Origin of the sequence: Paenibacillus sp. FSL R10-2771 (assembly GCF_038000205.1) — a bacterium.
Lineage (GTDB): Bacteria > Bacillota > Bacilli > Paenibacillales > Paenibacillaceae > Paenibacillus_AQ > Paenibacillus_AQ phytohabitans.
Window position 1 is genome coordinate 7,035,450 of the sequence record NZ_JBBOBM010000001.1, and the last position, 57,671, is coordinate 7,093,120.

The following is a 57,671-nucleotide window of genomic DNA, read 5'->3' on the forward strand; positions in this document are numbered from 1 at the left end:
TGTGGAAGCCGCCGCGTCTCCCTTGGAGCTGCAGCCGGACAGAACCAGTACCAGAGATAAGGATAAGAGCAGGAAGGCTGAGCCGTACCATGATTTTTTCAAAACTACGCACCTCTTCGTCTATAAATTTCTATAGCTTATCTTATTATCTAACTGGTTCTCCGGACGCTGCCTTCTTCCGCAGTAGCCACGCAAGCGGCCCCCTCTGTAAACGGAAGTGTGGTCGCTACACTCACTACCGAAGCCGATCCCTTCGGCGCAGCTCCCGGCACTCTGAAGCTGGTCACATCGATGGCCTCGATGGCAATCTCCTGCGGCTTCGCCAGCTGCGGCACCCAGGCATAGGGTACACGGTAGGAACGGTAGACCATATTCGTATTGCGGCGGTCGGTGTAAGGGGAGATATACTCCCAGACCAGCTCATGCTCCGCCGTCACCTCGAACAGGCGCCCGTTCGAACCCTCGGTAATCAGCGTGTTGCCGTTCGGGAGCCGCTGCGCCGAGCTGATATACGGACTGTAGAACTTATAGGAATCGGTCGGAACGGAGAACCCGGCCTCCGCCGAGGTATACTGCCACTCAATATCCAGTGTCACCGGATTAATCTCCAGCACACGGGAATGGTCACGCAACGCATTCTTCTGTCCAAAAGGTGAAGAGGGATTCGGCAGCCCATATCCGCCCCAGCCGCCGTTATCGAATACGAGCAGATTGCCTTCGCCCGGCAGTCCCTTCGGAATGATGTGGGCGTGATGCTGGCCGATAATCCAGTCGATATGCTTCACTTCAGGCAGAGAGTAGTCCGGTCCCAGCCGCCAGACGATAGCCCCGCTGCGCTTGTCAGTGATGGCGATGATATTCGCCTCGCGCGCATCCCAGATAATATTGTCCGGGTGGAAACGCTCATCTCCGTTATCATAGAATTTGTTCGGCCCTACGTAGGAAGCGGAGTTGATATGCAGCCAGTCGCCTACGCCGCCGCCCAGATCTCCGAAGGAGCGGGTGTTGGGATCGCGGAAGAGAACATTTCGCGCCGCCTGATCAAATCCAAGCTCCGCGAAATGATCGCTGGCCGCCCACTCCCAGATCACATTGCCTTCCCAGTCCACCTCAATGATCGTGTCATCCAGCAGCTGCTTATCGGAAATCTCAGGATTGTGCAGATTCTTATGCGCTAAGATCAGCGTTGTCCCGCTGTTAGCTGAAGGTTCAAGCCCGGGAGCGTAGTATCCGACCGGATTGCCCTCCCGCTGATAGTCGTGATGCTGGCGGGCGTACCACAGCGGCTCATACCCAGGGTCCTCGATATGCTCGTAGCTGTTGTATCTCCAGACCACATTGCCGTCCCAATCGACCTGAACCAGATCGACATTATCCTGAATGCCGAATTTGGGATCTCTTCTGCCCGTGCTGCCCAGGACGTAGCCGCCCGGGAGGATTTTGGCAGGGAAGCCGATCAGCCCTTGCCACAGATGCACTTCCTTGCCGCTCATATCGATCAGCACGACTCCCTCATCGCCCGCCTGAAATACAGTGTAGCCGCTCCATGCCTTGGACGGGTTATATACCGTCGCCCCTGTCGGATAAATTGTTGAATGTCCCATGATCATCTCTCCTTAAAGTTTTGTTAGGATAAGCTTCATTGATTCACTTCGCAAAACTCGCTTCGGAAGCACACGCTTAAGTTGTGTTAGCGGAAACTTCATTTTCAATAGCTGAGATAGTTCTTCTTCACCTCTGCACGCGGCTTCTGTTCAGGCTCTTGAGGTACGGGAATTTCAGCATTTTGCTGTGCCAGCTTCAGCAGCGTATCCGAGAACCCTTCCAGATTGCCGATGATCCGTTCATAGAAGCGGCTCTGCTGCTCAAGCTCCTCATCCGTAAAGCCCTCGAACAGAAGCGTAATACATCGGGCACCGATGTTGCCGTTGCGCTCCACCATCTCCCGGCCCTTGGCCGTAATATCAAGCAGGACGGTTCTGCGGTCATCTTCCTTGCGTCTGCGCACCGTATATCCGCCTGCCTCCAGCTTGTCACTCAGCGCCGTTATAGCGCCCGAAGTGAAATCGAGCTGCTCTGCCAGATCGCCCAGCCGCTGCTCACCATCACGGATAATCTTTTGCAGAATCAGCATGCCGGGCAAGGAAATCCCCTCCACGCTTACGCGGTCACGTTCCTTGACGAATCTGCGTACCATTTTGCGGAACAGGTGGTCTGCCTCCTCCAGCCGCTCCCACGGGTTATCTTCCACGCTATCTCTCCTCTGCTGTCTATCCAAAGGAACCCAAAAAGGCCCCCGGAAAATCCCCTGTACGGGAATATTTGCGGGAGCCTTTGGTGGTCCAATCAGCTCAAATATGATGGTCGTATTTATTATTTCACTGTTCATTTAATTAGTAGTGAACTATTGCTGCTATCATATACCCCTTAAACCCACCTGTCAAGTATGAATATATTCGATGAATGTTAAAGGGCCTCCGGGGTGCTCTTACGGGCGGATGGAGGGTTCATGGTACTGTAGGCGTATTATTGTTGCATTATTTACAACTTTGGTTCATGGATAGCTGCGTGTCCGGGAGGATTGTTGTATGAAATACAAGAATTATCTTATTCATCTGCTTGGAAGCGAAGAGATGCTGCATTTCCTGCAACAATTTTGGATTTTGGCCGATTTTAGGAGGGGAATGTTGTATTTGATGCAGGATTTTAAGTGGCTTAGCTTACCCGGCAAAAAGCGAAAATGATCGGTGTTGTCAGCCGGAAAACCTCCGGCTGACCTTCTTGTGCGAAGATTCCAAGTGCTGGCGCCAAGCTGCTGATCCGGAGCATTAAGACAAACTGACCACATAGGTGAGGAACTGATAGACGTTGTCCTTCAGCACAGTTGCTGTGGCCAGAAGCTTCTTGCCCGAGGGGCTCCAGTGCAGCTGGTCAGACACGCGGATATCATTCAGCACCGGCGTCTGTTCTCCGGTCTCCACCTCGGTAATGAACAGGTCTTCCTGGTCATCAGCAGAACCTGCTGCAGTGACTGCATAGGCCAGCTTGCTGCCGTCCGGCGACCAGCTGGTACCGAAGATCTGCTGGCCTGCAGCAAGCTGGGACTGTTCATTACCTTCACTGTCACAGAGCTTCAGCACCATCTCGCCCGGACCCTTCCGTTCAACAATTGCGAGCGTGCTCCCGTCCGGTGACGGAATCACCCACATTACATTTTTCCCCAGCACCTTGGTCTGCTTCGTGTTGGTATCATAAGCGCTAAGCTGGCTGTCTTCACCCGTGACAAATAGAATCCGGCTGCCGCTCTGCATGACCTCATGTACATAAGGGATGCCGGTCTTCAGCACTGTCTCCTGCTTGCCGGTCACATCCGCGCTCAGGATATTGCCTTCCATATCCGGATAAATCACATGATCGTTATCCGCCCATCTTCCTTCTTCGCTTCTGAACTCCGCATCACTCATTTTCACCGAAACGCCCGTGGCCAGTTCCATAATATAGCCAAGTCCAGTAGCTTCATACAGCTCTTTGTAGAATACATGCGTCTTGTCCGGAGACATTTGCGGTGAACCATAATTCAGCTCCCCCTCCTGCAGCGGAGTTTCATCACCCGTGGAGAGTGTATGCAGATAGAGATTCAGCGGATATCTTTCCTGGCCTTCGATCACCTGCGCAGAGAGATTACGGTTTTCTTTGGTCACAACCATGACGTCCTCGCTGACGAAATCCGTGCCCCGCACACCCTCCACCTTATCGATCCCTTCCAGCTTCAACTGGGTATAGACGGATTCGCTAATGTTATCGAGGACCGTAATTTTGCGGCCGGATTTCTCCACCACCTGCCTTGTTTCAGTATTCTCCGCAGCGCAGCCTGTCAAGGACAGCAGAACCGCACCACATAGCAGAATTGCCCGCACCTTGCCCCGTCTTCTATTGTTCTCAGCATTCATTAGGCTTCCCTCCAGCTTGTGTTACTCCCAGCATACCGGATGCTTATTTCCAAACCGCATATAGAATGTTTCCAAGTTGTAAACGTAGTCCCCTCAGGACACTAAGGGAAAAGACAGCTCAAACGCTGCGCCCTCGCCTGAGCTTTCCAGCAGTGCTATGGTTCCGTTCTGCTTCTCCACCAGGTTACGGACCAGCGAGAGTCCAAGCCCCGTGCCTCCCGAGGCTCTTGAACGGTCACGGTTAACCGTATAGAACGGCTCGAAGATCTTGTCCCGCGACTCTTCAGGAATGCCGATACCGGAATCGCGGATTGTAATCCATACCCGCCCGTCCCTGACCTCGCTCCGTATATGAATGCTTCCCTGCGGAACATTATATTTGATCGCATTGTCGAGCAGATTGATGAAGATATGCATGAAGCTCTCTTTATCGATCCAGATATGCGCCGGCTTGACGTCAAGCGATACCGTAAGGCCATAACGCTCGGCTTTGCCTTTCATCCGGCCGCATATATCCCGCAGCATGCCCTCGACCTCCAGCAGCTCTGCCTGGGATTCGAAATCATATTTCTCCAGCGCGGTCAGCTGCAGCACCTTCTCCACCATCTCATACAGCCGGTCTGTCTCCTTGGCAATGCTGAGCTTGGCATCATGCAGCAGCTCGGGGTCATCGTCATACATGTTCAGCAGATCAACATACGCCTTGATTGAAGTCAGCGGTGTCTTGAACTCATGGCTGATATTCCCGATGTACTGCTTCTGCTGCTGCTCCAGCGCCTGCAGCTTCTCCACAGCGAGCTGCAGCTTGCGCCGCTCCTCGTCCTTCGCGGCAATGCTGCTCTCGATCTCCCGGCTCATGAAGTAGATGCCTTCCGCCAGCTCGCCAAGCTCATCCTTGCGCTTCACAGGCGGAGCCGAGATGTAATCGGCACGGCGGATGTCCTCCGCCGATTTCTTCAAGCGGCCGATCGCTGCCGCAGCGCGGTTGAAGTACAGGTACCCGATGATGAAGCTGAGCCCCAGCACCGCGCCTCCTGTCGTCAGGAACAGATTCAGCAGCGTCTGCTGGAAGCTCCGGGCGTCCTGCAGCGAGTACTGCAGCTGCACCACACCCATCTGCTCCTCCGGCCCCTGCAGCGGAGCCAGATACAGCAGCTTGTCGCCTTCACTCTGATAGGCGACTTTATTATTCAGCGCGTAGTCCAGTGCCGTGCTGACATCCGGCCTGCCCGGCCCCGGCTCACCCTGCGCCGAGGTTCCCACCTGCTGACCCTGGCTGTCGTACAGGGTCACCTCCAGGCCGGTGTACCCGGCCAGCTCGGCGGCCAGCGCCCGGCCCCGCTGCTGCATGAAGGCCTGCGGCGTGAGGCGCACGCCGGTATAGTAAGTCTGCTTCACGCGCAGATTAACGGTTGTAACATGCTGGGCCAGATAGCTCTCCGTCTGCCCCTGCTGATTGCGCTCCACACCGCGCAGCACGAAATAGCTCAGCACGCTGAGCGCAAGAATAAGCAGCAGAGCCAGGAACAGGCTGAACTTCAGCTTGATGCTGACTCTCATGGGTAGCTCCCCGCAGGCACAGCCTTATAGCCTACGCCATAGACGGTCTGCAGGATGTTCTGGTAGGGCTCGCCCAGCTTTTTGCGCAGCCGCTGAATATGGATATCCACCGTACGCGTTCCCCCGGCGTAGTCCATATCCCACACCTGCTCCAGCAGCTCTTCGCGCATATACACCCGCTGCGGGTGGGAGAGCAGCAGCAGCAGCAGATCGAATTCCTTCGGAGTCAGCTCAAGGCTCTCCTCCCCAAGCTCGGCGCTGCGCCGGTCGGGATGCACCCGCAGAATGCCGTATTCGATCAGCTCGCTTTTAACCTCGGCCGTATTCTTCTCCAGCCTGCGCAGCAGTGCCTTGACCCGGGCCAGCAGCTCACGGATCTCGAACGGCTTGGTCATATAATCGTCTGCACCAAGCTCCAGGCCGACAATTTTATCGACAATATCATTTTTGACGGTCAGCAGAATAATTCCGATATCATCACGGTTCTCAAGCTTGCGGCACACATCATACCCGCTCAGCTTCGGCATCATTACGTCCAGCACCAGCACGTTCGGGTGGAAGGTGTTCGTCTTGCTCAGCGCTTCCTCCCCGTCACCGGCGGTATCTACCTCATAGCCTTCACGCCGCAGCGCATAGGCAATCGCACTCACAATGGCCGGTTCATCATCGACGACCAGTATTTTTTTCATAGGAGGTTCATCCTTCCGTTTGCACTTGCTTGGTTAAGGGTAAATATATTGCTGTGTGCCTACAAGAATAACGCAAATGGAGAAGCCGGATCAAGGAAATGCAGGCTTCGCCGGTATTTACTACTAGAATCACCGTCCGGGCCTGCTGGCAAACACCGGTTAGGCAAATGCTTTTAGAACGAACCAGGGCTTCCTAAACATTTAGGTTATCTTTAAGAAGACTTAAGCTTCATTTCAGTATTGACGGGTAAACTGTACTTAGCTGAAGTTCACTAGCCGCCGCAAACCACTAACCCTGAACGATATAACCAATCATGAAAAGAGGATAACAGATATGAACATAAAACGAATGAATATTAAGCGGGTAATGATTGTCGGAACGATGATTGTAGCCATGTCCTTTGGAGGAACTGCCTGGGGCAAGCCAGCATTACATACCCTTCCCGTTGCCAAATGGTCCACATCTGACGTGGCCGATACCGATGAGCTGCTGGACGCCCTGAACCTGAGCCAGTCCTCCGATGAAGAGCTGTACGACGCCCTATATGACGGCAAATCCCTGCGCACCATTGCAGAAGAGAACGGCGGGAATATCAATAATGTTATCAACCTGCAGGTCAAACAGCTGACCCAGCAGCTGGAAGCAAGACTGGCGGGCGGAAGCATCAATCAGCAGCAATACACCGCACAGAAGGCTGAACTGAGAGAGATCGTGACGCAGAGTGTGCTGACTTCGTTTGGCTGAGTAAGAATCACCTGGCTGACGGGAACTGTCCTCTAATACTTAGCATAACAGAAACGGTACCGCCCTCAGGGCGGTACCGTTTCTGCGATAAATGATGGTTAATATAGCATAGCACGGAACCTTCCGGTCCCGAGGCCTTTCATTACTAGACGGATGATTGTATTAAGGCTGACCGATAGCCGGGCCCTCTACCGCAGGTTTGCCAGGCAGCGCGAGCTGTCCAGCAAGCAGCAGCGGCAGGCATCCTAAAGAAATATACCTAACATGAACCAGCCTAACGTCGAAGCAGGGTCCGTCCATTTGTACAGCATAACCAGGATTCCCACACTGGATATCCGCCCCACACTGAGTGCGCATTCCCGCCATACTACAAGCTCTGTGCTAATTCTGCCGCCTTGATTGAATTGGCTGACATAATTGTAAGTCAGCGTATTAAAAGGTGTATCAAAAACCGGCCTGCTAACTGCATCCATAATTCCGAAGAGCAGTAATGTGCTTGGATTCATCTGAATTGTAATACCAACAATAGACAGGTTGAATAGCGCAGTGCCTGCGGCCATCAATCTGCGATGATGATTTCCCTTCTCCCCAATTCTAATAAAACAAAAAAACGTTAAACGACGATCTGAGCCTTAACCTGCTTGTGATCCTGCCGCCGGTGAAGGGAAAGCCCATCCAAGAGCCAGCGAAGTTCGCGAAAGGAAAGTGCAACCGGCGAGTCGTCAGGGCCCGGCCACTGGAAGCTTCCGCGTTCCAGGCGGCGGTACAGCAGCCAGAAGCCATTATGTTCCCAATAGAGCATTTTGAGTTTGTCGCGCTGATGGTTACAAAATACAAACAGACAGGGCGCGAACGGATCGAGCTGAAATCGCTCCTGAGCCAGGGCGGCCAGGCCGTCGATGGATTTGCGTAGATCCGTGCTGCCGCCGGCTAAATAAACCCTTTCGGGTAGCGTCAACATAAGTGCTCAAGGCCTGAACCACTTGACGAAGCAGTTCAGGAGAAAAACCTGCCTGCACGTCAAGAGAGGCCGGACCGATATGAAGAGTCAAGGCGGAAGGCGAGGATCGCGGAGAAACGGTCACCGGAATAAAGGAAGGGGAGGAAGAGCGAGGCTGGCTGGAATCGATTTTGCGAAGCCAATATTTCAATTGATGTAGGGTCAAGCCCTGTGCTTCGCACCAGGCAGACATGGTGAGGCCACTGGCTCGATAGTCCCTGATGCGTGCTGTCCACTCATACTGGCGTTGTTCGGCATTGGTCATCTGGCAGATCTCCTTGATTTAAGATATGCCTATGATCTCATGACTGGCATAGGTTTCACAGGTGGGCTAGGTTCGACGCTTACCAGAATTCCGGCAGATGTTGCGGCGCAAGCAGGGTTAGCGGATGTTTTTACCGGGGCATATAAAAAAGACGGCCTTACTCCAACGAAACGCTGGGTTAAGACCGTTCTTTTCATGGTGCCGGAATAGCAGGAAGTATTGAAGAGCCCTCACCTTGACATCATGATAGGGATCAATAACAGATTATTCTTTTATGCGTTCAAATATGAGCTCCAGCGTAGATGCTTGTCCACCAGCCAGTAAAGGCATAGGAACAATACTATGCAGTTTCCACCCATCCGCTGCATAACGGTCAATCACTACCTTGAAGTCCTCCTTTACTTTACCGCTCATTATTCCTACAGAAATTGACACATAATTATATTCGTACTTGTCCATCCTTTATTCCCCCTCCGTCTTAGTATTTTTCTTTACAAGAGCCTTGTTTACAAGAATCTGTCCATAACCATATTGATCATCCCGGCCCGGATCACCAAGGTCGACAACACTTTTCTCCAGAAGATTAAGAATTTTATCTGATTTTGGAAATTTATGATGCTTGTCATAATAGTTAGAAATTAGCAGTGCTGCTGTAGCTGATACCTGCGGAGCGGCCAAACTTGTTCCATATGAAAGAGAGTAACCTTGTGGAATATTTAATATGCTGTCCAGTGGTGTATTCGGCAATTGGCCGGGAAATGCGGTTAACATCAGATCCGTTACATTAATCTCTCCGGCCGTATCGAAGTTATCCCCAAAATAACCGCCATATGCAACATAATCAATATACGGTCCATAATTAGAATAGGGAGCCAATCTGTTGCTCTTTGTTACCGCCCCCACACTAATCACATTCTCAAGCATACTGGGAACATGTATCTCATTAGAAGCATTGTCATAATCTGCATTGGAACCGCGGTTTCCGGCCGATGCAACAACAATCACCTGATTTTTATCTGCATAATCAATCGCACGTTGATAAGCTTCTTGCAGGATATATCCTGCTTCGTCCAACTGAATGTAACTTCCGGCACTGATATTAATTACTTGATTTTTGTCATTGGTTGCCTGTACTACAGCACTGAGAAGATCAAAGCTGTTTCCTCCATTGTTATTCATAATTTTATATGGAACAATACTGATCTCCGGAGCCAGCAGATTCATTATCCCTGCAACTTGAGTACCATGCCCGTTTTGATCCTGAACGTTATTGTTGCCGTCTACATAATTCCAGCTATTTGCTGTAACAATTGTTTGTCCAAAATTCTCATTTGACAGATCCACACCGCTATCCAGAAGAGCTATCTTAACCTCGGGGTTACCCTCCTGGATTTTATATGTTTCATAATTGTTAGTCTGCGATTCCGCATACCACAGATATTCATTCAGTTCTTCTATCCCGTGTAAATCCCAGGAAATTTTGTTATGGAACAGCTTGGCTTCTGATGATTCTATAGGCTCTTTATACCAGGAAGCATCTACAGCAGCCGAGATATCCTGTAAACAGCTATTCAGTTGGCCGATATTTCCCTTTAATTGCAAGAAACCAATCTCCTGAATTTTTTTGACATTTATCTGGTTTTTAATAAGTATAGAGTCAATCTTCTTTATTTGCTTTGGTTTATCCAGTAGTACATATACAGTCTCTGTCAGGCCCTCTTGCTCATCGGCGGCGTATGCCAATTTTATAGGATTTAGCAAAGAGCATATAAGCAGTAAGCATAATATAAGGGCTGCTTGGTTCTTACATGTTCTCAAATTGCACTTCCCCTTTCTTCAAATGGAAGATATGCACTTTCTTGAAATTTATCATAAAATTCTTTGTAAAATTCACTTGTTTTAAGCAGTTCCTGATGCGTACCACGGGCCACAATTCCCCCGTCCTCCATCACTATAATAAGGTCTGAGTCCATTATAGTGGTGAGCTTGTGTGCGATGACGATCCGGGTACATTGTAGCTTCCTGAGAAAAAGATCAATACGTTTTTCATTCTGATGATCCAATGAACTAGTGGCTTCATCCAACAACATGAGAGACGGTTTATTAAGCAACGCCCTTGCCAAGGCAATCCGCTGCCGTTGTCCTCCAGAAATATTCATTCCGAGTTCTGAAATCATTGTATTAAAACCCATGGGCATCCGGACAATATCCTCATATATTTCCGACATTTTGGTAACATCTTCAATATTTTCCATGCTGACATTCTCATTGTATACGGCAATATTATCTTTAATGCTCCTATTAAACAGCGAAGCATCCTGCGGTACAACACCAATCTGCTTGCGTAGAGCGCTTAAATTCAGTTCACGGATATCTTTTCTATCAAAGAGAATAGATCCCTCCGAAGGCATATACAAGCCAAGAATCAGTTTAGCTAGTGTACTCTTACCAGCCCCGGATTGCCCGACAATTGCTATTTTCTGTCCCGAAGAAATATCCAGATTGATATCTTTTACCACCAGCTCACTGTGCTCACTGTAGCGGAATGATACATTCTGCAAGAGAATATTCCCCTGAAAATCTTCAATAATCTCTTTATCATCGTCTGTATGCTCGAGCGGCTCATCCAATACATCCTGCACACGCTCAAGATACGCTCCAGTAAGTAAAAATGCATTGATCGTTTGCACAATAGAGCTGCTCATCCCGAAGAAATTATTTGAAAGCGAGTAAAACGCGATTAATTCACCTAACGAAAGCTGCTTGTTGAAAACCTGTGTAGCTCCAATCCATAACACCAGCAGCGGCGAGATCATTTGAAGAGTCCCTGAAATAGAAGCAATCAAATTCATGAATCCTTCCTTATTCCTGTAGGCATGAATCAGTTGATCAAGGAACGAGGACCAACGGCTATACGTTTCCTTCTCGATGCCCGCTGTTTTGATTCCAAAAATGCCGTATAAAAACTCTGTCTGATAGCTCTGGAGCTGGGATGTCTTTTGAATTTCGTTCTGATTGACCTCTTTCAGCCGGCGCTTTGTAAGAATCAATACCAGTAAATTTAACAGTGATAGGCCTATCACTGTTAATGTAAGAATTAGAGACTTGTTGAGCATATAAACTGTAATAAACGTAATTGCACTGATATCAAGGAGACCAAGTACGAGCCGCGAAGAAAGCATTTCTCTGATAACTCGGAGACTACTGGAGCGAAATAATAAATCACCGAACGATCTTAACTGAAAGAACTGATACGGAAGCTGCAGGATGTGGGAAAAGAAGTGCTGCATCATCCTTTTATCGAGCATATTATTGAGGACTATAATGAATTTCCCCCGGAAAAATTGAACACTCCCCTGTACAATTGTCAATAGAATGACGCTCAGCATAAATACGGACAACAATTGAACTTTATTAGCCGTAATAATATTGTCAATCAGATACTGGACCAAGATGGGCATGCCCAGAGTTCCTAGCTGATAGATAATAGCCATCACGAGGACAAGAGCCACATTTTTGGGTATCTCCATTAAATAATTAAGAAACTTACCCCATACCGATGCTTTTTTCTGCGGAACTACCTGCTCTGTTGGTATCATTTCCAATACGACGGAGTTATAGCTCTTCTGAAATTGTTCAAAGGACATCGTACATCTGCCCACGGCCGGGTCAATAATTTTCACACTGTTCTTGCCTATTTTATCGACAACTACATAATGATTTTCTTCCCAGTGGACAATTACTGGTAATTGCAGCCCAACGAGCTGGTGCAATTCAGCCCGGAATACCTTGGCTTCAAAGCCTAACCGCGTGGCCATACTTCGCATTGTATACATTGTGACACCATCGCGGCCTATACCTGCCATGTTACGCAATTCCCTCAGAGTCTTGTGTACCTTGTATTTTCCGGCCACCATAGAAATACAGCATACGCCACACTCCGTCTGTAGCATTTGCTCCACAAACGGTGTCTTCATCATGAACATATAACTTCCTCATATTTCGGAATATCTAATGAGAGAATCGATGGGATCTTGGGATCAAGAAATCTGAGCAAGCCTAAGCCAATTCCGCTGAGCCCGGTAAATAAACCAAGCGACTCAATATCAGGGTGCATTCCCGTTTGCCAAAGCTGTCCGGGTATCCGGTTGAACTGTGCCACGTTCTCTGTATCGACAGGTTCCCGCCCTGAAACCAGACTTCGAACATCCATAATTATGTTGCGGTTACCTACTTCACCATGACACATAGAGTGTCCGATAGGTCCGCTTTGTTCTTCTAGTACATCTTCCATTAAACGATCAATAAGCAGAAGCTCAGTCGGTACATCGGGCAGCAAAGATCCAATATGAGCCCGAGCCAACAAGATGCCATAAGAACCATGACACCAGTAATTGGATGCTAATGCGTGCTTATTCTCCCGCAAATCCAACCATTTCCGGCTGGCTTCTACATAAAATTCGTTCTCTATGCGTAGTAATTCTATAACTGTCTGCTCAATTGCATGTGACGAAAGCACACTCTGGACATGCGCCAAGGAAAAGACAATCCCGCTAAGACCATGGGCAAACCCGGCAGAACGCATGCTATCCTCTTGAAGGACTGTATTTCCCAGTTCCGACAGGAACTGATCTGTCAGACTCTGAAGCACTCTCTTAACTTCATCATTTGGATAGGCTTGATAAAGGTTAGTTAACACCTTAAGCAAGCCGGCATGTCCTCTGATAATATCAATATCTTTTTCTAACGGAAGAAGCTTTTCGATGGCGGGTAATGTATTGACAGCCCGCTCAAGCAGTGTGGCATCCCCCCACAAACAGCCTAGGTATGAATACAGATATACAAAAGTGCCAATACCAAAAAAGGCAGAAGTTGAATCCATATTGGCAAGCCAGTATGGTTCGTCATTTATCAACTCGTTCAAAATAGATCTTGCTGCTTTCTCATACTCCGCCGAGCCCAAGGTAACCCCCAACTGCGCGTAAAAAATTGCCAAGCCTCCTAATCCGTCATACACACCCGGCGGAAGCGGTGACAGATAGATAGCATCTTCATCACCAACATTGGTGCTAATCCAAACCGGCCCTCTGCCTTTTTCATCATACAATGCAGTAGACAATATTCCGTCGGCTATAGCTTGGACCTCTTCTTCCAGCGAAACAGACATGAGCTTTTGGGCCGGTTGCTCCAGATTCCCCTTCCATACATTGTCGATCAGCGTTGCCATTGAAAGAGAGATGTACCTCTCTTGCTTTAGACAATCGGCTTTAGAGAAGGAACGGATACGGGCCTTGACTAAGGCTATACTGCTTTCATTGTAGAAATTTTCAAACTCTTCACCTGCTGCATTATAAAGGTTCCTGTTGCCTGCGCGGAAAGTAAAATAAGGAACATCATGATTCACTAAATCATTAATCTCAGAACTTACAAATAAATGAGCACGATCGGACCATTCAGTAAGAGACCACATGTAGTCAAATAAACCCTCTCGGTCAATCCCTCTTTGCAAATATTTGGGATGTATGCTGGCATCCAGAAATTTACCGTACACATTGGTCGGTCTGAAGACATGCCGTATTTCATCATTACTAAAGATATCCATCAAAGACTCAAATTCATTCTTGTGCATTTCAATAGAATGATAGGTATCACGGAACCCTTCAAGCAAATATTGTTTATAGCTAAAAATATCAATTTCATGGCCATTAATGGCTGGAACATTAAGCTTATTCTGTGTTAACAATTCCTTTTCAGCAAAAAACATCGCATCTGTGCCAAAGTTAGTTATACCATAGCCCTTATTCTTCTTGGATTTCTGCCCTCCCCTCCCTGCAATGCCACTTAAATCATAGTCGAGCATCTGATCATGCTTAAATTTGATAGGCAGCATCAATGAGGACAGCACAGAATTCTTCAGCTCCAGCACGGTAACATGAAGTTCATTCTGGCTTTTAAATAAATCAAGGTGATTGTCAAACAACGTTTCCAAATCAATTAGAATGGGATACTCGCCAGAAGCGATTAAATTCTCATTATGAAAGTCGACCGAACGAAAAGCATAAAGCAATGCTACATTCATCCCTTGTCTGTAAAAAAACCGCTGAACCTGTGCTTCGTCAGTACAATCGTTGTAGGGAATAAACTCCTGCCATCCATATTTCTTGCGATCCAGCACCTTGGCTGTACGTAAAGGGTATTTCACACCGCTGTTATTCAGCCAGTTCACAACCTCAGTGAAATGAGCATCAACCATGAGTGAACGCGGCTTATAGACCAATTTACCCGCAGATGTCTCAATGATCTCAACACTGCTTCCTTTCTTGTGAGAATCCCCCAGATCCCCTTCGACTCCAATCAGGCAAGGCGTATGAAAACCAAATATAGCTTCAATGATTGCATAGTCTTGTATAAAACGGTTTACAAGCAATTTATGTATATCTATTAATTGAACGATACGCTCACAAAGAATTCTGCCCAGTACCGGATAGACCTCAAAAATTTCAGCAAAGTTTCTAGGATCGCCGAAATACTGTTCTACAAAATAAATATACCTGTCCTCTCCGGTGTTACCCTCCAACCTTCCTTCAAGTCTTGCTATATTCAGCTCCGCAATCAACATCTTAGTTGACAGCTTATCAATCTCGCCATGGATGATGGCAATAACACTGCTCATGTATTGATGGGTATCGATCTTATTCTCCATTAGAGGAGTTAATTGGGATAAGGCTTCAAAAAACACTTCAAACTCATGCTGAACGTACAAAATAAATGGAGTGAAATACGTAATAAAGGATTTATGGGGAAGCTCATATTTTATATCCGAGACAGCTTTTGGATCAAAGGCTGTAACTTCTTGAATAATCCGGACCCAATCCGGTGAATGGTTCTCCAGCAGTTCCTCATAATGATAAATTCCATATTCATAGTCTTGTTTGGTCATTTGGAGAGCACATAATTTATTGTTCAAGGCCTTGTCAGAGATGGTGTAATCAATTTCTTCTCCCCCATTGTCAAGTTGTCCTTTATGAAATGGAGTTAGTTCATGCAGGTATGCACTTTGCTTAAACGCGGTTTGAAGCTCAATCATCATAATTACCCCTTACTCATGAATTAATAAGAAGGCTGCCATAAAGACTAGCTTTACAGCAGCCGCGTTGCACATTCAATTGAGTTCATTATGTCCACAAGTTGACAGATTGACGATTACTCCAACTCTCACCTGCAGTTTCTTACCATGTTGTAATCCCCTAGATTCTTACATGAAAGGGTAGCCATTTATCTTAGCTTTTTAATTTAATTTGTATTGATAATTACTATTAGCACTTGCTGGTACATTTAGTAGTTGGGCAAAGATTAGCAGAAATATCTACTGCCCCAATGACGCAAGGCCATGATGATGTTGTAAGCGGAGTCGTTTCTGGATTCACGTCACCTGCTCCCCCGGTGAGCATTCTCAGTTCTTCCTCACTAACTACACCAACTGCATTGCTGGTTCTCAAAAACTCATTGCGGATTTGGGAATTTTTCATAATATAATCTCCTCTTTCCAATTATTTAACAATATGTAAGAATTGGGGTTGACTATCCTTTCCAAAAAATAATATACTATATTTGGAATTCCAAGTCTACCATTATTTTACCATTATTCAAAAAGGAGAGATTTATTATGTTTTTTAGCAAAGAGATGGTATCCGCATGGAAAAACCCGGTGGCAAGAAGAAACCTCGGTGATGTACCTCACCCTTCCGGTGATGTAATGGCAGAACTGAAAGATGAAGACCTTCAGAACTTCGCCGGCGGGTGGGATACAAACACCTTGACCACAAGTACAAGTATCTTTATCAGCCGTGGACTCGGCAACGATGGCTGGGTATGCACATGGAGCAAAGAGTGTATGCCAAGCTGTAATTAATCAGATCGTCTGAAGCTGCGGATGGGCGCCTAATTGCCCATCCGCTTTCTTTTCTTACACTTTTAAACAACTCATTTGCTATTCTTTATAACAAATACTTAATAGGTGTGTGCCAACTCATGACTAATAAATATTTTGTCTATAATGAAAGAAAGCCTGTTGCAGAAACTATCAGTAATGCGGAGATTCAGGAAAAGTCTGCTTATTGGCGGACATTGTTTAATGACGATCAGGACTGGCTTAACAAATCCATTTCAATCTTCACCGGCGACAGTGTGGAATTACTCGCTAAGTCCTCTTTAACCCCCTTTATTGAATGGAATACCGGCAAAGCATATCACTATGATCACTGGATGAATGTAAAAGACCTTTTTTTCGCCACTTATAACCAGCCTCAATCCACGAATGTAATGCATCACAGCTCACTTATTTTTGATGCTCTGCTAACACGCTTCGCTTATGTAGCCGATTCCCAGTTTGCTTCTTATAATGTGTTGCTTCCTGCCTCCGTTAAAGAAAAGACTCTGTATCATTTAAAAGAAACCCTGTTGGAAATATCCTATCAAACCCTAATTCTTGAACTGAACGTATTACGGGTGCATGAGCAACTGGCTGGCGAAACGTCTGAAAAAAGGTATTTAAACTTCAATGACTCTTTCCTTAATGATCGCTCTTATATCCTATCCTTTTTTGAAGAATATCCGGTGCTGCTCCGAATCCTATGTACTAAAACGGCTTATTGGATAAACAACGTCGCGGAATTGTTACAGCGCCTCGGAACAGACGCCGAACAAATCAAAGACTATTTTGGCGTAAGCGGAGAACTTACCGATTTGGATCTTGGTCTTGGAGACTCCCATGACAAAGGGAAAATGGTGGCAATCCTTACTTTTGGAAACAAAAAGGTTGTATACAAACCCCGAAGCCATGAAGTTGATCTCAAGTTCCAGCAAATCCTAAGTTGGATAAATCATAGACAGCCGCTAAAGCAATTAGCCACTAACGCTATACTTAATTGTGGGACCTATGGTTGGTCTAATTTTGTTATGTACCGGGAATGTGACTCATTGGAGCAGTTGAATGACTACTATATTCGGCTGGGTCAACTGCTGGCCATTCTGTATAGTATTGATGCTGTTGACTTTCATCATGAGAATATTATTGCCTGCGGGGATCACCCGGTGCTAATTGACTTGGAATCTCTGTTTCATCAGAGCAAATACATTGAAATCTCTATGGATACTGCTATTGCCAAAGCACGATACATACTGACCCGTTCGGTTAATTCAACCGGAATTCTTCCTTTTAACGCCTATTATGAGAAGAAAGATAGCAATAAGGTGCTCGACTTAAGCGGACTTAGCGGGAAAGAAGCCCAAAAAGCACCGTTTGAGGCATATCAGCTTAAGCAGTCTTTTCGTGATGACATGCATTTGGCCAAGGATTCTTTTGAAATTCAAGAGGCGCTGAATGTGCCAAAGCTGGAGGGTAAGCCTGTTGAAATTGTTGATTATCTAGCTTCCATTATGGACGGCTTCCGGCAGGTGTACCGACTTATTTATCAAGACAGATCCTCCTACATTGCACTTTTAACAATATTTGAGGCTTGTCCTGTGAGAACCATTATCCGGCCGACAGCCGTCTATGCCCTGTTACTTAAACGAAGCTACCATCCTGACTTCCTGCGGGATGCGGTTGACCGGGAAGTATTCATGAGTAGACTAGAGAAGCCTGTGAATGAAAACACGAATGCCGATGTCGTAAAAAGTGAACTGCTTGATCTTTTGGACGGGGATATTCCCTATTTCTTATCCTCTCCTTCCAGCACACACTTGGAATTGACGAATCAAACACTGGTCATGGATTATTTTGAGAAGTCGGCGTTAGACCGAGTAAGAGATAAAATTCATTCCCTGTCAGAAACTGACCTTAGTGAGCAAATTCATGTTATACGTATGTCCATCCTGGCCTCCTTCAATGCAAAGCATCATAAAGATTCACTGGCTTTAAGCAAAGAAACCGGGCACATTGCAGTTGAAGAAGCGAACGGAATCAACATTCTAGATAGCTCAAAGAGAGTTGGTCGATATGTTGTGGAACAATCCATTACTGCCGAAGGCAGTGAGGATATTAGCTGGATTAGCACAATGATTAAAGGTATTGATGAAATTTCCTGGACGATATCTCCTGTCAACCTGGATTTATATAACGGTGTAGCCGGTATTGGCTTCTACCTTAGCTATCTCGGCAAGCTAATTCCTGAGGATAGACAGTTTGAGGATGCTACAGTGCGATGCGTAAATACTGTTATTGATTCACTGCACGAGCTGCAGAAACAAGATATAGATTGGACACCTTATGTAGAATTGGGCGGATTCACTGGAATTACAAGCTATCTATACTTCCTGCAGCACGCATCGGTTAACCAACGGCGTCCCGAATGGTTCCAGGCTGCACTGCAATTTCTACCGCTGATTGGAGAATCGATTGAGAAGGATACTCAATTTGATATTACCGGAGGAGCTGCGGGTGCCTTAATGGTGCTTCTATCCCTTTATGAGCAGCAAAAAGAACAGGAAATCCTTGTGCTTGCGAAGCGATGTGTGCGTCATTTACAGTCTAGTGCAACAGCAATGCCCGTTGGCATCGCCTGGCGCGATCCTTATCACCAGAAGTTCTATACCGGCTTTGCACATGGCTCCTCAGGAATTTTGGCCGCACTCGCCAAATACAATAAACTGATGGAAGATCCTACGGTCCGGCGTACGATTGAGGAAGGCTTGTTATTTGAGAGAAGTATGTACGTAACTGATGAAAAGAATTGGAGATCTATTGGAAGAGATCAGCTTTCCGTTGCCTGGTGCCACGGAGCCCCCGGCATCCTGCTCTCCCGTCACATTTTACGCGAAAGCGGTTATCACGATGCTATGCTGGAATCAGAAATTGAAGCCGGGATTGAGACTACGCTCAGATTAGGTCTGGATAATAATAGATCCTTCTGCCACGGAGATTTTGGGCAGCTTGAGATCCTAAGAAATTTCTCAGACCAATATCCTGCTGTAAAGACAGCAGTATCTGACCTTTCCGGAAGGCTCCTGGAGTATTACAGTAAGTATAGAATGAATGGAGGTGTGTCACGCGGAGTGGAGGCTGTCGGCCTAATGCTTGGATGGAGCGGGGTAGGCTTTGGACTGCTCAAAGAAGCTTTTCCTGGTAAACTGCCGCAGATTCTTCATCTAGCCCCACCCAATGATTTTAACTAGTTCTGATCAGTCAATCTAAGCGCGTCGAGGTACTCAGAATCACTTCTCTGATAACCTCACGCGCTTTTTTCTGCATACCGGCAACGGCTGATAAGGAATACTATTAAACGGTGATATCCCTTTTGGTAAAAGTGAGATAGGAGATTCCCATAAACGCAACAAAGTAGACTATCATGATAATCACTGAAAAAGAAAGGTTCATTCCCTCTATCACTGGCGTGCCATCTAAATATGTAGATAAGTCGTAATTGGTAAAAATCAAATATTTGGTCCAATCATATTTCGTTGCAAAAAATTGCGTCAGCGTAGTTCCAGTGAAATATAGCAGCAAGGAGACACTCACTGAAAGCAACGCATTTCTGAACAACACGGATATAGCAAAGGCTAAGGTTGCCATCATTATAATAGTCAAAAGTGTTGCCAAATACTTTAGACACAGATAGACTGTCATCGACATCTTTATGACCTCGCCATTCTGATAAGCAAGATAATAATTGTTTCCACCTGTTCCCAGCCCCACATACCCCAATAATGATGCAAATATCAGGAATGTCACAAACAACAGGATAATATTTATTACTGTAGATATATATTTCAGCAGAAGGAAACTTCCTCTGCGAATCGGTGAGGTTATTACAAATTTAATAGTTCCTTTTGAATATTCAGCGGAAATGGCATTAGCAGCAAAGACAATAGCCACCAAGGTAATCAGTGTGGTCAATGGTCTTAGTTCGTTGATCAGTGTCAATACGTCATATTTGGTCGAAGGGGCAAGATCCTGATCAAGCCTGTATTGATTCACTATGATTTGTTCGGAGAGGAAACGGTGCATAGGCATGCTTGGCTGAAGAATAGCGATCTGTTTCTGATCTTCCTTGATTTGATTCTCGATCCCGGATCTCCAGTTTGTATTCCCATTTGTAATGTCTGAGCTGCTGAAACCAATTAAAACTGCATATCCTACAGTAATGATGAATAGCATTATGGTGATCAACCATGTGTTACGGTTATTATAAAATCGATATAGTTCATTTCTAAGTAACCGCATCAGCTTACCCCCTTATCACTTTTCAATAATTCAATAAAATCTTCCTCCAGTGTCTTTCTGCCCTGTTTCATATTCAGCACGTCAATATCATGCTGCCTCAACATGTGGATTACACTCATAATTTGTTCTTCAGGTAACAAAAATGCCAGATCATTCGCTCCGTTGTTATTCTCCACTTTATGGCCGGCTTTTATTAACAGCTGTTTAGCTTGTTCTACATGTAACCGCTCGAATGAAAGAGTATAGCGGAACTCATTAATCATTCTGAGATTCTCTTTAATTTCCACTATTTCTCCGTTATTCATAACACCATAGTAGTCACACAACATCTCCACCTCGGATAATAAATGACTGGAGAGAAAGACTGTTTTCCCTTGCTTCTCAGCAAGCTCTCTGAGTATTTTACGTAGATCAATAATACCTTGAGGGTCCAATCCGTTAGTCGGTTCATCCAAAATGACCAGATCAGGATTATGCAGCAGCGAAACCGCCAGACCCAGGCGCTGTTTCATACCTAACGAGTACTTCTTGACCCGTTTGTTCGCACTCTCATTCAATCCAAATGCCTTAAGCTGGCGTACGATGTCTTCCTTGCCCAGCTTTTTACGAAAGGCTGATATATAGCGCAAGTTCTGGAATCCTGTCATTTCTTCGTAAAATGACGGGTTCTCTATCACAGCACCCGTTCTTTCAATAGCATTTTTATAATCAGATTGAATGGAACTGCCCCCGATGCGGACATCACCCGAACTCATCTTCATCATACCCACCATGATCTTGATTAAGGTTGTCTTTCCGGCTCCGTTCGGTCCAAGCAGTCCGAATATTTTCCCTTTCGGAACTGACAAACTAACATTCTTTAGTATATCCTTGCTCCCCATTTTTTTAGAGATTTGATCAATAATTAAAAAGTCCAATTTGTAATCCTCCCAAGACGGATGCTGTATCCGTCATTTAATTCTGTTTCCATAAACCAATCCAGATAAAAAAACCAGTTATGATGGACAATGAAAACAGTATCGTGACCATATTTCTATACTGATCATAACTCAGGTCTACCCAAGAACTAATGAATATGATCAGTGAAAAGCTGCTGCATAAGACAAGAAACATAACTTTAAAAAATTTGTTTAAAATGTAGATTCCCCGCTCATCTCGGATCTTGGAAACACAAATTACGATTCCTATAAATGCCATAAACCCTGCTACTGCAAGGATGGAGTTCATAAGAGAAAGAGAGCTCATTTTAATCCCCCCCTTTATAATCAAACACATCATAGATGCTTTTCTGAAAAACTTCAGCAATGCGGAAAGCCAGCTTTAGGGATGGCATATATTTGTTTTTCTCAATAGAAATTACCGTCTGCCGGCTAACCTGCAGGGCATCTGCCAATTGCTGCTGCGTCCAGCTCCTCTCATTACGCAACTCAATAATATGATTTTTTAGATGAGAATCACCAACTCCCATATTTACCATTCCTTGTTATATATTCTTTTTAATATCATAGTTCCATTTTATTCAAATGTAAAGAGCCCTTTACTTTTTTTTTATAAATACCCTTTTTCCAAAATAAAAAAGCCTATTCTTCCTTATGGATGGAATAGGCCTTTTCATTACCTATACAGACTGGGTCTGCCAATATTGCTTGGCAATCCGCTGTCCTTGATTGATTTTCGCCCATTGCTCATCTTCTGTCAGCTCATTACCACCGTCGCAGGAGGCAAATCCGCATTGATGAGAGAGAAACAGCCGGCCTTTATCAATAATCGTCGCTGCTTCATTCAGCAGTCTGACTACGCGCTCTTCATCATCCAGCGTATTGGTCTTGGAGGACAGCAGGCTAAGTATAATCTCGGTATCCGGGCGATCCTTGAAGACAGCGAGAGCCTCAAGCGAACCCGCACGCTCATCATCCCACTCCAGGAAAAAGCGGTCATACTTCAGCTGCCTCAGAAACAGGTTGGCAATCTTAACGTACGAGCCCCCGCCCATGTTACGGGAATCATAATTCCCGGGGGAGTTCGGGTTATCGTCTGCAAAAAGCCCCCATAGGCAGTCGTCGAACTGAATGATTTTGCCGCCAAGATCAGCGAATCCCCCCACAAATTCCTTATAGGCCTTAACGAGGCCGGCTTTCAGCTCCTGTCTGTTCTTGTAAATGGCATCCTTGCCGCCAATGTTGTCAGACCAGGAGAGCTCTCCAAAAATATGCGACGGTGATGGAACACACAGCTTCGTTTCACGGTCACCGGCATGCTCGTGGAACTCCTTGAATTTTTTTGATAAAATGATTTGTTCTTCCCGCTCAACTCCTTCAAAGCCCCATACAAAATCCAGATGCCACATCAATTTCGAATACTCACCGTCCGTTATTACCGACAGACCGTGCTCAATTTCCTTGTTCACTACATCCTTAATTGCCTCAGCTTCGCAAGTCTCATAACCCGCAAAATCCTCATAAAACGGATAGCTGATACCATCCCGGTGCTCGATCTGCGTTTTATATTTTAACAGTTCCGACGGCCGTAACAGACTGCCCACAGTTTGAAATTTAAAGGAGGGCAAGTATGAAACGATTGTATAAGGCTGAGCTCCGGTTCTCGCGTAGGTTTGGAGTCTGTTTCTCGCGCTCGTAATGTTATCGGGCATAGGGTTGCTACCGGCTTCTAAGGTTCAGGCAGCAGCGACTACTGTATCGTCCATGGCTTATTTCTCGGCGGCAGACGGGCTGGTCATCTCCAAATAAGGTGTAGGACAAGCCAGCTACGGGTTTGTTATGCCAATATTCAATGGCGGTGCAGCAACCTGGAATGATGTATTTTACTTTCTGATGCAATTCTTTTAGCTTTCTATTTCTATCCCCTTCTACCTCCTCTTCAGTCTCCATCCTATTGTAGTATTTTTTTAATAATTCATAAGGTAAATATGAACTTGATTTGGTAATACATTCATCAAGTGATGTCGATATTATATTTCCCTGTAATATTTTCCGAATCGTTACTTCAAGCTCAGAATATACTTCTATTGCTTTCTCTGTTTTTCCTATTGTACTTTTTTGATTCTCAATTAAATATGCCCGGAACTGTTTGTACATCCAAATGGCTACAAGGGATAGTACAATATAAAACATTGCTAACGGCGAGTTTTGAAAGAATGCCTTTATCGCAGATACTAAAAAACTTTCATTCATTTTGATCCCCCTTACATAATTTTCATTTGCGTATCATTACGTATACTGAAATTAGACTGAGTAGTAGACACAGAATATATTGAAAGGAGCGGCCTTAGAAAAGGTTACCTGCTCAGGACAACGTTCTTAACCGCGAGTTTCAAGCTACGAAGCCAGAAGAGAAATGGGTAACTGACATTACCTACATCTGGACGAGAGAAGGCTGGTTGTATCTGGCTAGCGTCATGGATCTGTACTCCCGTAAGATTGTGGGATGGCAAATGGGTGAGCGGATGACGAAAGAGCTCGTAATAAGCGCTCTACAGCAGGCCTATGGCCGAGGACGTCCAGACCCTGCATAGTGTATTCAAAAAGGAATTGATCTACCTAAATCGCTATGAAACTAGGGAACAGTCGAAGCAGAGTATTTTCGAGTACATTGAGTTTTTCTACAATACTCGGCGTATTCATTTCTCCATTGATTACCATACTCCCACGGAGTATGAACAGCTTCATCTATACCAGGCTGCTTAATGATCTGTGTCTACTATCTTGACAGAGGTCCAGACAGTGTTCTATAGTTTCAGAGCACTATTAGTTAAAAATCAACATTTTTTTGAGAATATAAAGAAAAGAAGAGGGGTTACAGCTCCCTCTTCCCTTCAACCTTATTGAAACAGCTTATGAATGAGAGCAATGATTAATTCAGCAGTTACGCTGATCACTACGCCCGTTATTAGTTGCTCCAATAAGCTATTCTTTTTGTTTTTGTTCTTCTTACCTTTTTTCATCCGCTACCTCCAGATAATGAAGGCACGTACCGAAACTAGGCAGAACACGTTTTTGTATTCCCTGCTTTAACAGGTTCTACTTTCTCTTGCGAATTATCGCCTTTTTAACTCTTCTTTTTAGATCGGTCCAATGGGGCGATCTTCTCCTCCGCACATAACGCGGCAATTTAAAATTCCTCCGAACTGCTAAGCTACGAGTACAATGCCCGTAGTAGGGAACAGTTTTCACCGCCCGCTTTATTTTATCCTATATATCCCATATGTTCAACGTATTTCTATTCCTTTTTCATTCTATTATATCTGCCGCATAAAAATAAAGATAAAATACTAAATTCCATAGTTATGAGGAAATAATATCTTATCACATACTCTGTAGTACAAATAAACTCGCAAAAGAGCGTTTATGCACCGTTTCAACCGGAACGTGACCTCCCCTGCTCCTATGGCCCTCATGCTGTAAACACAGGCTCCTGCGAGTTTTTCTCCAAAAAACTTGCCCCTACTTATGGTACGGTTCACCGCGGTAGCTGTGTAAAAGTACTTAACGCTAGCTATAATTATTCTTTAATTTGAAGTATTGGACAGGTTCATTCTCTCCTTGGCGATAATGTATTTCATTACGATTTGCCAAAAAGGAACTCCTCTACAATTACGCCCGGAAATACTGCTTCACAGTCCCTTTACCTGCTCCAGCCAACACCTCCGCAAAAGCCCCGTTCACCAGCGTAAGCTGCGGCGGCAGATGGCCGCAGTCGATATCGTAAATGACCGGCAGCTCCAGCTCCCCGGCCAGCTCCTCATAGACATCTTCCACGGTGTAATTCTCCATAGGACGGTTAGCTGCGCTCCGGCCGAACATCAGGCCGCTGCAATGGTCGAACCAGCCGGCCAGCTTCATCTGCAGCAGGGATCTGCGCAGATCCGTTACCGACAGCTCACAGTTCTCCAGGTACCACAGGATGGGCTCATTCTGGATGTAATGCTGCCGGAAATGCCGCACATCCCCATACGGCGTGCCGATGAGATGCCGGATTACATCAATACAGCCGCCGAGCAGCCGGCCCTGCATAGTTACGTTCTGATTACCTACAGTCTTCCAGTTGGTGATTTCGGTAAGATTGAACACATGGGGTGAAGGCTCACCGCCTCCCCATTCCAGCTGGTACTGCTGTGAGGAATGCTGAAGTACCGGTTCCCCGCTTGCTGTAGACAGCACGGATTCCCACATAGCTGTCACCGGGTCTGTCTCTTTTCCACGTAAATCAATAAAATTGGTGCCGTGAGCAGTGGCAATGCCTGTCCGGAGAGTAACGGCCAGCAGCAGCACACTGATATCAGAGTAACCGAGAATCCATTTGACCTTCATGTGATCGAAATCTACCTGCTCCAGAATCTCGATCAGCAGCTCCCCGCCCCAAGGCGGGATGATGAGCCCGATGCTGTCATCGGCCATCATGGCATTGAATTCAGCCGCACGCACGCTTGCCGGTGCAGACTTGGCCTTATCCTGCGTCCACGCCGTTGCTCCGCATACCACGCCATAACCCTGCTCCTGCAGCCGGCTGCAGGCTAGCTCGAGCAGTTCACGCAGTTCCTCCCCTACTCCCGATGAAGGAGCTGTCACACCTATAACTGCTTCTGCTTCTAATGACGGATATCTGATCATTTTTGCGTATCCTCCTTAATCCTAATAAAAAGTGATACCCAAACCATAAGCAGTTTGAATATCACCTATTATGAATATCTCTTATATGTTTGTGTATGTCATTTATCTATTGGATCGTGTATTTATCGTTGTTCCACCTTATATCCTTATCCCTCAGGTTCCCGGCTTATCACGGCTAATCTCCAGAATATCCAGGAAAAAGACGAAGATCGGAATGCCGAGAATCAGTCCCCATACGCCGATATAATGCTCGGAGAACAGCAGCACGATGAAGGTGTAGAACATTGGAAGGTTCATTTTGGAGGACATCAGCTTAGGGTTGAGGAAGTAGCCTTCCATGACATGCAGCACGGCAATCATAGCCAGTATGTAGATCGTCATCACCAGTCCGCCGGTATTGTAGCCGATGATGCATAGCGGAATAAGCGAAATGACAAAGCCGACCACTGGAATCAGGCTGAGCATGAAGATCATAATGGCGAGCGCAAAGAGATACGGGAAGGGTTCGAAAAAGAAACCCATGATCCATAACCCGACAACCGTGAACAAAGTATTGAACAGCGCAATCAGGATCTGGGCTTCAATGACTTTACCGAAGGAGGCTATGAATTTCCTGCCGAAATACTCAAGCTCTACATAGAACCAGGAGATCTTGCTGTCTCTCAGGCGGGAGGTGAAGCTGACAATTCTGTTCTTCTCCAGGATGAAGACAAGGCTCAGAATCGTTGACAGGACGAACGTAGTTCCCCAGTCACTGATTTTGAACACGTATTCAATGCCTTGATTCAAATAGCTCTGGTAGTTCAATTCCTTAACCATGCTGAATAAATACTGCATAATCTCGTTCTGTGGGATGTCGTCAGAGGTTAGTGTTCCGAGAAACGCGGTTAATTGCTTAATCTGCGAGAAGACCTTGGGCAGATATTTGACAAGGGCCAGTACGATCATAGTGATGAGCGCTAAGTATAAAATAATAATGATTACCTTGCTGTTCACCTTGACATATTTGCCGATTCTTTTGCTCAAAAGCACCTGAAAGCTGTTCATTACATAAGCAATCAGGAACGTAAGCAGCACCAGATTCAGCATGTCTCTAATACTGTACAGCAGCAGTCCAATCAGTGCCAGAATTAAAAAGCGGCGGACTGTTAAATTTGCAAAGTAACGCTTGAATACATCCATTGTTTCCTTGTTCCTCTCCATTCGCAGGCGATTAGGACCTTTAGTTATAGTGTACCGTAACGAAAACAATTATAGCAACTTCGGCAGAGTCAAAAATACGCGAAAAAACAAACTTTATGTCATCTTGCCAGAACATCGGCTGCTTTATGCTATAATGTGTGCGAAATCATGAAGGTAGAAGCAATTTAATTCCAAATCAATGGAGGCTGTATCCCTTATGGGCAAAATCATCTGCATCACCGGAGCATCATCCGGCATCGGCCTGGCGTCCGCGCTGAAGTTTGCACAGGAAGGCTGGACGGTCTACGCCGGCACCCGCCATCTGGAGCGCGATCAGGAATTGTACCGCAATGTGGACAATCTGCAGTTCGTAGAACTGGAGGTTACGCAGCCGGACAGCATTCAGCGGGTTATCGACCAGATTGACCAGGAGCACGGTACGCTGGATGTACTGTTCTGCAATGCCGGGTTCGGCTATCTCCGGGCGCTTGGACAAGCTCCATTCACTGATATCGAGCGCATATTCGATACTAATGTGTACGGGGTTATGCATACGATCCGGGCTGCACTGCCCCTGCTGCGCAAGACCGGCTACGGCCATATTGTGGCTACGTCCAGTGTCGGCGGGCTCATTGGACAACCGATGAACGAGATCTACTGCGCCAGTAAATTCGCGGTGGAGGGACTGCTGGAGAGTCTGGCTACCTATTACAAGCCGCAATTCAATATCGACATTACCCTGCTTGAGCCTGGCGCCATCGCTACAGAATTCAATAAGACCGTCCTTGGGCATGTAGCAGACACCGGCGGCATCCTCGAAGATGAATACAAGCCGATTCTTGATGCCTACACAGGGACCTTCCTGAAAAGGAATGTAGAACCGCAGACTGCAGAGTCCGTAGCAGACGTTATGTGGGATCTGGTCCAGCTGGAGACCAAGCCGCTGCGCCTGCGCACCTCCGAACGGGCCGAAGAATTCGTCTCCCGCAAGGTCAGTACAGACCCTACCGGACTTGACGGTGTACTTCATATTCGAAAAATCCAGCTGGATATGTAACTGCAGCGTCAGTCTTCCGCTTCTCCGGCCAGCTCCTTCGCGATCAGCTCCTGATTGCTGCGGTGGAAGTTGGACATATTGCGCGGGAACGCACAGCCTTCGATCAGAGCATCAACCGTTTCCTGGATGCCTGAAGCTACAGCCGTACGCATGTTGTGGATATACTTCAGGCTCTCTTCCCTGCGCCGCTCCAGTTCTACGCTGCTGTCCGTTGCCTCCCCGTGTCCGGGGACCAGCAGCGTGAACGGGTGCCGGGCCAATATCTGCTCCAGCTTGCCGAGCGTTGCTTCGTAAGCCAGACTGCTGTCGTAGATATAGGGGAACTCCACGTCAGACAAGTAGTCTCCGGCAATGAACAGCCCGGCAGACTCCACTATAGTAAATAGCCCATCATCCGTATGGCCCGGCGCAGCATATCCCGTCAGCTTCAAATCCCCGAATACCAGCGTCTGCCCATCCTGCTCCATCACATGATCCACCAGCGGATACGTGATTTCATAGTCTCTCCTGAGATAATAACTATCTTCGAATGCCCGGATCTGTTCAAGAATATCTTCGCGTTCCCCGGCGCTTTTGTCCGCGAATGCCCTGCTTGCGATGACTTCAGCTTCCCTGAAGGCCCCATATCCGATAATATGATCGAAATCAGAATGAGTGAATAACAGGAACAGCCTTCTCGCGCCAAGGATGTTGTCTACATATCGCCGGATTTCCTCCACCTCACGGGGCAGCCAGCAGGGATCGGTTACCAGCACACAATCGTCCGTCTCCATAACAAGTGAATTCGTCATGTACAGATCACTTTGGAACAGAGTGACAGGGCCACGCTTCCATCTAAACATCAAATACCTCCCAAGGGACATTACCCCCGCATTATAGTTTACGATTCTTATCCTACGACTATTCTACATCTAGTGTTTCGGTTGAAAAAGGGCGTTGTTACTCAACAAACGAAAGAAAAGTAGATGTATCCAACTTTTTTAGTACGCTTCGCATATCAATATTATGAAATCCTTATATTTCTTTACAATATATTTATTTACATTTTCCAGAAACTGGAGTAGTATACACCTGTACTTAAAATACCATTTTTTAGGAGTCAATTAATTTAAAGTGAAATCGATTTTTTTACCATTACTGTGTGGAGTGTTTTTCCTAACTAGCGCTACGGCTTCAATGGCCGCACCTGGTAACAATTCAGAAGGAAGTGTCGCAGCGAAAAATGCTCCATATGTATCCACAACCACCACTGAGTTAAAGACGGCGTATCGGGTCAGGTGACGGACACCAAAACTTATGTACTGCAGCCAGGGATGGAATCCTATGGTAAAATATACACAGATAATACAAAAACCGATGTCATCACAACGAAAACCGATGGAACTGTATATCTAAATAATGTTAAAATTGAAGACACGCAAATTAAAACAAGTCCAAGTTCAGGCGGAATTCAAATACTTGAAGCAGGGGGCGATAAGGGGTCTTGTTATTACGATAACTATTCTTCTACCGCTGGTGGTACTTTTTATGCAGCAACTTACCAACATTATGACTATGGTCCAACTGGAAGTAACGTAAGTAAGTACTTTTCGCAATCTAATTCACAAGCATCAGACTATAAAATGTATGTTAATTCTTTTTCTGGATCTCTAAGCTCGTTGAAAGCTTTTCAGTATGCAGCTAAAGCGGCTGGAACTGCTGTAATTATTTCTTTAGCTGCAATTCCAGGACTTATTGCATCGGCTCCAGCTTTTGCTGCTACAATTTGGGGGGGTTATAATTCAAACAAGGATTGTGACTCCGCTATAAATAATGCTTATCAAACATTATCGGCTATGTAATTGACCTAGAACCAGCGAAGTGACAATGAAGGGGGTTCGCCAAATTAGGTTCCACCTTCATTGGATTCTCCAATTGCTCTAACAGTTCCTGAATGGTATGCGCCGGAACTATACAAGCTTGGTGATAAACTAGCTAGTATAATTACAAAGCAGAAGGGAATTTTCGGTGGAACAAACGGTTTACTATGTGACTATTTTATGTGTTAATTCTGTTGGTTTGATTTATGTTATTTATAATTGGATTAAATATAGATTTACCAAAAAGAAAGATATAAACTCGTTTATGCTTTTTTTATTGAATTTTTTCACTCCAATGATTCCATGGGTAGTAAAACTTGAAGACGTAAATATGAATCTTTTGCTCCTGTTTATATTTTTAAATTTTTCCTTTTTCTTAATAAATCTCAAGATAAACAAAAATTAGAATAAAAAAGCACTTTATTGTTGCTCAAGTCTTTACGGTGAAATTTCACCGTAAACGACTTGAGCTTTTCATTTTGTATAAAAAATAGATAGCCTCATTCAAAAAAACAGTCGTGAAGGAACTGCGTGAATTCACTTCGCGATTTAACCAGTACTTTCATAATCGATATTTCGATTCAGTTTTGTACGAAGAAATGAAAACTTAACTAGTGCCCCTTCCGTGATCATAGTTGGGAAAACGGGTAATTATACGTAAATCCAACTCTCTCGAGGTGAGCGGCATGACTATTTTTGTTCGTGATTTAACTCAGGAAGAAGGCAACCGCCTTCTGCGGATTGCCCGCAAAGGAGCCGATCCGGTTCAGGTCCGTCGAGCTTTGCTTATTCTGGCCTCTGCTCAAAAAATGAAAGTCCCTGAAATCAGCCGGCTTTAACTGCTTTCCTCTTCCTTCACAGTTTGCGTCAACCATCCATCACAAACGGTTTTATCAAAACTTCTGTTTATATTCTTTGAAATCAAATTTCCCGGTTTCCCGATCAACAGCGACAGACCAGTATCTTTTATGAAATGCCCCACAGTTTCTGTATTCATCATGCAAAAAGCCCTCCGGCACAAAGCCGAAGGGCTAATTCTTAACATACACATAATTATGCAGCTTGTCTCTGCTGCTCAGCTCCGCTGTTACCGCTGGATCGGCTCGATCCGGTAAGTAGCGTTGCCGCCATCTGCGGCTGATCCGCCGCCGGTAATCTGCCAGCCGAAGGATAATACATCCTCCAGCCGTTGCTTCTGTGATTCCGATAACACCGCTTCGACTGCTTCGCGGCCTTCCTCCAGCTCCAGCTTCGGCTGGGTGCGGAGTGCAACGGCAATCCAGCTGCGGATGCCGCGGATCGTGTTGTATTTGATCTGGTAGCCTTCGGTCACGGCCTGACGGAACAGCTTCGGCTGTTCACCAGCCAGCGTAGACAGCTGCCCGTAATCGAACTCGTATTCACTCTCGTCGGCAGGCAGATCCCCTTCGGCAACCCGCCGCAGCAGTTCTTCATCGGACCAGCCCAGAGAACGCAGCGATTCCACCAGCAGGGCGTCCCATTGCGATAACTTTACCTTGTTCTTCGTTTCTGTCATTATAGATCCTCCTTATCCACATAAGTGCTCATATCCTGATCATTTGATCATTGCTCAGACATTACCTGAATTCAGTCCGTAAAATCTCCAGCCACGTAATGCCCCGGGCTGACTTCCCGCAGCACAGCGGCTTCCTCATCCCCGCGCGTTACCGAGTAGGCATCCAGCCGGATTCGCTGGCTGGCCTTCAGCGGGTCCGTCTCCAGAATGGAAGACAGCAGCGCCTTGGTATACGGATGCTGCGGATTGTCATACAGCTCATCGCTCTCCGCAACCTCAACGAGGCGGCCGCCGTACATGACGCCAATCCGGTCAGAGATATGCCGGACCATCGACAGGTCATGGGCAATGAACAGATAGGTCAGTCCGAATTCGGACTGCAGATCCTCCAGCATATTGACGACCTGGGCCTGCACGGAGACATCCAGCGCCGAGATCGGCTCGTCGCAGACGACGAACTCGGGCCGGACCGACAGCGCCCGGGCGATGGAGATCCGCTGGCGTTGCCCGCCGCTGAACTCATGCGGGAAGCGGTAGAGATGCTCTCTTTTGAGTCCCACCTTCTCCAGCAGCTCCGCCACGGCTTCCTTGCGCTCTCCGCCTGGGTAGAGTCCATGAATCCGCATCGGCTCACTGATCAATTCCAGCACATTCAGGCTGGGGTTCAGTGAAGAGTACGGGTCCTGAAAAATCGACTGAATCCGTCTGCGGAACGGCTTCAGCCCTTTCTCGCCCAGCTTGCCCAGCGGCTGCCCGTCATAGAATACCTCGCCGTCCGTATAATCGTACAGGCGGAGCAGACAGCGGCCAACCGTTGACTTGCCGCTCCCGGATTCACCCACCAGTCCGAAGGTCTCGCCCTGGCGGATCTGGAAGCTGACGCCGTCCACGGCCTTAAGCACAGCCGTATCACGTCCCCGCATATCCTTGCCTTTGGAGAAATGCTTCTTGAGATTGTTCACATCTACGAGCACCTTGCTCTCACTCACCGGAATCCCTCCCCACTGTAACTGCCGCCTGCTGCTCTGCACCTTCAGCCAGCCAGCACATCGAGCGGTGGCCAGGTGCAAGCTCTACTACCGGCGGACGTTCACTGCAGCGGGCAAAAGCATGCGGGCAGCGGTCCATAAACGGGCAGCCGGGCGGCGGATTCAGCAGATCGGGCGGTGTGCCTTCAATCGGAATCAGCCGCTCCCGCGATCCGCCGCCGCGCTTCGGAATCGAACGCAGCAGCCCTTGTGTATAAGGATGCTGGGGACGATAGAAGATATCCTCCACCGTGCCCTCCTCCATCACAAGTCCGCCATACATCACAATGACCCGCGTGCAGACCTGGGCCACGACACCGAGGTCATGGGTAATCAGCGCTACCGCTGTATCCGACCGTTCTTTCAGCTCCTTGAACAGATCCAGAATCTGCGCCTGGATGGTTGCATCCAGCGCTGTGGTCGGCTCATCGGCAATCAGCAGCTCCGGCTGGCAGGAGAGCGCCATCGCGATCATGACCCGCTGGCGCATGCCTCCGCTGAATTCATGCGGATACTGCTTCAGGCGCTGCTCCGGATCACGTATGCCAACCTGGCGGAGGATTTCCGCCGCCTCGGCATACGCCTCCGCTTTATTGAGTCCGCGGTGTCTGCGGATAACTTCGGTTAATTGCTGGCCTATTCTTTTGACCGGATTCAGCGAGGTCATCGGGTCCTGAAAGACCATCGCGATCCGGTTCCCGCGCAGGGTCCGCCACTGCTTCTCCGTGAGTCCCTTCAGACTCTCGCCGCGAAACTCCAGTTTCCCGGCAGTCATGCGGCCCGGCGGCGTGATCAGGGACATGACCGCCTTGGCGGTAACGCTTTTGCCGCTGCCGGATTCTCCGACAATCCCCACCGTTTCACCGGCATCTATATGGAAGCTAACGCCGCGGACGGCCTGATTCTCGCCGTCCCGGGTAGCAAATGAAACCTGCAAATTCTCAACAGTCAGCAGCCGTTCAGTCATGATGTTCCACTCTCCTATCTCCGGATCAGCTTTGGTTCAAAGCCGACCCGCAAAATATCACCCAGCACATTGAAGCTCAGAACGGTCAGCAGGATCATCAGCCCCGGGAACAGTGCCAGATAAGGCGCCTCTGCAATATACCCCTGCGCGCTGTTCAGCATGCTGCCCCAGGTGGCGTTCGGCGGCTGTACCCCGAAACCGAGGAAGCTCAGCGACGATTCCATCATAATGGCCGACGCAATATTATTCGTCGCGCCGACGATAATCACCGGCACCAGTCCCGGAAGGATATGCCGCCAGATCATACCGAAGGAGCTTTGGCCGGAAGCCTTGGCGTACAGCACATATTCGCGTTCCTTGATCGTAAGGGTCTCCGCGCGGACGACACGGGCTACGTTCATCCACATTAATAAGGCAATAATAATAATCAGGTTGCCGATGCTCGGCTTCAGGTAGACGCTGAGCAGCAGCAGGATCAGGAAGGACGGAATGGACATGATGATATCCAGCATCCGCATCAGCAGATTATCCAGCCAGCCGCCGAAGTATCCGCTGATCACACCAACCATCACACCCACGAAGGTAGCCACGATCATGGAAGCAAACCCGACCAGCAGCGAGACACGGCCGCCATATAGCGCTCTGGACAGATAATCGCGTCCATAGTCATCCGTTCCGAACAGATGTCCGGCGCCGGGCTTGGTGAGGCGGGCCATGGCATCCATGGCATTCGGATCATATCCGGACAGGAAGGCAAAGATGGCCCCCAGCGTAAAGATAGCCAATACAGCAAGAGCAGCGACACCCAGACCGTTCGTAAACAGCTCTGATTGTAGATTTTTCCATTTACTGCGATTCATGAGGTCACCCCTTTAATTTAATTCGCGGATCGACAAAGCTGTAGAGAATATCTGCCACCATATTACCGAGGATCAGCATTAAGGAAGAAAATAAGGTGATCCCCATAATGACGGGATAATCCATTCCCTTAACCGCCGTCATCCCCAGCGACCCGATGCCCGGCCAGGAGAATACCGTTTCGGTGACGATGGCCCCGGCCACCAGATCCCCCATCGACATCCCCAGCAGGGTAATGACCGGCAGCAGCACATGCTTCAGGACATGACGGAACAGGATTGTCGATTTCTTCGAGCCAAAAGCGTACTGGATCTGCACATATTCCTCTTTCAGCTGACCAATGGTGCTGGAGCGGATATAACGCACATATCCGGCCAGGAAGCCGAAGGCCAGCACCGAGCAAGGCAAGATCCCGTGCTTCAGTACATCCAGCGGCGATTCCACGCCAATCGTGCGCATCCCCATACTCGGCAGCAGATGCAGCTTAATGGCGAACAGATACATCAGCAGGATCGCCAGCCAGAATAACGGAATGGAGATCCCTACATAGGAAATAAAGTTAATCAGCTTGTCTGCCCAGCGGTTGCGGTTCGCACCGGCCACGAGGCCTAGCGGAATCGCCAGAATAACCGCCAGCGCAATGGCGCTGCCCATCAGCCCGGCTGTTGCCGGCAGACGTTCCAGAATCTGTCCCAGCACCGGCTGGTGATTGATCAGGGAATATCCGAAGTTGCCCTGCACCATTTCCTTGATCCAGATGAAATATTGAATATAGGCAGGCTTATCAAGCCCCAGATTATGGCGGATACGCTCAATATCATCGGCATGCATATTGGGCGTAACGAAAGACAGCACCGGATCTCCCGGAGCCAGCTTAATCATTGTAAAACACACTACGGATACAAAAAACAGCATCGGCAGTGTTTGCAGCAACCTTCGGACGATGAGTTGTCTCATACGCAGCTTCTCCCAGCTCTTGACAGGCAAAAAATAAGCTGGAAGAACCCAGCTTATTTTTTTGCCTTGCTTATTTTTTGGGGCAGATTATTTCTGGTAGATCTTGGACAGGTCTTCGAAGATAACGACCGGCTTCAATACAGCTTCATCAATGCCGCCGTAGTTCTTCGATACAGCTACAACTGTTTTAGTATACGCGATCGGGTAGATCGGTGCATCTTCAGCGACAAGCTCCTGCGCTTTCTTGTAGATCTCTGCGCGTTTTGCCGGATCAGCTTCGCCTGCACCGTCATTCATCAGCTTATCAACTTCACTGTTCGAGTAATGCGAGTAGTTGGAAGAGCTGTCTGTTGTGAACAGAATACGGTAAGCATCGGGATCATATCCCATGATATAACCGGTCAATGCCAGTTCGTAGTCGGTAGATTTCAGATCAATGAACTTCTGCACCCAGGCCGAGGAGTCCATGTTCTGCAGTTCCACTTCCACGCCGACAGCCTTCAGCTTCTGCTGCACATACAACGAGATTGCTTCCTGTGCCTTGTTACCGCTCTGTACAATGTAACGAAGCTTCAGGTTGCTCTCTCCGGCAGACGCCAGAAGTTCCTTAGCCTTAGCGGCATCATTGTCAAAACTAGTTACTTCATTTGTGAAATACAGCGCGTCCGGAGTCAGGAATGACTTCGCCGGGTCAGCATATTCACTGGAAGTGTACGCTGTCTGGATCAGCTCATCGCGGCTGAGGGCCAGGGACAGGGCTTGACGGACTTCTTTTTTGGCGAGGGCGCCGGTATCACTGTTCGCATTGAACATCAGATAAGCCAGACGGCCTTCGCTATAAGGCAGAATTTCGAAATTGTTCGTTGCCTGAATGGTAGCTACATCCTTAGGATCAAGATACTGCACGTTGATCTCGCCGTTCTGCAGGGCAAGGTTCGCAGCATTGGTATCCTTGGCAATCCGGTAAGTTACAGAATCCAGATGCGGTTTGCCGCCGAAGTAGTTATCGAAGCGTTCCAGTGTCAGGTACTCACCGGCTTTGTATTCTTTGAATTTGAAGGGACCGGAACCTACTGGAGAAGCGTTCTTGGTGCTCTTCTCAATGTCGGTTTCATTCTCAAAAATATGCTTTGGAATCGGGAATACCTGTACCAGTGTCGCTTCAAAAGCCGGGCTGACCTGCGGAAGCTGGAAGTCAACAGTCAGATCATCCACTTTAACCGCTTTGATGGCTTGGTCGCCGATCAGGAAGTTGGCTCTCAGGAAGCTGTTCTGCTTCTCGTCGAGAATGCTGTCAATGGTGAACACGATATCATCCGCCGTAAGCTTCTCTCCGTCATGCCAGGTAAGTCCATCCTTAAGCTTCAGTGTGTAAGTAAGATTATCCTCCGAAGGTGTCAGGCTCTCTGCCAGGTAGAAGGTCTTCTCCCCGTTATTCACCTGGAACAGCGGAGCATACAGTGCCTGGTCAATCGTCAGACTGACACGGTCACCCGCATAGTTCGGATTAAGTACAACCGGATCAGAAGCGACCCCTATAATCAAGCTTCCGCCATCCTTCGGTTCGCTGGCAGCGGGCTGCTGCGTTTCCGCCGGTGTCTGGCTTGCACCCGCATTTGTCGATGCCGCGTTATTTCCATTAGAGCATGCACTAATCATTAGTGTTAGTAGAACTAGAATGACAACCCCTGATATCCCTTTACGCATTATCTCTCTCCTCCATGTCTATGAGCAATCTCACTCGTTGTGAAAGTTATTATATATCGGAATAGTCGGGATTACAATGTATTAATTTACCACCTGTGAAAGATTGAACAACCGCCTGCTGTTACAGCTGAGGAATACCGGCATCCCATACGCTGATCTCCTGTATGATATCCCCGCGCCGCAAGGCATCCGCATGCTCCATCCCCTCTATTACTCTGCCGAACACCGTATGCCAGCCGTCAAGATAATCGAACGCATCGTAGCAGATAAAAAACTGGCAGGAGCCCGTGCCCGGCCCGAAATGGGCCATGGATAACGCCCCGCGCACATGTTTATGCGGATTGCCTTGCGTTTCACAGGCGATTTTGTCCGTGCCGCCCCGGCCGGTACCCTCCGGACAGCCTCCCTGGGCGACAAAGCCGCGGACAACGCGCTGAAAAGTCAGACCGTTGTAGAAGCCGCTGTTCGCGAGCTTTTCAAAATTGGCTACGGTTCCGGGGGCCTCCTGGTCAAATAATTCGAGCCGGATCTCTTGTCCTTGCTCCAGTCTTATTAGAGCCAGCTTCATAAGGTCTCCTCCGCCTCTCCGGCTGCAGTGCCTGCGGGAACGCCGATATGAGCCACGGTCTTGGCCGCTTGCTCAGGCGCATAGATCTCCTGTACATCCTCGTCCAGCAGCGGCCGGAGTTCTCCATCCGCAGTATGCAGAAAAACCCCGGCGCGCGGATTCATCGCCAGGAGCAGGTTGATTAATTGCTGTACTTTTAACGGTGACTTGTCCATCCTCTCACTCCTGTCCTGCAGTCTGCAGAATGTCTATACCTGTCTATGCGGTATTGTACAACAGCTCTCAGGCAGACACCAATCCATATATTTCCTCTCAGGTCTCTATTTTTTGAAAAACCGGGATTAGTCCCGTACTTCTCTAAATATATTGAATACATATAATTCATATCATCTATTTGCGAATCCAAGGGGATGTTCTATTAATGTTGATCTTATCCTGGAGTGGCCTGCTATGAATGAGACCCGAACCCGGGTTCTGCTGGGCAGCCCGATCCATCAAAAACCGGCTATTCTCGAGCAGTTTCTGAACTCTCTGCTGCGTCTGAACCTAACCAATATTGAGCTGCATTTCTATCTGATTGATGACAACCCGGACGAAGCTTCGAGTCAGCTGCTGCAGCAGTTCACCCAGAGCGGCAGAACGGTCTTCCTGCAATCCTCAGGGTTTCATGATGCTTATATCCGCGATGATACGACCCATTTCTGGAATTCCAATCTGGTCTGGAAGGTGGCCGGGTTCAAGAACCTGATGATCCGGCGGGCTGAAGCCTTCGGCTATGATTATCTGTTCCTGATCGACTCCGATCTAATCCTTCATCCGGATACGCTGCTGCATCTGATCCATACGGGCAAGGACATTATCTCCGAGGTGTTCTGGACCCAGTGGCAGCCGGGTACTCTGCTGCAGCCGCAGGTCTGGATGCATGACGAATACAACCAGTGGGAGGTGCTCCCGGGAGAGCAGCTCCCGCCTGAAGAGATCAACCGCCGCTTCCACGCCTTCCTGATGAAGATGCAGCAGCCGGGAATCTATGAAGTCGGCGGGCTCGGCGCCTGCACCCTGATCAGCAGCCGGGCCATCGCTTCCGGTGCCAGCTACGACCGGATTCACAACATCTCCTACTGGGGAGAAGACCGCCATTTCTGCATCCGTGCAGCGGCGCTTGGCATTCCGCTGTATGTCGACACCCACTACCCGGCGCTGCATCTCTACAGGGACAGCGACCTGCTCAAGGTGCCGGAGTTCATCCGGCAGACTTCGGGCGCGGAGGCTGGAGCTGGGCTGGAGTCGCCGGAGACGGGGCGATGTGACGGGGAATCGGAGCGGGATGCGCGGTATAGGGCGGAGCTTGAGCGGGAAGGGAAGGGCGAAGCGAACACAAGGCCGGATGGGTGGCACGAGGCGAAGCGGAGCGATGCCGAGTTAAATGAGGCAGAGCTAGGGCCCGAGGCGCGGAATGCGCCGGGGGCGGGACGGGGCGATGCGGAGACTGCGCGGGAATGGCGGAGTGACGCGGAGCTTGAGCGGGATCGACAGCTCGCGGCGGGCGCTCAGGCCGGCGGCGAGGAAACCGCTGCGCGCGAGGTTGCGCCTTCGGACAGCGGCGGCGCGGCGGACGGTTCAGACATGCAGAGCGCTGCCGATGCAGCGCCCGTGGATAAAAGAGCGCTGGATGCGAGCGCGGAGTGGGATGCGCTGTGGACCGAGGCGGAGGCCCGGCGGCGCTTGTCCAAGGAGCCGCTGCCAGAGGGCGGCGGCGAGATCCCGCTGCCGGGCGCCGGACTGGCGGCGGGCGCTGATGCGGCGGCGGACGGAGGCGCTGACGCGGCAGACGGTGCAGTTGCAGCAGGGCGGGGCGCTGAGCATGAAGCGGCGACCGGCTTCTCCGGAGCGGCGGCTAATTCAGCAGCTGTCCGGCGGCCCAAGCTGACGCTTACGATGATCGTCAAGAATGAGGGCTCGCGGTTTCTGCGGCAGGTTCTGCAGGAGCACCGCAAATATATCGATGAAGCTGTCGTTATCGACGACGGCAGCACGGATAACACAGCGGATATCTGCCGGGAGGTGCTTCAGGGCATTCCGCTGCATCTGATACGCAACAACGTCTCCAGATTCAGCAATGAATCCGAGCTGCGCCAGCAGCAGTGGGAGGCGGTCCTTCAGACGAATCCGGAGTGGATTCTGAGTCTGGATGCGGATGAGATTTTCGAGGCCGGATTCCCGGAAGAGGTGGATGCCTTGCTGCGTACGGACAATTGCGACTTGTTCTGCTTCCGGCTCTACGATTTCTGGGACGATACTCATTACCGAGAGGATATGTACTGGCGGTCCCATCAGAGCTACCGGCCGTTCCTGCTCCGCTACCGGGAGGACTTCACTTATCTCTGGAACGATCTGCCGCAGCATTGCGGGCGGCTGCCGGAGAATATTTTCGAGCTGTCCCATCAGTTAAGCAATCTGCGGCTGAAGCATCTCGGCTGGTCGAAACCGGAATACCGGCTGGAGAAATATCTGCGCTATATGCTGCTGGACCCGGACGGCCAATACGGCTGGAAGGAACAATACCTGTCTATCCTCGACCAGCATCCCCATCTGATGCCCTGGAGCGAGTAGGCGGCGGGGATAGTAGAGCTTAGAGCTTCTATATAAACCACACTTAGGATTTCGGACAAACAAGTAACCAAATATCGCTGCTGAGGCAGTGCTCCCGCCAAGCGGCTAATTGGACTTTGAAGTTCATTCTGTATGTGGCAGGTATACAGGTAACAGGTATAAATGTTGTAAATATTACAACCCGGATTCATAAATAACTGTTTATGCGGGAAGATTGTTGTATGAAATACAATAATCCTTTCAGTTAGCCGCTTGCAGAAGATGAAATGCTGCATTTCCTGCAACAATTCTCGATTTCGGCTGATTTATTGAAGAAAATGTTGTATTTTCTGCAGGATTTAAGTCAAACGTCACAAGAAAAGCGTCCAGCCTTAAGGCGGAACGCTTTTTTCTTTGCGGATTGCAGTTGGTGCCTTACGGAGGCATCGGCCGGGTCAGTTTACATTTTACAGCGAGCCAACCGTCTTCGCAGATTCCGGTTTCACTATAGTAACAGTCAGCTCACCCTCGGCTTCGTCAACCGTCATCACTGAGCCTTCCTCTGCTTCTCCGGCGATCAGCGCACGCGCCACCCGGGTCTCCAGGCTGCGCTGGATGAACCGCTTGAGCGGTCTTGCGCCGTACACGGAATCAAAGCCTTCCTCGGCAATGAAGCGGACGGCCTTGTCGCTCAGCGTAAGGCCGATGCCCCGCTCTGCCAGGCGCAGGCGGAGACCGTTCACCAGCTTAACCACGATCTGCTGGGTTTCGACCAACGTCAGCGGTTTGAACATCACGATATCGTCCACCCGGTTAAGAAACTCTGGGCGGAAATGGCCGCTCAGCTCCTTCATCACCCGGTCCTTAACCGCTTCGGTCAGCTCACCGTTGTCATCGGTGCCCTGAATCAGATGCGGCGAGCCGATATTGGAGGTCATAATGATGATGGTGTTCTTGAAATCGACCACCCGGCCCTGCGAGTCGGTCAGCCGCCCGTCATCCAGCAGCTGCAGGAGAATGTTGAACACATCCGGATGGGCCTTCTCCACCTCGTCCAGCAGCACAACAGTGTATGGCTGGCGGCGCACCGCTTCGGTCAGCTGGCCGCCTTCTTCATAGCCGACATATCCCGGGGGAGCACCCACAAGGCGGGAGACACTGTGCTTCTCCATGTACTCCGACATGTCAATACGGATCATGCCGTCCTCGCGGTCAAACAGCGATACGGCCAGCGCTTTGGCCAGCTCGGTCTTACCGACACCGGTCGGCCCCAGGAACAGGAACGAACCGATGGGGCTGTTTGGGTCCTTGATGCCTGCTCTTGCCCGGAGCACAGCATCCGCCACCAGCCGGACGGCCTCATCCTGGCCGACTACCCGTTCATGCAGCGTATCCTCGAGCCGCAGCAGCTTATCCCGCTCGCCTTCCACGAGGCGGCTGACCGGGACTCTGGTCAGTACACAACTATTACAAAATATGAAAAAAGGCCTGCCGGTTAATGGGTAGGCCTTACTTATTTTTGAGAGCATCACCTAAGTCTGCAGTGTACTGCGTGAGTCTTAAACTGATCTCCGTCCTCATCACATCCCGGGTCATTCCAAATCGTTCCTGGTAACCTCTGAAAAATACCTTGTTGTACGTAATGAATTCATCCTGCGTATCTTCGATCACTTTGATGTTTCGCTTCTTTAGCTCCCGCCGCAGATCATACACATCCTGGATGATGCGCTTTTGAATGTACCTGCCGGTGGTAAGGTAAGCTCTGCTCAGTACGTTGCCAGACAGCTCAATCTCTTTCATGCTCTTGGCAACCATCGTATCTATGTAGGGTAAAAGTATCAGGTCCCGGATCATCGTTCGCTCAATGTCTGTAAGCATATTGCCGAGTGGCTTATCTGAATAGCTCATATATTCGCTCATAATCTCACCTCAATGCTATTATATGCGAACGTCAGTTCTTTTATCCACAGTAAAAAAGCCCCTGAATTAACAGGGGCTGGACCGATGCTTTCGGATTTGAGATTAGTATATCATGTACTACTTAGAATTTCCAGTGGTCCCAGGATTGTTCTTGTGCAGTTCATACAAACCGGTGGCAGAGAATCCAGCGATAGCTCCAGCCCATAGACGGTAAACCAATTCCAAGTCGGTGAATTTATACGCTGCTGCACCTATGCCTAAACCGATCACAATACCGATTACCGGAATAAGGTTCTTCGGAAGAGTAATAGTCGCTTTCACGCCATTCAGCACGACAGTAACGAATACAGTAAGGGCAGTCGCCAAAGCAAGTACCTGATTTAATGCATCATTCATTTGTCACACTCTCCTTTGGATAAATTAACACTCGTTTGGTGTTGATGGCATCGGGGTCCAAGAATACGCCGCGAACCACGCCAAGGTCCCGGAGATCGGTACCTTTAATGTAGCTGGTGCCATCGTAGATCTTTGTCTCAACCTTTGTGTCACCGACATAGACACTCCGCAGTGCGTAGGACCAGCGCGCGCCCAGGGCGTTCAGGATTAGCTTAGCTGGCACCCAGCTCTTCCCTTCGATCAGCAGGCCCTCGTATGGCGCATCGTTCAGAATCACGTCTACCGGATATGTTCCGGCCGGGGTAACTCGAACTCCGTATTTCACGCCCAGGTATTCGCAGATCCCTTGTGCCATCGCCACAGCAAGACGATTCTGGAACTCTTCATTAAAGAGCAATTCTTCTTCGGCAGGATTGGTTAAGAATCCCGGCTCGATCAGGCAGGCTGGCATTGTAGTGTTTCGGCAGACGGACAGGTTCTTAAACCGGCATTTGCGGTCGGTCAGACCAGTCACGGACATCAGGTATTTATGGATGATCGTTGCAAATGGTTTGTCCATGTCCTTCGTGTACAGCGTCTCAGAGCCTTTAGCAGATGGTTCCCCGGCATTGGCATGGATAGATAGGAACACATCTGCCGCTGCCTTGTTGGCGATCTTGGCGCGGTCTACAAGATCCACGAATACGTCTGTAGAGCGCGTGAGGATTACATTAATCTCCGGGTTCTTTTTCAGCAACTCATTGACCTTCAGCACCATGGATAGGTTGAAGTCCTTCTCAAGCTTCTTGGTTGCGCCTACTGCGCCGGAGTCTTTTTTGCCATGTCCGGCATCAAGTATGACTGTCTTCATCGGGTACCGCCTTTCCGGGGCGCTTGCCCCCTGTAATCTCATTGAAGATAAATCGTAGTTCTTCGCTGGCAATTTCTTTGAACGCCCAGCACCACGGTACTCTTTTTGGGGTAGAAATGGCTCCCCGCCTAGTTTTGTGATCTGTTTGATTGTCCACGACTTAAACTGAACCTCCTCACTCTGGAAATATGGAAAATGCCTCTCCAGGTAATTTCTGAAGAGGCGCATTCCACTGATTCGTCCAAGTTGATACACAGTAAATATAATCAATCCGTCCCATTTGAAGTTATCCGCAGTTTTGTACAGGAAGTACGGTAAGTCGTATAACAGATACTGAATTATTGCTAACATTGATCCTCACCGCCGGGGCATATAATTGATTTGCGACTTCATCCCCATTTAATGAAGCTATTAATTGTAGAGATTTATCGGTGAAGTCAATCTGCAGGTACTCAGATTCGTCATATTCGATCATTTGATTACCCCGTACTCTTTCAGCGCCGAGTTGATATTGATATAGATTTCGTTGATCTGCTGCTGTATCTCCCGTAGTTTCTCCGTACGCTGCTTGTCTGTCAGTGATTTATCAGCGGTGATTTCCTTCTTGTAATCCCGCAGTCCGGCAAGCTCCTTCGATACCGACCCCTTCGCAGTCGAATTTAGCGCCTTTCTCAGGTCATCATCAAACCAGGAAGGTAATTCTGCCCCGGCCTCGTTGTAATCAGCGTATGCCTGATTTAGCTTATCCTTCGCATCGTAGAAGTCATCGGTCAGCGTATTGCTGAATTCCGGATCTATAATGAAGTTCTTCAGCAGCGTATTCCGGACGTTTCCTTGTCCGAGGTCAGATGTCAACGGAAGAACCAAACGGGCCAAGTCACCGCCGTATGCCTTGATGATGTAATCCACCTTCTGAGGCGACATGTCCAGCGTCTGGCCCAACTTCTTAGCTACAGCACTGGTCCGTTCATCATATTGGTACGGTCTGCTGCGGTCCTGAAGGGACTGAGATACGATAGGCGCACCGGTGAAACTCTGGTTTGCTACAGAGGCAACAAACGGCGCGGCCACTGTTGAATTGACCACCCCAGCAATACTACCCTCTGCTCCACCACCCTTTGTTGCTCCTTGCAGCGCACCGGTAACAAGTGGAGGTGTCCAGGCATTCGCTAATGCGTCCATTGTCCCCTTGAAGGCAGTTGGATCATTGTCCTTGAAATACCTTAAGGCTTCGATTGTCGCCTCTCCAAAGCTGTTATAGGCTGGCTCCATCGGTATCTTGGTGAATGTTCCATCATCATTTTTGTTGACGATCAGGAACCGCATTCTTTCCCGGGCCGGGAGGTTCTGGTAGTCCGGATCATCACCGAATTTTGAATACTCATAAAGTTTCGGAAGCACTGCTAGTGTGCCGATTGCGGCCACAGTCCGGACGGGATTATTTTTGAATGCCCGTAGTACGCGGTACGTACCCTGTACAGCGGCATTGTTGTAAGGCACGAATGCTTCAATGTCCCGGGTAAGTGCTCCCTTGCGGCTGAAGTTGACAGTGATTTCTCTCCCGGCGCTCATGGCCTGCCGAATATTCTGCGGCGTGATCTGGTTGCCCAGGCTCTGACGTTCAATCTTTGATGCGGCAATGCGCGGTGCATTTTCAGCGATATTACCTATCCCTTCAAGTATCTTGAAAGGCGCCTTTACAGCTTTGACTCCAATTTTAGCAGCATTCTGTGGTGACAATTTTGGGTATCGTGTCATATCAGATATGCCGGTGTCTAAGCGCCGATCACCTTTAAGGGATGCCGTGTATCCACCACCTGCCCGGCGGTACTCCTGTGCCCAGTTACGCAGTCCTTTAATACCTAGCGAGTCACCAATACCACTGAAGATTGAATAGATCGTGTATGCAATCTGCTTCGGCGGGTTTTTGGACTGTATCGCCGATTGTGCAAGGTCCATCGTTGCCCCTTTGATCGCAAAGGCAGGGGCCAGCAGACCGGTTGCGCCGCGTTTTGTCGCGTTTGAAAATGCACTCATGGTGTCAATAAGGATATTTGAAGCCTGCGGACCCATGCCGATCAGCGTTTTAACGATCTCCGGATCTTCTACCTTTATGTGTACCGGTTCCCCGTTGACCATAGCCCGGACCACGTTGTCACCGTCCACCTTGGCAGTGCTGAACAGGTCCTTAAAGTCTGCATCCAGCGCTTCTAAGAAATCGTCCTGACCGCCATTGGTGAGCACATCCTTAAGATTAACCTTACTCTTCGGCTGCTTGATGATCTCAGCAACGCCTTTGAATGCCTCCGGATCTCGCTTGATTGCATCCACCATGGACTGCATCGTCCGGTTACGGAGGGCCGCATTGGTCCAAGCGCCTACGGATTCAATAGTTGATTTTCGCGGGTCTACTATATTCCGGACGGAGCCGGTAGGGCTGACCTGCTGAATTGGTGCTTTCTGGCCGCTGAATGAAGACTTCGTTGTCTTCTGGATGAAGTTCTTCCCAGGCTTCTCTGACCGAAGGAACTGCCGGCGCATTGGTGAGTAGTTCGGATTCTTCTTCCGCAGCGCATTGTAAAGTTCATTGGATAGCAGTCCTTCTTTTACTCCGATCTCCCGCAGCACATTATCATTGAATTTATCCCATTCCTGAGCGATCTCTTCAAACCCGGGATAGCGTGAATTCAATGTGTCGATGCGCTGCTGCACCTTGTCCGGAGTCATATCAAGATTCTCAGCATATACTCGTTCCCCACGGGCCATACGGGTTTTAGCATGTCGCAGCGTAAGATAGTCAATAAAATTCTTGTCCTGGCCCCGGGCCACTTTCTTGAAGATATCATTTAAGCTGCTGCCGATGACCTCCCCTTCAAGATTCACAAATTTGTCACGGACAACGGTATTTGCAAGGTTGTTGGCCCGGGTTGCGTCCATGGCTGATTCATAGGTGTCGCTGCTGATTCGCTTCAGTGGGTCCAAGTTATCGACAAGGTTCTGATAGGTCGCCCGGGCCTGCGCTGTCGCTGCCTGCTTGATGCCTTGCTTGTCGTTCTTGATGCCGCGGCGGACAATCTGATCTGCGGTGTCTACCGGGCCAGTGCCGACTCTTGCTGAACTTCCTCCGGATGAGATACCTAATCCCTGATCGCCAAATAGGTCCGTGAACATGTCTTGGCTCTGTGGTTGAGCATTTACGTCTGGCGCCGCATCTACAAGTGGAGTCTGTTCCCTTACCGCTGGCTCTTGCCTGCTGATGGACGACACTTCCGGAGGTAGCTTCGTCTGATCAAACTGGCCACTTTGGATATAGTCGATATCCTCTTGAGTCAGGTTGTTAATGCGGTTCATGATGTCCTGCTCCCGGCTGATCGGCTGCGAAGGAATATTTTCCTGGGTGAGCTGCCGAGGTGATGAAGACACTGGAACATCCGGAGTACCAGTTATCTCAGCGCGTGGTGTTCCTCCGGCGCGTCCGGCAACCGTCTGTGGTGCTGCTGCCGGGCTGATCACCTGTGATGGGTTACGGTCCGCGATGCTCCGGACTGGATTGCCCACGCCAGCCACTTCACGCATTTCTTGATTGGACCGGGCAGCGCCAACCATCCCTCTTTGTGGTACATTGGTACGCTTTGGATACGCCAGATCAACCAGTTCCTCTAAGCCCGGATCGTTGCGTTCAGCCATCTGAGACCATAGGTTTTCAAGTTCAATATCCTCTCGTCCCGGGCTGAATTCACGCTTCTGCGCCTCTCTGATGAGGTTCTCGAACTTCTGTCTATAAACATTCGTCTGCGTTGCCCGGCGCGCCACAGTAGGCCCCACAGCATTACCCTGCGGCAATCCCAGCGGTTCCGGAGTAAAGTCAGACGGGTTAATTATAGGATCAGTTCCGGCCGGCACACTGGCACGTTCAGCTGCCGCAGATTGACGGATGGTTCCGCGTCCCTCCGGAAGTGCAAGTACTTCAGCAATCGTTTCTTCAGGAACTCCTTTGTTCCGCATAAATGTAGCTGCCGCCGTGCCGCCTGCAATCCCCAATCCAGCACCGGCCAATGTGTACTTACCGATATCCGCCAGCCTGCCGCCAAGTGATTGCTGTTGTCCGGATGCTTTCTCTTGTAGTTCGTTTGCCGTACCCAGCGCAGCCCCCAAGCTTCCTACGCCGATCCCGCCGCCCACAGCTTTACCAAGCAGAGGATTCTTGATGCCTGACGCTGCAAGACCTCCAGCGCCAATACCTAAATCGGTGAGACCGCCAAGCGCCGCTGATAAGCCCACATTTTTAAGGCGCTGCGGCACACTCTGTTGTTGTCCACCCAGGTACTCTGCAGCCTCTTGGTTAGCCTGACGTGGTAATTCAAACGCCGCACCCGCAGCAGTACCGCGAATCAAACTCTGTGTTATCTTAGGCAAGGACTTGATCAAAGGATCTACTGCAGCGCCTGCGGCCTTGTATGCTGCCTGACCGCTGACCAGGGAGCCGAGCACATCTGCTGCGGCCCCAGCTGCTCCAAGGTTTTCAGAACGCTCTCTTTTTTCTTTTAGCTCGTCACTATATGCTTTAGGTCCGAATTTCTCAAACAAGCGATCCACAAGGTCAGTTCCGCCGAATGTCGTGGCGTTCGCTGCACGGTCCGTAAATGCATTGACGTTATCCAGGACTTTGCTGAGTGTGCTTTTTTCTTCTTTTTTGGGTGCTGGTTCCGGCGTAACAGCACGGCTATAGGTAGGAAATTCCATTGGCTTTTCACCGATCCCCACTCCACTGAGCGTACTCTTCAAGATAGGATTAACGGTTACTCTTTCAACATCCGGCGTTTCAGTAACTTTCCGATTGCGATATGCATCAAAATCAAATTCCCCTGTTCCTGAAGTAGTCACGCCGCGCTTCTTGCGTAGTGCATCGAAATCAAGTGTCATGGTTCACCTCCTACTTCGAGAATAAGTCGTAGTACTTTTTAACTCCACTCGTCCAGTAACTGTTTAGGTTAGTCGGATCATTTGCGGCGCCATTTGGGGCGTATTTTTTTTGTATTTGTTCGATTGTGGTCAATCCTTTGTCGATGTAGTTACGCTTAAGGTTAGATGCCATCTTTTCAATACCTTCTTGCACGCTGGAGAACGTCATCAGCCCATTCTTCCCCATCATTCCGCCCACATTATTCTTGTTCTTCACGGCGTTACTGGTTCCATTTCCGGTCTCATGAACAGCTATAGCAGCAAGCAGCGCAGGATCTATGCCATACTTTGCTCCCACAGATGCGAATATATCTCCAGTGTTTTTGAGAGATCCGCCCAATGTACTGTTTAGTTTAGCCCCACTAGCTGAAGCCGTAGGGCTTATCACTCCCCCGATGATTGGATTCCTTCATCGTAGAACTTTTGGATTTCTGCCTTAGTGAACCCAAGTGAGTTCAGGGCTTGAAGCGTTTCGTTGTTACCTAAACCGGAATCGACTACATTGTCGAACATTTTTTTCCTTTGAGTTGGGTCGCTGGTGATTTTTGTTTTACCTGTATCTGTCTCTATCATTTTCCCCCATGTGTCTAGTTCCTTCTTAACAATAGGCTCTTGATAGATGGACTTGATGTTATCTACAACTTGATTGATAGTTAAACCGCCTTCTTCAATGCTTTGAGCACCTTCGTACCACGGAGATCCAGCCTCTACACCGTACGCTTCTAATCCGGATGGTGCGGTTCCTGTAGCCTTCCAGATATCGAGGTATCGGTTGAACGTGTTCCCGGTTATGCTGCTGCTTGCACTGGCTTGTGATGTGTTTGCATTTTGTGCGGAAATACGGTTCTGCTGCTCTTGCAGGGCGTAATCCAGTCCATACCGGCGGTAATCTTCATCAAAAGATTTCTTCCACTGCTGATCTGTGATAGCGTCACGGGCCTTTTGGTATTCAAATTGCTCACCGTACTGCTTATCCGCTGTATCCAGTTGTCTGGTCTGCGTGGCTTGGTTAAATGTCTGATTCTGTGCAGCCAAGTCCTGATTCTGCCCGGCCAGTGTTCGAATAGTTGGTGTGATCTGTCCTGCTGTGACGGAGTTCGTATTCGCTCCAAGTTTGCTGATATCCACGCCCATGGTGGACAGCATAGCCCGGATTCCGTCAGCCTGATTGCTGAGCTTGCTGCGATCTGCTGCGGTGATGCCCTTGGCTTCGGCCTGCTGCTTCAGGTTCAACAGTTGGGAGTATAATTGCTGCGCCTGTTCGCCGCCCGGCAGGTTGCCTGTGAGCCCTGCTGTGGTGTTAGTGTTGTCAATAGCACGCTGGTCCTCGCCAAGGTAGCTATTAGCCACGGTTCCAAGGTTGCTGAATTGCTGCTGCTGCTGGTTCAGGTTATCAATGTACTTCTGATAGGCTTGCTGCATCAGCTGCGGTAGGACGGTTGTCTCCACATTGCCCATTTCCTGTGCGCCAATCTCTGCCGACCGGTCAGAAGTGATGGTGCTGTTAAGAAGTCCGCGGCGGTTCAATTCAGCCTCCGTCTGTGCGGTACCATCTGCAATATTGGCTTTGGCCCGGGTTAGTGCGGCTTGATATGCCGGATCGCTGTTCGGATCATATGAGAATGGAGTGGCTTGCCGCTGAGCAATGGCCGCCATCTGTGACATATAATCAGATCCCTGCTGTGCGTTGCTCTTGGGCGAACTGGTGGTGGCTGCGGTTGGCGTTGATGCTGCTGCCGTGTTGGCCGCCGGTGCTTTGTATCCGAGTTGCTGAGTTAAGTATTTCTGCTGTCCGCTGGTGTCCAGTCCCTGCGCCTGGCGCTGCGCTATCACCTGCAGAGCGCGTTGCTGTTCACTGGCTACATATCCGGGATCATTGTTGATCTTTAGCTGATTCTGCACGAGTTTCTTCTTGGCTTCTGCTGCAGCTGTGTTGTAGTCCACTACGCCGTTTCCTAACGTTGTCGCCATCTTCTCACTCCTTTGCAATAGAAAAAGGACCCCGTATGGAGTCCTCTGGCCGATCGTTTATTTATTTCAGTGTAGCATGTGGAGGCAATAGGTTTTGATTATTTTTGTATCATTACGGCTGTTGCTGCAGCTCCGTGAGTTGGGCTTGGAGTGATTCAAGTGCGCTTTGATATTCTGTTAAGTTCCATTCTAGTTGAGAGATAACATCTTTGTATGCGGCCTTATCCTTATCTGTTGTGGCTGTCAAAGAACTTTCTCTTTTCTCTCCAAGAATTTGAGTAACAGTCGCGATTCGTTCTTGCTTGCTCTTTATAGCTTCTTGTAAAGATGATATCCTTTCTTTCTTTTCATCTTCAGATAGTTGGTTTAATGCAGATGTAGTTGGCATATTAAGAATAACCTTCTTCCCTTCAAGAGATACATCATACCCTGCTGCCTCTCCAAGAGAGCGAACAGGAGCATAATTACTACCTTCAACCACCACGGTATTTAGAACCTTTCCATTTACCTCTACAGTATATTGGGCTTGTACCTTTTTACCGATCAGACTTGGAATTGTATCGGCAAACGCTGTAGCAGATATAGCGAAGACAGCACCGGCTAGGAATCCAACAATGTATTTTTTCATATACTCTCCCTTTTCGTACCATTTTCCACCAATATACCACAGCGTTTGCTTTACGTTAAGGGCCTTCTAGTGCAGTTACCCTGGCGTTAAGATCGTCATATAAAGAAGAAAGGGCAACAATGTTACTATCAATGCTATCAAGGTCCTGCTGAAGCGTCCTATTAGTTGTATCATTGTAAAGTTTGCTCCAATTCAGAACCTTAACAACTCCTGATGCATTTAATTCAAGGTCTCCGCCAGATGCCGATAAAATCAGACCGCCTAAACCAACCATTTCCATAATTGATGATAAATTATCCAACCTACCTTTGAGTGTTCCGCCTTGGAAGAAATTTAACGATGGCACGCCGCTATAATCCGATTCAACCGCAATGTAGTTATTAGCATCGTAGAACGCCGCGAACACATCGCCTGAACTCTTCAACTCTGCCCGGGGGTATGCCGCCTCTCTACTGGCTATATAGGCTCCGAATATTTCACCTGCAGTCATTTTTCCTAGGTTGGCGGTGATGGCTGACAGTTCACCTACCGTAATCTTGTCCGCCGTAACAGCGCCGGCATCAATCTTTTCTGTAGTAATAGCACCAGCCTGAAGGTTTTCAGTCTGAACAGAGTCTGCTGCAAGCTTTCCGGCTGTGATGCTCTCCGCAATGATTACCTCGGCGTTCAATTCGTTAATGTTACGCGTATCCAGATTATTAAGCAGCCATGTTAAATTTTTATTCACGATGCCCAAGGCGTTTTTGACTTGATCCAAAGTTGTCAGTCCGTCAACATTTGGCAAGTTAACCTGTGCCATTATGAATTCCTCCCTGTGACCTCGCGGATAATGCGGTGTATTTTGACCTTCCCAGTACCGTATAGCTTCAGGCGGTACCAGATTTGCGGTGTGTTGACGATTACCGGTATGCGGATGCTTTGAATCGCTCCAGTACCGTTGGTAGTGGAGTTTACCACGTTCCAGGTGGAACCTTCCGTGCCTGTTGCATAGGCAGCGTACAGTGATGATCCCGGCTCAATATCCGCAATCACCCACAGGCGGTTGATGGTCTTCCGGACCGTTTCATCACCTTCACTGAACGGCTTAGTTTCAATGGACCAGTTGATCGCTGTACCGTTGTCGCTAGTGCCGCCCATTTGCAGCACCTGACCGTCTACAGTCCCGATGTATAGCGTTTGACCGTCAAGGTAATAAGATGTAGCCACGAAGCTACAAGGCCACCAGCGGCCGCCCTGTAAGTCGAACTTCAGTGTGATGTTCGGAAGCGTATTGCTACCGGTTACCAGGGACAGGTAAAGAAAACGTCCATCAGTGCCGGCCACGCAGTGTTTCGCGTAAGCTTGGTTGATGGACGCAATGTAATTTTTTATGGGATCGCTTATTTTTACGGGTGCGGCCCCTCCTGAGTAGGAATATACTCCGTCAGGGCCTAGCCAAAAAGCGCCGAATTGGTTGGAACGATGGTCCGATCTGAGATACAACCCACCCCGTAAGGGTTCTGCATCTGGAAGTTGGTCGAATCCTCGCCGTACAGCTCGTGCAGCGTATACTTTTTGAAGAGTATTACATGATCCGCGTAAGCAATAAGGCCAGTTGGCTTCTCTCCGTCCGGCGTTTCAACGGTGATCTTCCCGGTTCCGGTGTATTTGTTGGTGCTCGTCCAGTCCGCAGCGTCTCGAAGACCGGAGTATGATAGCAGGTTATCGTTGCGATTGGCTAAATAGAACCGGTTGGCGTGTGTTGTGAGGAACGCGCTGGCTGCCGGGGCCGCGCTCATCGGGGTTAAAGTGGTGCCGTCCCATTGCTGCAGCTGCAAGTTGCCGTCCAAGAAGTATAGCTTGCTGCCGTCAAAGAACATGGCTGCATCCCATAGCCGATCATTGTTGGTGTCACCATGCTCATACACAGACACCCAGGAGGAACCTGTAAAGCGATACAGGCCCCTTCCATTGCCGCAGTACCAAACACCCAGGAACTTGAACAGGCGGTTAATGTAGCCCGTGTGGGTGCTGTGCAGTGCGTACCCGTCTCGCACCTGAAGCGTTGGATAAATAAAAGAGTCCACGTTGAGTGCGGCGGTACATTGACCGTCAGCAAGCTCTATGGACTCCACAGATTGGTTTATGCCATCGGCCAGCGTTACGATGACCGGTTTGGATTTATTCGGTGCAGATACCCAGGGTTGCATGAAGCACCTCCTTTCTTATTGCGCAGTATGGTCCTTTAGTGAATTAAACTGTTGCTCCTGTTGCATCTTTCCAAGCCGAACCACCCCACCAAATCGGTTTCTGTAGCGTGGTGTCGAAATACTGGAATCCAACAGTTGAAACGGTTGGACGATTGGCGGTTGTCCCTGCATTAATGTTTGGCATCGTCCATCCATACCAATTGTTATCCGCATTATTTATATTTCTTCGATACACTTTACCATCTAAGGTTTCGTATAACTGGTAATTAAAGGACACATCATCATTGAGTCTAAACGTCGAAAAATAGCCGCCAACCCCGCCAGGAAAACCATTAGCACTAGCAAATGCAGTTGTAATGGGTGTTATGGTAATGGTATTGCTCAGAAAACCAGTAATGAGCGTAGACAGCGTAAAAGCATTATTGGCCGTGTACTCTGTTCTGTTTTTCCACTGAATCCTTTTCCACGAGTTATCCCCCACGCTAAAAAATAGATAATTGGCATTGTAGGCTATGTTTCCCTCAACACCTGTAGCGCTAGATGCTAAATCTGTAGAAGAATGCACCGGATAATTCACTACAGTTGGGGACATAGAAGTTCCTTCGATGGCGTATAAGCTGTCTACGTACATAATATCGTTTGCCAGCCCGTTCGTTGTAACTCGACCTATGTTTAGCTGTAATACTGTGGCAGATGCTCCGACCAATTGTTTTGCAGAAATAAAGTGCCAGTTCCCATCGCGAGGTACAGGATCACTCAATGTGAAATTAATGCCGTCTTGTATTCCTAATCTCATTTCTCCGGTGTTGGTATTCGGACACATCACCCAAGCACCAGCAGTTACCCATTTTCCTTTGAAATTATCTACATTTCGCATGCTGTAAGTGATATACCGATTCGATGTTGTTGATCTTAAAATTTTCATGCTGTATTTTCCCGAACGCACCGAGGACGTATTTAAAGTTACATTCACATCGGAGGGGTAAGCATTGATATAATCCATTAATCCATTTAGTTCAAAATTGTAATTTTCAACCAAATTGCGTTTGCTATCGTCTGGTGAATTTTCACCGTCCGAAGAGTATCCAGAACCTTCGCCAGATATGACGAAATGGGGGGTGACATCATTTTTAACAAAATCACCAGTATCCACAAGATTTCCGATCAAATCCAAGGCGGTGTTATGATTTACAAATGGGATACCCAGAGACTGGGCGTAGGCAATGACATCAATCAAGTGCTGACGCTGTGTTGGGTCTAAGGGAAACCCTGGATGTAGCATAAGGATAAGGTAATCTTTATTAGCTTTGCACGCATCTACTTGGCTTTTGTAATACTCTAAAGTATCATGACCAGCCCCAGGCTCGTAATATGAGCCGAGTGGTACGCGATTCATTCGATACGTAGACAAAGGCATTTCATTGCGTCCGCCAAAGGAGATCGTTGCAGAACGGTAATACTTCCGTGCAATTCTTCTTACCATAGCGTTTTCCGATCCATTTGGATAAGCGATGCTCTTGACTTTAACATTGAACATGGATTCCAATGTCTCTTTAGAATTTTTCAATTCTGCCTCTACTTCTGCTTCGGTTAATGTCGCCAACTGCGGGTGAGTTTCAGTATGCGACATTAATTCCCAACCCATACCAATCAATGAATTAATGTGAGCCTCTGCAAGATAACCAGAATTACCAATAAAACTACTAATAACCGCAAAACTACAAGGTACACCCGCCGCTTCTAAGATAGGTTTTAGAATGGTGAAGTCTTGAATCGTTCCATCATCCGCATGAATACTGATCATAGGTTGTCTAACCTTTAGGGCTAAACGCAACCCGCCAGGGACATTTATTGTTTCGCCTTGGTTAGTTCCGTTGAGAGTATTCTCAGTATCCGCCAACTTCGCATCAACGTTATTGAGCCTGGCACCCAAAATAGGATACGGTGCTCCTGTGGCCGGCTGCCGGGCGTCAAGAATTTCCGTGTTACTTTCCCCGGCTCCCGCGACAATGGTATCTACTCTCTGTTTGACCAGATCAATAGCCTGCTTGGTGTTTGAGGCACCTTCTACTGATCCGTTATAAGTAATGTTCGCCGCAGAGTGGGCAATAGTGGAAATCTTATGGAGATCTACGGTGTTCTGTGCTGTATTCGCTGCTGTTTGCGCTGATGCTGCTGCGCCTACTGCTGTATTCGCTGTAGATTGAGCCGTAGCAGCTGCAGCAACACCATTGTTTGCGGTACTCTGCGCGGTGGCTGCCTGGCTCGCAATAATAGCTATCGAAGCATCCTGAATGTCGATTTGACCGTCCACATATGTTTTCGATACTGTTTCCTGGCCTACTAGATCCGCAGGCACAACCCCTCCATCTATAAACTGCTGTGCAATATCGCCTTGTGAGCTCATAACAACCCCCCCATGACATCTTCAATGACAAGGTAATCCGGTGTTTCATCATTTACTTTGTTAAATTCTTCAATCAAACCGTTATATTTCGCTGTGTAATTGTTAACCATCGCCACATCATTGAAGTTCTCAGCGATTTGTACCAAAGTCCCATACACCAGCAGCATATGAAAGTCTGTATCAAGCTCCGGTACTGCTGTTAGAGTTGAAACAGATAATTGAGTCGGGTACTTGTTGTAGAACAGCGTCAGACCGCCTGTAACGTCCTCCGTTGGTGTTGGGTATATTGCAAAGCCTGTTGTTCCCACAAAGTAATAGAACGGGGTATTTGAAGCCCTGCGTACGTCTTGGTAACGATGCTCAACTCCATTAGCGAATACGCCGACCAAACTTGATTTTGGAAATGGTAGGTTGTACGCAAATACCTCTTTCTGCAGGTTATATATCGCCAAACTGCGCACCGGGAATGTTGTCCGGAACAATTCATTTTGTACCTGGTTAATCTTGCGGATCACACTATCATTGGACAGACCATGAGGGTACTTCTCGGTTATTTCATCTATGATCTCCTGTAGATTCACGTTATCACCCCTTAATAGACAAAAAGGCCCCATTGCGGGGCCAGTGTCACATTACTTTGATTTCTTGGCTGGTGCTTCTTTCGATGCGTTGATTGACAGCCCGGGTCCGTTCGTATGAGTCCTGCCAAATCTCAGCAATCACCTGTGGGACCTCTACTGTAATTCCCCGCGGAATCGCGTATATTACGCCGTTAAATCCAACTGGAACGACTTTGTCAGATGGGTTCTGAGGGTCGTCCGGGATGATTATTTTCACTTTCGGCATTTCCTGCAGTTGTTGTGCTGCGCTTTTTTCAGCTTCTGCTGCTTGCTTTTCGAGTGATTTTTCTGTTGCCATGGTGGTTCCTCCTCAAATTAAAGGGGAGCCGTTGGGCCCCCTCATTCAGTGATTTTATACAGATGCGCCAGATTCGTAACGGATGATAGCCAGTTCCTGCAAACGAACAGCAGTGAATGCACATTTCCATGCGATGGTGTTGAATTGGTTCAATGGGTCAGCAGATCCGGCGGAACCGGCAGGGTGTACGATGATTTCAGGCTTCATGCTGCCGCCGATGTCAGGCAAGCCATAAGCTCCCCGGCCCAGGAAGATAGTGCCGTAGATGTCCGCAGACGATGCACCGGCACCAGTGAATTTCACACCGTTATCCACTTCCATGAAGTAGATGCCGTACATTTTGCCCAGGATACCTTCTTCGCGGTTCTTGGTGTCTACGTAGGTGTTCTGATCCTTCCATTCCTGTGTCTGCATAAGGTCCATTGCTACGAAAGGATGTACCAGAGCCACAAATCCAGAGCCCCCACCAGGAAGTTTTATTTCCTTGACTCTATTGTTCTTCATGGTACGGCGTACCTTCAGGATATCTGCAGCAGTGATCTTGTCCGTTGCAGCTGTAAGGATTCGGGAAGCCTTACCGTTGGCATAAATTACGTTTGTTCCTGCGGCCACGATGTCGCGCACGATGGTGTCAATGGATTCACCAGCGTTTTCACCCATAAGTCCAGATGCTTCAGTTAAGAGTGGGTCATATCCTGTCATGTTGATGAATTCAGAAATCTTGGTCCAGCTGCCATATTCCGCTACTGTGGCTGTGATTGCCACGATATCGAGGTTTACGCCGTCTGGTGTAACACCCTCGGTCAGCGCTGTTGTAGATACGGCTAGAGAGTTCAACCGGCGGAAGTTAGTTGTAGCACCTTTACGGTTCGGGATGGTCTTCTTCTCGCCGAACTGTGTCCATTTGAGTTCCGGCAGCAGTCTCTCGAGCAATTCATCCTGGAAATAAGTATGTTGTTCTGCGGTAAGTGCGTTTACTCCGGCTGTTGCGTTATACCCTTGTACTGATGTTGCCATGATAAGTCATCCCCTTAGTATGGTTGTCCGCGCTTTTGGGCT

55 protein-coding genes and 3 pseudogenes (2 of these 58 cut by a window edge) are annotated in these 57,671 nt (G+C 48.4%); 10 read left to right on the forward strand and 48 right to left on the reverse strand.

Going from position 1 to position 57,671, the window contains the following annotated elements; all coding sequences use genetic code 11:
* The 3 genes from NSU14_RS30280 to NSU14_RS30290 all read right to left on the reverse strand — a co-directional run.
* A protein-coding gene (locus NSU14_RS30280; RefSeq protein WP_340948262.1) for an ABC transporter substrate-binding protein crosses the window boundary here: on the reverse strand, nt 1–102 show its 5' portion. 927 nt of this gene lie to the left of the window's left edge; the window shows 102 of its 1,029 coding nt (coding positions 1–102); the start codon lies at nt 100–102; the stop codon falls past the left edge of the window.
* A gap of 47 nt (nt 103–149) precedes the next feature.
* Nucleotides 150–1,604 carry an aryl-sulfate sulfotransferase gene (locus NSU14_RS30285; protein WP_340948263.1) on the reverse strand — a complete coding sequence of 485 codons (1,455 nt, stop codon included), beginning with the start codon at nt 1,602–1,604 and terminating at the stop codon, nt 150–152.
* Between the two features lie 104 nt (nt 1,605–1,708).
* Entirely contained in the window at nt 1,709–2,251 is a 543-nt protein-coding gene (locus NSU14_RS30290) for a MarR family winged helix-turn-helix transcriptional regulator (protein WP_039300070.1), read from the reverse strand.
* 337 nt (nt 2,252–2,588) lie between these two features.
* On the opposite strand from NSU14_RS30290, the gene NSU14_RS30295 reads away from it, so the two are divergent.
* Entirely contained in the window at nt 2,589–2,744 is a 156-nt protein-coding gene (locus tag NSU14_RS30295; protein WP_340948265.1) for a hypothetical protein, read from the forward strand.
* Between the two features lie 84 nt (nt 2,745–2,828).
* On the opposite strand, the gene NSU14_RS30300 is transcribed toward NSU14_RS30295, so the two are convergent.
* The 3 genes from NSU14_RS30300 to NSU14_RS30310 form a co-directional block, all read right to left on the reverse strand.
* Complete coding sequence (locus NSU14_RS30300; protein WP_340948266.1) at nt 2,829–3,950, reverse strand: TolB family protein; 1,122 nt, start codon at nt 3,948–3,950, stop codon at nt 2,829–2,831.
* Between the two features lie 93 nt (nt 3,951–4,043).
* Nucleotides 4,044–5,510 (reverse strand): sensor histidine kinase, encoded by a 1,467-nt coding sequence (locus NSU14_RS30305; RefSeq protein ID WP_340948267.1) that lies wholly within the window; start codon nt 5,508–5,510, stop codon nt 4,044–4,046.
* Complete coding sequence (locus tag NSU14_RS30310; RefSeq protein ID WP_042132918.1) at nt 5,507–6,199, reverse strand: response regulator transcription factor; 693 nt, start codon at nt 6,197–6,199, stop codon at nt 5,507–5,509. Before NSU14_RS30310 ends, NSU14_RS30305 begins: the two co-directional genes overlap by 4 nt.
* Nucleotides 6,200–6,533: 334 nt before the next feature.
* On the opposite strand from NSU14_RS30310, the gene NSU14_RS30315 reads away from it, so the two are divergent.
* Nucleotides 6,534–6,944, forward strand: a complete 411-nt coding sequence (locus tag NSU14_RS30315; protein ID WP_231575269.1) for a hypothetical protein — start codon at nt 6,534–6,536, stop codon at nt 6,942–6,944.
* Between the two features lie 245 nt (nt 6,945–7,189).
* Here NSU14_RS30315 and NSU14_RS30320 read toward each other — a convergent pair whose 3' ends face one another.
* The 8 genes and pseudogenes from NSU14_RS30320 to NSU14_RS30350 form a co-directional block, all read right to left on the reverse strand.
* Nucleotides 7,190–7,504 carry a hypothetical protein gene (locus NSU14_RS30320; RefSeq protein ID WP_042132914.1) on the reverse strand — a complete coding sequence of 105 codons (315 nt, stop codon included), beginning with the start codon at nt 7,502–7,504 and terminating at the stop codon, nt 7,190–7,192.
* A 53-nt stretch (nt 7,505–7,557) separates the two neighbouring features.
* Nucleotides 7,558–7,905 (reverse strand): IS66 family insertion sequence element accessory protein TnpB, encoded by a 348-nt coding sequence (gene tnpB, locus NSU14_RS30325; RefSeq protein ID WP_076243501.1) that lies wholly within the window; start codon nt 7,903–7,905, stop codon nt 7,558–7,560.
* A gap of 82 nt (nt 7,906–7,987) precedes the next feature.
* A pseudogene (gene tnpA / locus NSU14_RS36070) lies at nt 7,988–8,209 on the reverse strand (IS66 family insertion sequence element accessory protein TnpA); the annotation flags it as partial.
* Between the two features lie 264 nt (nt 8,210–8,473).
* Nucleotides 8,474–8,668 (reverse strand): DUF4177 domain-containing protein, encoded by a 195-nt coding sequence (locus NSU14_RS30330; protein ID WP_042132911.1) that lies wholly within the window; start codon nt 8,666–8,668, stop codon nt 8,474–8,476.
* A gap of 3 nt (nt 8,669–8,671) precedes the next feature.
* Entirely contained in the window at nt 8,672–10,027 is a 1,356-nt protein-coding gene (locus NSU14_RS30335; protein ID WP_081969794.1) for a S8 family peptidase, read from the reverse strand.
* A complete protein-coding gene (locus NSU14_RS30340; protein ID WP_340948270.1) occupies nt 10,024–12,189 on the reverse strand; it encodes a peptidase domain-containing ABC transporter in 2,166 nt (721 codons plus the stop codon). The genes NSU14_RS30335 and NSU14_RS30340 overlap by 4 nt, the downstream gene beginning before the upstream one ends.
* On the reverse strand, nt 12,186–15,299 hold the full coding sequence (locus tag NSU14_RS30345) for a type 2 lanthipeptide synthetase LanM family protein (RefSeq protein WP_081969793.1): 3,114 nt from the start codon (nt 15,297–15,299) through the stop codon (nt 12,186–12,188). Before NSU14_RS30345 ends, NSU14_RS30340 begins: the two co-directional genes overlap by 4 nt.
* 226 nt (nt 15,300–15,525) lie before the next feature.
* Nucleotides 15,526–15,738 carry a class II lanthipeptide, LchA2/BrtA2 family gene (locus NSU14_RS30350; RefSeq protein ID WP_076243499.1) on the reverse strand — a complete coding sequence of 71 codons (213 nt, stop codon included), beginning with the start codon at nt 15,736–15,738 and terminating at the stop codon, nt 15,526–15,528.
* Between the two features lie 137 nt (nt 15,739–15,875).
* On the opposite strand from NSU14_RS30350, the gene NSU14_RS30355 reads away from it, so the two are divergent.
* Together NSU14_RS30355 and NSU14_RS30360 are read left to right on the forward strand one after the other, a co-directional pair.
* Entirely contained in the window at nt 15,876–16,121 is a 246-nt protein-coding gene (locus tag NSU14_RS30355; RefSeq protein WP_042132907.1) for a plantaricin C family lantibiotic, read from the forward strand.
* Nucleotides 16,122–16,240: 119 nt separating this feature from the next.
* Entirely contained in the window at nt 16,241–19,384 is a 3,144-nt protein-coding gene (locus tag NSU14_RS30360) for a type 2 lanthipeptide synthetase LanM family protein (protein ID WP_340948271.1), read from the forward strand.
* Between the two features lie 103 nt (nt 19,385–19,487).
* Here NSU14_RS30360 and NSU14_RS30365 read toward each other — a convergent pair whose 3' ends face one another.
* The 5 genes from NSU14_RS30365 to NSU14_RS30385 form a co-directional block, all read right to left on the reverse strand.
* Complete coding sequence (locus tag NSU14_RS30365; protein WP_042132904.1) at nt 19,488–20,432, reverse strand: ABC transporter permease subunit; 945 nt, start codon at nt 20,430–20,432, stop codon at nt 19,488–19,490.
* Nucleotides 20,432–21,349: an ABC transporter ATP-binding protein gene (locus NSU14_RS30370; protein WP_336102913.1), complete on the reverse strand. Its 918-nt coding sequence runs from the start codon at nt 21,347–21,349 to the stop codon at nt 20,432–20,434. The genes NSU14_RS30365 and NSU14_RS30370 overlap by 1 nt, the downstream gene beginning before the upstream one ends.
* Before the next feature lie 329 nt (nt 21,350–21,678).
* The gene (locus NSU14_RS30375; RefSeq protein ID WP_445670102.1) at nt 21,679–21,900 is read right to left on the reverse strand and encodes a helix-turn-helix transcriptional regulator; all 222 of its coding nucleotides are present in this window, start codon (nt 21,898–21,900) and stop codon (nt 21,679–21,681) included.
* A gap of 150 nt (nt 21,901–22,050) precedes the next feature.
* Entirely contained in the window at nt 22,051–22,974 is a 924-nt protein-coding gene (locus NSU14_RS30380) for a cobalamin-independent methionine synthase II family protein (protein WP_340948273.1), read from the reverse strand.
* 115 nt (nt 22,975–23,089) lie between these two features.
* On the reverse strand, nt 23,090–23,623 hold the full coding sequence (locus NSU14_RS30385) for a hypothetical protein (protein ID WP_340948274.1): 534 nt from the start codon (nt 23,621–23,623) through the stop codon (nt 23,090–23,092).
* 119 nt (nt 23,624–23,742) lie between these two features.
* Between NSU14_RS30385 and NSU14_RS36075 the strand changes: the two are divergent.
* Nucleotides 23,743–23,964: pseudogene (locus tag NSU14_RS36075) on the forward strand (DDE-type integrase/transposase/recombinase); the annotation flags it as partial.
* Complete coding sequence (locus NSU14_RS36080) at nt 23,936–24,136, forward strand: IS3 family transposase (protein ID WP_445669771.1); 201 nt, start codon at nt 23,936–23,938, stop codon at nt 24,134–24,136. The pseudogene NSU14_RS36075 and the gene NSU14_RS36080, both read left to right, overlap by 29 nt.
* Nucleotides 24,137–24,270: 134 nt before the next feature.
* Here the strand turns inward: NSU14_RS36080 and NSU14_RS30390 are convergent, their stop codons facing one another.
* The 3 genes from NSU14_RS30390 to NSU14_RS30400 form a co-directional block, all read right to left on the reverse strand.
* Nucleotides 24,271–24,393, reverse strand: a complete 123-nt coding sequence (locus NSU14_RS30390) for a hypothetical protein (RefSeq protein WP_256703813.1) — start codon at nt 24,391–24,393, stop codon at nt 24,271–24,273.
* Nucleotides 24,394–25,042: 649 nt separating this feature from the next.
* A complete protein-coding gene (locus tag NSU14_RS30395) occupies nt 25,043–26,059 on the reverse strand; it encodes a S66 family peptidase (protein ID WP_042132899.1) in 1,017 nt (338 codons plus the stop codon).
* A gap of 153 nt (nt 26,060–26,212) precedes the next feature.
* Nucleotides 26,213–27,241 (reverse strand): AI-2E family transporter, encoded by a 1,029-nt coding sequence (locus tag NSU14_RS30400; RefSeq protein WP_042132898.1) that lies wholly within the window; start codon nt 27,239–27,241, stop codon nt 26,213–26,215.
* Nucleotides 27,242–27,458: 217 nt separating this feature from the next.
* Between NSU14_RS30400 and NSU14_RS30405 the strand changes: the two genes are divergently transcribed.
* Complete coding sequence (locus NSU14_RS30405) at nt 27,459–28,298, forward strand: SDR family oxidoreductase (protein ID WP_336102917.1); 840 nt, start codon at nt 27,459–27,461, stop codon at nt 28,296–28,298.
* Nucleotides 28,299–28,306: 8 nt separating this feature from the next.
* Here the strand turns inward: NSU14_RS30405 and NSU14_RS30410 are convergent, their stop codons facing one another.
* Entirely contained in the window at nt 28,307–29,140 is an 834-nt protein-coding gene (locus NSU14_RS30410) for an MBL fold metallo-hydrolase (RefSeq protein ID WP_076243498.1), read from the reverse strand.
* A 435-nt stretch (nt 29,141–29,575) separates the two neighbouring features.
* Here NSU14_RS30410 and NSU14_RS30415 point away from each other — a divergent pair, with 435 nt between their 5' ends.
* Entirely contained in the window at nt 29,576–30,139 is a 564-nt protein-coding gene (locus NSU14_RS30415) for a hypothetical protein (protein WP_336102918.1), read from the forward strand.
* A 695-nt stretch (nt 30,140–30,834) separates the two neighbouring features.
* The gene (locus NSU14_RS30420; protein WP_340948275.1) at nt 30,835–30,996 is read left to right on the forward strand and encodes a hypothetical protein; all 162 of its coding nucleotides are present in this window, start codon (nt 30,835–30,837) and stop codon (nt 30,994–30,996) included.
* Here the strand turns inward: NSU14_RS30420 and NSU14_RS30425 are convergent.
* From NSU14_RS30425 to NSU14_RS30465, 9 genes are all read right to left on the reverse strand, one after another.
* Nucleotides 30,993–31,157: a hypothetical protein gene (locus NSU14_RS30425; protein WP_156118508.1), complete on the reverse strand. Its 165-nt coding sequence runs from the start codon at nt 31,155–31,157 to the stop codon at nt 30,993–30,995. The genes NSU14_RS30420 and NSU14_RS30425 overlap by 4 nt on opposite strands.
* An 87-nt stretch (nt 31,158–31,244) precedes the next feature.
* Nucleotides 31,245–31,694, reverse strand: coding sequence for a hypothetical protein (locus NSU14_RS30430; RefSeq protein WP_042132890.1), 450 nt, complete (start codon nt 31,692–31,694; stop codon nt 31,245–31,247).
* Between the two features lie 71 nt (nt 31,695–31,765).
* Complete coding sequence (locus NSU14_RS30435; protein WP_042132889.1) at nt 31,766–32,683, reverse strand: ABC transporter ATP-binding protein; 918 nt, start codon at nt 32,681–32,683, stop codon at nt 31,766–31,768.
* Nucleotides 32,676–33,689 (reverse strand): ABC transporter ATP-binding protein, encoded by a 1,014-nt coding sequence (locus NSU14_RS30440; RefSeq protein WP_042132887.1) that lies wholly within the window; start codon nt 33,687–33,689, stop codon nt 32,676–32,678. Before NSU14_RS30440 ends, NSU14_RS30435 begins: the two co-directional genes overlap by 8 nt.
* A 14-nt stretch (nt 33,690–33,703) precedes the next feature.
* A complete protein-coding gene (locus NSU14_RS30445) occupies nt 33,704–34,549 on the reverse strand; it encodes an ABC transporter permease (RefSeq protein WP_039300005.1) in 846 nt (281 codons plus the stop codon).
* Between the two features lie 4 nt (nt 34,550–34,553).
* The gene (locus NSU14_RS30450) at nt 34,554–35,504 is read right to left on the reverse strand and encodes an ABC transporter permease (RefSeq protein ID WP_076243496.1); all 951 of its coding nucleotides are present in this window, start codon (nt 35,502–35,504) and stop codon (nt 34,554–34,556) included.
* An 87-nt stretch (nt 35,505–35,591) separates the two neighbouring features.
* Nucleotides 35,592–37,211: an ABC transporter substrate-binding protein gene (locus NSU14_RS30455; RefSeq protein WP_042132884.1), complete on the reverse strand. Its 1,620-nt coding sequence runs from the start codon at nt 37,209–37,211 to the stop codon at nt 35,592–35,594.
* Nucleotides 37,212–37,332: 121 nt separating this feature from the next.
* Entirely contained in the window at nt 37,333–37,779 is a 447-nt protein-coding gene (locus tag NSU14_RS30460; RefSeq protein ID WP_042132882.1) for a peptidylprolyl isomerase, read from the reverse strand.
* Nucleotides 37,776–37,994 (reverse strand): hypothetical protein, encoded by a 219-nt coding sequence (locus tag NSU14_RS30465; RefSeq protein WP_042132881.1) that lies wholly within the window; start codon nt 37,992–37,994, stop codon nt 37,776–37,778. Before NSU14_RS30465 ends, NSU14_RS30460 begins: the two co-directional genes overlap by 4 nt.
* 235 nt (nt 37,995–38,229) lie before the next feature.
* On the opposite strand from NSU14_RS30465, the gene NSU14_RS30470 reads away from it, so the two are divergent.
* The gene (locus NSU14_RS30470) at nt 38,230–40,392 is read left to right on the forward strand and encodes a glycosyltransferase family 2 protein (RefSeq protein WP_340948276.1); all 2,163 of its coding nucleotides are present in this window, start codon (nt 38,230–38,232) and stop codon (nt 40,390–40,392) included.
* A gap of 446 nt (nt 40,393–40,838) precedes the next feature.
* Here NSU14_RS30470 and NSU14_RS30475 read toward each other — a convergent pair.
* The 16 genes and pseudogenes from NSU14_RS30475 to NSU14_RS30550 all read right to left on the reverse strand — a co-directional run.
* Nucleotides 40,839–41,825: pseudogene (locus NSU14_RS30475) on the reverse strand (AAA family ATPase); the annotation flags it as partial.
* 55 nt (nt 41,826–41,880) lie between these two features.
* Nucleotides 41,881–42,291 carry a hypothetical protein gene (locus tag NSU14_RS30480; RefSeq protein ID WP_340948277.1) on the reverse strand — a complete coding sequence of 137 codons (411 nt, stop codon included), beginning with the start codon at nt 42,289–42,291 and terminating at the stop codon, nt 41,881–41,883.
* Between the two features lie 117 nt (nt 42,292–42,408).
* Entirely contained in the window at nt 42,409–42,687 is a 279-nt protein-coding gene (locus NSU14_RS30485) for a holin (RefSeq protein ID WP_340948278.1), read from the reverse strand.
* Nucleotides 42,680–43,537 carry an N-acetylmuramoyl-L-alanine amidase family protein gene (locus tag NSU14_RS30490; protein ID WP_340948280.1) on the reverse strand — a complete coding sequence of 286 codons (858 nt, stop codon included), beginning with the start codon at nt 43,535–43,537 and terminating at the stop codon, nt 42,680–42,682. The genes NSU14_RS30485 and NSU14_RS30490 overlap by 8 nt, the downstream gene beginning before the upstream one ends.
* 471 nt (nt 43,538–44,008) lie before the next feature.
* Nucleotides 44,009–48,460: an LPD38 domain-containing protein gene (locus tag NSU14_RS30495; protein ID WP_340948282.1), complete on the reverse strand. Its 4,452-nt coding sequence runs from the start codon at nt 48,458–48,460 to the stop codon at nt 44,009–44,011.
* A 10-nt stretch (nt 48,461–48,470) separates the two neighbouring features.
* The gene (locus tag NSU14_RS30500; RefSeq protein ID WP_445670071.1) at nt 48,471–48,887 is read right to left on the reverse strand and encodes a glucosaminidase domain-containing protein; all 417 of its coding nucleotides are present in this window, start codon (nt 48,885–48,887) and stop codon (nt 48,471–48,473) included.
* On the reverse strand, nt 48,884–50,470 hold the full coding sequence (locus NSU14_RS30505) for a hypothetical protein (RefSeq protein ID WP_340948284.1): 1,587 nt from the start codon (nt 50,468–50,470) through the stop codon (nt 48,884–48,886). Before NSU14_RS30505 ends, NSU14_RS30500 begins: the two co-directional genes overlap by 4 nt.
* Before the next feature lie 112 nt (nt 50,471–50,582).
* On the reverse strand, nt 50,583–51,098 hold the full coding sequence (locus NSU14_RS30510) for a hypothetical protein (RefSeq protein WP_340948286.1): 516 nt from the start codon (nt 51,096–51,098) through the stop codon (nt 50,583–50,585).
* Nucleotides 51,099–51,153: 55 nt separating this feature from the next.
* Nucleotides 51,154–51,897, reverse strand: a complete 744-nt coding sequence (locus NSU14_RS30515) for a hypothetical protein (protein ID WP_340948287.1) — start codon at nt 51,895–51,897, stop codon at nt 51,154–51,156.
* Complete coding sequence (locus tag NSU14_RS30520) at nt 51,897–52,304, reverse strand: hypothetical protein (protein ID WP_340948288.1); 408 nt, start codon at nt 52,302–52,304, stop codon at nt 51,897–51,899. Before NSU14_RS30520 ends, NSU14_RS30515 begins: the two co-directional genes overlap by 1 nt.
* Nucleotides 52,305–52,528: 224 nt before the next feature.
* On the reverse strand, nt 52,529–53,287 hold the full coding sequence (locus tag NSU14_RS30525) for a hypothetical protein (RefSeq protein WP_340948289.1): 759 nt from the start codon (nt 53,285–53,287) through the stop codon (nt 52,529–52,531).
* Nucleotides 53,288–53,330: 43 nt separating this feature from the next.
* Nucleotides 53,331–55,694 (reverse strand): polysaccharide deacetylase family protein, encoded by a 2,364-nt coding sequence (locus tag NSU14_RS30530; RefSeq protein ID WP_340948291.1) that lies wholly within the window; start codon nt 55,692–55,694, stop codon nt 53,331–53,333.
* A complete protein-coding gene (locus NSU14_RS30535; RefSeq protein WP_340948292.1) occupies nt 55,691–56,275 on the reverse strand; it encodes a phage adaptor protein in 585 nt (194 codons plus the stop codon). The genes NSU14_RS30530 and NSU14_RS30535 overlap by 4 nt, the downstream gene beginning before the upstream one ends.
* A 46-nt stretch (nt 56,276–56,321) precedes the next feature.
* Nucleotides 56,322–56,612: a hypothetical protein gene (locus tag NSU14_RS30540; RefSeq protein ID WP_340948293.1), complete on the reverse strand. Its 291-nt coding sequence runs from the start codon at nt 56,610–56,612 to the stop codon at nt 56,322–56,324.
* A gap of 54 nt (nt 56,613–56,666) precedes the next feature.
* The gene (locus NSU14_RS30545; RefSeq protein WP_340948294.1) at nt 56,667–57,629 is read right to left on the reverse strand and encodes a N4-gp56 family major capsid protein; all 963 of its coding nucleotides are present in this window, start codon (nt 57,627–57,629) and stop codon (nt 56,667–56,669) included.
* A 14-nt stretch (nt 57,630–57,643) separates the two neighbouring features.
* Nucleotides 57,644–57,671 carry the 3' portion of a hypothetical protein gene (locus NSU14_RS30550; RefSeq protein WP_340948295.1) on the reverse strand. 770 nt of this gene lie beyond the right edge of the window, so 28 of the gene's 798 nt are visible here — the last part of the coding sequence; its start codon lies beyond the right edge, outside the window; the stop codon is at nt 57,644–57,646.

Bases quoted from the DNA above. Each gene is read 5' to 3' on its own strand.
- NSU14_RS30345 (WP_081969793.1), bottom strand. From the start codon at position 15,299: ATGATGATTGAGCTTCAAACCGCGTTTAAGCAAAGTGCATACCTGCAT.
- NSU14_RS30285 (WP_340948263.1), bottom strand. From the start codon at position 1,604: ATGGGACATTCAACAATTTATCCGACAGGGGCGACGGTATATAACCCG.
- NSU14_RS30525 (WP_340948289.1), bottom strand. From the start codon at position 53,287: ATGCAACCCTGGGTATCTGCACCGAATAAATCCAAACCGGTCATCGTA.
- NSU14_RS30400 (WP_042132898.1), bottom strand. From the start codon at position 27,241: ATGGATGTATTCAAGCGTTACTTTGCAAATTTAACAGTCCGCCGCTTT.
- NSU14_RS30385 (WP_340948274.1), bottom strand. From the start codon at position 23,623: ATGAATGAAAGTTTTTTAGTATCTGCGATAAAGGCATTCTTTCAAAAC.
- NSU14_RS30355 (WP_042132907.1), top strand. From the start codon at position 15,876: ATGTTTTTTAGCAAAGAGATGGTATCCGCATGGAAAAACCCGGTGGCA.
- NSU14_RS30510 (WP_340948286.1), bottom strand. From the start codon at position 51,098: ATGAAAAAATACATTGTTGGATTCCTAGCCGGTGCTGTCTTCGCTATA.
- NSU14_RS30515 (WP_340948287.1), bottom strand. From the start codon at position 51,897: ATGGCACAGGTTAACTTGCCAAATGTTGACGGACTGACAACTTTGGAT.
- NSU14_RS30360 (WP_340948271.1), top strand. From the start codon at position 16,241: ATGACTAATAAATATTTTGTCTATAATGAAAGAAAGCCTGTTGCAGAA.
- NSU14_RS30530 (WP_340948291.1), bottom strand. From the start codon at position 55,694: ATGAGCTCACAAGGCGATATTGCACAGCAGTTTATAGATGGAGGGGTT.
- NSU14_RS30480 (WP_340948277.1), bottom strand. From the start codon at position 42,291: ATGAGCGAATATATGAGCTATTCAGATAAGCCACTCGGCAATATGCTT.
- NSU14_RS30425 (WP_156118508.1), bottom strand. From the start codon at position 31,157: ATGATGAATACAGAAACTGTGGGGCATTTCATAAAAGATACTGGTCTG.
- NSU14_RS30320 (WP_042132914.1), bottom strand. From the start codon at position 7,504: ATGGCCGCAGGCACTGCGCTATTCAACCTGTCTATTGTTGGTATTACA.
- NSU14_RS30430 (WP_042132890.1), bottom strand. From the start codon at position 31,694: ATGACAGAAACGAAGAACAAGGTAAAGTTATCGCAATGGGACGCCCTG.
- NSU14_RS30465 (WP_042132881.1), bottom strand. From the start codon at position 37,994: ATGGACAAGTCACCGTTAAAAGTACAGCAATTAATCAACCTGCTCCTG.
- NSU14_RS30300 (WP_340948266.1), bottom strand. From the start codon at position 3,950: ATGAATGCTGAGAACAATAGAAGACGGGGCAAGGTGCGGGCAATTCTG.
- NSU14_RS30305 (WP_340948267.1), bottom strand. From the start codon at position 5,510: ATGAGAGTCAGCATCAAGCTGAAGTTCAGCCTGTTCCTGGCTCTGCTG.
- NSU14_RS30390 (WP_256703813.1), bottom strand. From the start codon at position 24,393: ATGAAAAAAGGTAAGAAGAACAAAAACAAAAAGAATAGCTTATTGGAG.
- NSU14_RS30310 (WP_042132918.1), bottom strand. From the start codon at position 6,199: ATGAAAAAAATACTGGTCGTCGATGATGAACCGGCCATTGTGAGTGCG.
- NSU14_RS30315 (WP_231575269.1), top strand. From the start codon at position 6,534: ATGAACATAAAACGAATGAATATTAAGCGGGTAATGATTGTCGGAACG.
- NSU14_RS30445 (WP_039300005.1), bottom strand. From the start codon at position 34,549: ATGAATCGCAGTAAATGGAAAAATCTACAATCAGAGCTGTTTACGAAC.
- NSU14_RS30340 (WP_340948270.1), bottom strand. From the start codon at position 12,189: ATGATGAAGACACCGTTTGTGGAGCAAATGCTACAGACGGAGTGTGGC.
- tnpB (WP_076243501.1), bottom strand. From the start codon at position 7,905: ATGTTGACGCTACCCGAAAGGGTTTATTTAGCCGGCGGCAGCACGGAT.
- NSU14_RS30505 (WP_340948284.1), bottom strand. From the start codon at position 50,470: ATGGCGACAACGTTAGGAAACGGCGTAGTGGACTACAACACAGCTGCA.
- NSU14_RS30495 (WP_340948282.1), bottom strand. From the start codon at position 48,460: ATGACACTTGATTTCGATGCACTACGCAAGAAGCGCGGCGTGACTACT.
- NSU14_RS30365 (WP_042132904.1), bottom strand. From the start codon at position 20,432: ATGCGGTTACTTAGAAATGAACTATATCGATTTTATAATAACCGTAAC.
- NSU14_RS30350 (WP_076243499.1), bottom strand. From the start codon at position 15,738: ATGAAAAATTCCCAAATCCGCAATGAGTTTTTGAGAACCAGCAATGCA.
- NSU14_RS30440 (WP_042132887.1), bottom strand. From the start codon at position 33,689: ATGACTGAACGGCTGCTGACTGTTGAGAATTTGCAGGTTTCATTTGCT.
- NSU14_RS30455 (WP_042132884.1), bottom strand. From the start codon at position 37,211: ATGCGTAAAGGGATATCAGGGGTTGTCATTCTAGTTCTACTAACACTA.
- NSU14_RS36080 (WP_445669771.1), top strand. From the start codon at position 23,936: ATGGCCGAGGACGTCCAGACCCTGCATAGTGTATTCAAAAAGGAATTG.
- NSU14_RS30330 (WP_042132911.1), bottom strand. From the start codon at position 8,668: ATGGACAAGTACGAATATAATTATGTGTCAATTTCTGTAGGAATAATG.
- NSU14_RS30410 (WP_076243498.1), bottom strand. From the start codon at position 29,140: ATGTTTAGATGGAAGCGTGGCCCTGTCACTCTGTTCCAAAGTGATCTG.
- NSU14_RS30485 (WP_340948278.1), bottom strand. From the start codon at position 42,687: ATGAATGATGCATTAAATCAGGTACTTGCTTTGGCGACTGCCCTTACT.
- NSU14_RS30405 (WP_336102917.1), top strand. From the start codon at position 27,459: ATGGGCAAAATCATCTGCATCACCGGAGCATCATCCGGCATCGGCCTG.
- NSU14_RS30375 (WP_445670102.1), bottom strand. From the start codon at position 21,900: ATGGGAGTTGGTGATTCTCATCTAAAAAATCATATTATTGAGTTGCGT.
- NSU14_RS30450 (WP_076243496.1), bottom strand. From the start codon at position 35,504: ATGAGACAACTCATCGTCCGAAGGTTGCTGCAAACACTGCCGATGCTG.
- NSU14_RS30545 (WP_340948294.1), bottom strand. From the start codon at position 57,629: ATGGCAACATCAGTACAAGGGTATAACGCAACAGCCGGAGTAAACGCA.
- NSU14_RS30395 (WP_042132899.1), bottom strand. From the start codon at position 26,059: ATGATCAGATATCCGTCATTAGAAGCAGAAGCAGTTATAGGTGTGACA.
- NSU14_RS30295 (WP_340948265.1), top strand. From the start codon at position 2,589: ATGAAATACAAGAATTATCTTATTCATCTGCTTGGAAGCGAAGAGATG.
- NSU14_RS30470 (WP_340948276.1), top strand. From the start codon at position 38,230: ATGAATGAGACCCGAACCCGGGTTCTGCTGGGCAGCCCGATCCATCAA.
- NSU14_RS30490 (WP_340948280.1), bottom strand. From the start codon at position 43,537: ATGAAGACAGTCATACTTGATGCCGGACATGGCAAAAAAGACTCCGGC.
- NSU14_RS30460 (WP_042132882.1), bottom strand. From the start codon at position 37,779: ATGAAGCTGGCTCTAATAAGACTGGAGCAAGGACAAGAGATCCGGCTC.
- NSU14_RS30540 (WP_340948293.1), bottom strand. From the start codon at position 56,612: ATGGCAACAGAAAAATCACTCGAAAAGCAAGCAGCAGAAGCTGAAAAA.